The 51,962-nt window shown below is 38.4% G+C and carries 53 protein-coding genes, 2 tRNA genes and 1 rRNA gene; 52 read left to right on the plus strand and 4 right to left on the minus strand.

Annotation, left to right across the window (positions count from 1 at the left end; genetic code table 11):
* Positions 1 to 104: 104 nt before the first annotated feature.
* The 11 genes from rrf to rsmI all read left to right on the plus strand — a co-directional run bounded on the left by rrf (position 105) and on the right by rsmI (position 8,017).
* A 5S ribosomal RNA gene (rrf, locus tag AC4BHP_RS17500) occupies positions 105 to 221 on the plus strand.
* A gap of 699 nt (positions 222 to 920) precedes the next feature.
* On the plus strand, positions 921 to 1,130 hold the full coding sequence (locus AC4BHP_RS17505; RefSeq protein ID WP_066103225.1) for a sigma factor G inhibitor Gin: 210 nt from the start codon (positions 921 to 923) through the stop codon (positions 1,128 to 1,130).
* Positions 1,131 to 1,228: 98 nt separating this feature from the next.
* Positions 1,229 to 2,677, plus strand: coding sequence for an aminotransferase class I/II-fold pyridoxal phosphate-dependent enzyme (locus AC4BHP_RS17510; protein WP_254654693.1), 1,449 nt, complete (start codon positions 1,229 to 1,231; stop codon positions 2,675 to 2,677).
* Between the two features lie 7 nt (positions 2,678 to 2,684).
* Positions 2,685 to 3,365 (plus strand): dTMP kinase, encoded by a 681-nt coding sequence (gene tmk, locus AC4BHP_RS17515; protein WP_148631348.1) that lies wholly within the window; start codon positions 2,685 to 2,687, stop codon positions 3,363 to 3,365.
* Between the two features lie 133 nt (positions 3,366 to 3,498).
* Positions 3,499 to 3,828, plus strand: a complete 330-nt coding sequence (gene darA / locus AC4BHP_RS17520; protein ID WP_066103220.1) for a cyclic di-AMP receptor DarA — start codon at positions 3,499 to 3,501, stop codon at positions 3,826 to 3,828.
* A gap of 37 nt (positions 3,829 to 3,865) precedes the next feature.
* A complete protein-coding gene (gene holB, locus AC4BHP_RS17525) occupies positions 3,866 to 4,870 on the plus strand; it encodes a DNA polymerase III subunit delta' (protein WP_066103216.1) in 1,005 nt (334 codons plus the stop codon).
* Positions 4,863 to 5,690, plus strand: coding sequence for a PSP1 domain-containing protein (locus tag AC4BHP_RS17530; RefSeq protein WP_066103211.1), 828 nt, complete (start codon positions 4,863 to 4,865; stop codon positions 5,688 to 5,690). The genes holB and AC4BHP_RS17530 overlap by 8 nt, the downstream gene beginning before the upstream one ends.
* Before the next feature lie 17 nt (positions 5,691 to 5,707).
* Positions 5,708 to 6,064: a DNA replication initiation control protein YabA gene (gene yabA, locus AC4BHP_RS17535; RefSeq protein ID WP_066103206.1), complete on the plus strand. Its 357-nt coding sequence runs from the start codon at positions 5,708 to 5,710 to the stop codon at positions 6,062 to 6,064.
* Positions 6,065 to 6,149: 85 nt separating this feature from the next.
* Positions 6,150 to 6,887, plus strand: a complete 738-nt coding sequence (locus AC4BHP_RS17540; protein WP_066103240.1) for a tRNA1(Val) (adenine(37)-N6)-methyltransferase — start codon at positions 6,150 to 6,152, stop codon at positions 6,885 to 6,887.
* Positions 6,874 to 7,158 carry a GIY-YIG nuclease family protein gene (locus AC4BHP_RS17545; RefSeq protein WP_066103203.1) on the plus strand — a complete coding sequence of 95 codons (285 nt, stop codon included), beginning with the start codon at positions 6,874 to 6,876 and terminating at the stop codon, positions 7,156 to 7,158. Before AC4BHP_RS17540 ends, AC4BHP_RS17545 begins: the two co-directional genes overlap by 14 nt.
* On the plus strand, positions 7,136 to 8,017 hold the full coding sequence (gene rsmI, locus AC4BHP_RS17550) for a 16S rRNA (cytidine(1402)-2'-O)-methyltransferase (RefSeq protein ID WP_066103200.1): 882 nt from the start codon (positions 7,136 to 7,138) through the stop codon (positions 8,015 to 8,017). Before AC4BHP_RS17545 ends, rsmI begins: the two co-directional genes overlap by 23 nt.
* A gap of 44 nt (positions 8,018 to 8,061) precedes the next feature.
* On the opposite strand, the gene abrB is transcribed toward rsmI, so the two are convergent.
* A complete protein-coding gene (abrB, locus tag AC4BHP_RS17555; RefSeq protein WP_139063808.1) occupies positions 8,062 to 8,352 on the minus strand; it encodes a transition state genes transcriptional regulator AbrB in 291 nt (96 codons plus the stop codon).
* A 503-nt stretch (positions 8,353 to 8,855) separates the two neighbouring features.
* Between abrB and metG the strand changes: the two genes are divergently transcribed.
* The 25 genes from metG to AC4BHP_RS17680 all read left to right on the plus strand — a co-directional run bounded on the left by metG (position 8,856) and on the right by AC4BHP_RS17680 (position 33,472).
* Entirely contained in the window at positions 8,856 to 10,823 is a 1,968-nt protein-coding gene (metG, locus tag AC4BHP_RS17560) for a methionine--tRNA ligase (protein ID WP_490553572.1), read from the plus strand.
* A 93-nt stretch (positions 10,824 to 10,916) separates the two neighbouring features.
* Positions 10,917 to 11,684 carry a TatD family hydrolase gene (locus tag AC4BHP_RS17565; protein ID WP_066103192.1) on the plus strand — a complete coding sequence of 256 codons (768 nt, stop codon included), beginning with the start codon at positions 10,917 to 10,919 and terminating at the stop codon, positions 11,682 to 11,684.
* A gap of 173 nt (positions 11,685 to 11,857) precedes the next feature.
* Entirely contained in the window at positions 11,858 to 13,075 is a 1,218-nt protein-coding gene (locus AC4BHP_RS17570; RefSeq protein ID WP_316246012.1) for a resuscitation-promoting factor, read from the plus strand.
* A 163-nt stretch (positions 13,076 to 13,238) separates the two neighbouring features.
* Positions 13,239 to 13,799 carry a ribonuclease M5 gene (gene rnmV / locus AC4BHP_RS17575; protein ID WP_066103188.1) on the plus strand — a complete coding sequence of 187 codons (561 nt, stop codon included), beginning with the start codon at positions 13,239 to 13,241 and terminating at the stop codon, positions 13,797 to 13,799.
* On the plus strand, positions 13,792 to 14,673 hold the full coding sequence (rsmA, locus tag AC4BHP_RS17580) for a 16S rRNA (adenine(1518)-N(6)/adenine(1519)-N(6))-dimethyltransferase RsmA (RefSeq protein ID WP_066103185.1): 882 nt from the start codon (positions 13,792 to 13,794) through the stop codon (positions 14,671 to 14,673). The genes rnmV and rsmA overlap by 8 nt, the downstream gene beginning before the upstream one ends.
* Before the next feature lie 131 nt (positions 14,674 to 14,804).
* A complete protein-coding gene (gene yabG, locus AC4BHP_RS17585; protein ID WP_066103182.1) occupies positions 14,805 to 15,701 on the plus strand; it encodes a sporulation peptidase YabG in 897 nt (298 codons plus the stop codon).
* Positions 15,702 to 16,184: 483 nt separating this feature from the next.
* Positions 16,185 to 16,442 (plus strand): biofilm formation stimulator Veg, encoded by a 258-nt coding sequence (veg, locus tag AC4BHP_RS17590; protein ID WP_066103179.1) that lies wholly within the window; start codon positions 16,185 to 16,187, stop codon positions 16,440 to 16,442.
* A gap of 137 nt (positions 16,443 to 16,579) precedes the next feature.
* Complete coding sequence (locus tag AC4BHP_RS17595) at positions 16,580 to 16,735, plus strand: small, acid-soluble spore protein, alpha/beta type (protein WP_066103234.1); 156 nt, start codon at positions 16,580 to 16,582, stop codon at positions 16,733 to 16,735.
* A gap of 188 nt (positions 16,736 to 16,923) precedes the next feature.
* Positions 16,924 to 17,793 carry a 4-(cytidine 5'-diphospho)-2-C-methyl-D-erythritol kinase gene (gene ispE / locus AC4BHP_RS17600; protein ID WP_066103175.1) on the plus strand — a complete coding sequence of 290 codons (870 nt, stop codon included), beginning with the start codon at positions 16,924 to 16,926 and terminating at the stop codon, positions 17,791 to 17,793.
* A gap of 53 nt (positions 17,794 to 17,846) precedes the next feature.
* The gene (purR, locus tag AC4BHP_RS17605; RefSeq protein WP_066103173.1) at positions 17,847 to 18,668 is read left to right on the plus strand and encodes a pur operon repressor; all 822 of its coding nucleotides are present in this window, start codon (positions 17,847 to 17,849) and stop codon (positions 18,666 to 18,668) included.
* Positions 18,669 to 18,836: 168 nt separating this feature from the next.
* The gene (gene spoVG / locus AC4BHP_RS17610; RefSeq protein WP_066103170.1) at positions 18,837 to 19,130 is read left to right on the plus strand and encodes a septation regulator SpoVG; all 294 of its coding nucleotides are present in this window, start codon (positions 18,837 to 18,839) and stop codon (positions 19,128 to 19,130) included.
* Positions 19,131 to 19,334: 204 nt separating this feature from the next.
* Positions 19,335 to 20,708 carry a bifunctional UDP-N-acetylglucosamine diphosphorylase/glucosamine-1-phosphate N-acetyltransferase GlmU gene (gene glmU, locus AC4BHP_RS17615; RefSeq protein ID WP_066103167.1) on the plus strand — a complete coding sequence of 458 codons (1,374 nt, stop codon included), beginning with the start codon at positions 19,335 to 19,337 and terminating at the stop codon, positions 20,706 to 20,708.
* Between the two features lie 15 nt (positions 20,709 to 20,723).
* Positions 20,724 to 21,677: a ribose-phosphate diphosphokinase gene (locus AC4BHP_RS17620; protein ID WP_066103164.1), complete on the plus strand. Its 954-nt coding sequence runs from the start codon at positions 20,724 to 20,726 to the stop codon at positions 21,675 to 21,677.
* A 142-nt stretch (positions 21,678 to 21,819) separates the two neighbouring features.
* Entirely contained in the window at positions 21,820 to 22,431 is a 612-nt protein-coding gene (locus AC4BHP_RS17625; RefSeq protein ID WP_066103161.1) for a 50S ribosomal protein L25/general stress protein Ctc, read from the plus strand.
* 212 nt (positions 22,432 to 22,643) lie between these two features.
* Positions 22,644 to 23,207, plus strand: coding sequence for an aminoacyl-tRNA hydrolase (gene pth, locus AC4BHP_RS17630; RefSeq protein WP_066103158.1), 564 nt, complete (start codon positions 22,644 to 22,646; stop codon positions 23,205 to 23,207).
* A gap of 79 nt (positions 23,208 to 23,286) precedes the next feature.
* The gene (locus AC4BHP_RS17635) at positions 23,287 to 23,517 is read left to right on the plus strand and encodes an anti-sigma-F factor Fin (protein WP_490553578.1); all 231 of its coding nucleotides are present in this window, start codon (positions 23,287 to 23,289) and stop codon (positions 23,515 to 23,517) included.
* 116 nt (positions 23,518 to 23,633) lie between these two features.
* The gene (gene mfd / locus AC4BHP_RS17640; RefSeq protein WP_066103153.1) at positions 23,634 to 27,170 is read left to right on the plus strand and encodes a transcription-repair coupling factor; all 3,537 of its coding nucleotides are present in this window, start codon (positions 23,634 to 23,636) and stop codon (positions 27,168 to 27,170) included.
* A 200-nt stretch (positions 27,171 to 27,370) separates the two neighbouring features.
* The gene (gene spoVT, locus AC4BHP_RS17645; RefSeq protein WP_066103150.1) at positions 27,371 to 27,907 is read left to right on the plus strand and encodes a stage V sporulation protein T; all 537 of its coding nucleotides are present in this window, start codon (positions 27,371 to 27,373) and stop codon (positions 27,905 to 27,907) included.
* Positions 27,908 to 28,082: 175 nt separating this feature from the next.
* Positions 28,083 to 29,699, plus strand: coding sequence for a putative polysaccharide biosynthesis protein (locus AC4BHP_RS17650; protein WP_490553581.1), 1,617 nt, complete (start codon positions 28,083 to 28,085; stop codon positions 29,697 to 29,699).
* Between the two features lie 12 nt (positions 29,700 to 29,711).
* Positions 29,712 to 31,175, plus strand: a complete 1,464-nt coding sequence (gene yabN, locus AC4BHP_RS17655) for a bifunctional methyltransferase/pyrophosphohydrolase YabN (RefSeq protein ID WP_077248005.1) — start codon at positions 29,712 to 29,714, stop codon at positions 31,173 to 31,175.
* A 26-nt stretch (positions 31,176 to 31,201) separates the two neighbouring features.
* A complete protein-coding gene (locus AC4BHP_RS17660; protein ID WP_066103147.1) occupies positions 31,202 to 31,468 on the plus strand; it encodes an RNA-binding S4 domain-containing protein in 267 nt (88 codons plus the stop codon).
* A gap of 64 nt (positions 31,469 to 31,532) precedes the next feature.
* Positions 31,533 to 31,838, plus strand: a complete 306-nt coding sequence (gene yabP / locus AC4BHP_RS17665) for a sporulation protein YabP (protein WP_066103144.1) — start codon at positions 31,533 to 31,535, stop codon at positions 31,836 to 31,838.
* Complete coding sequence (gene yabQ, locus AC4BHP_RS17670; protein WP_151675501.1) at positions 31,835 to 32,485, plus strand: spore cortex biosynthesis protein YabQ; 651 nt, start codon at positions 31,835 to 31,837, stop codon at positions 32,483 to 32,485. The genes yabP and yabQ overlap by 4 nt, the downstream gene beginning before the upstream one ends.
* Before the next feature lie 13 nt (positions 32,486 to 32,498).
* A complete protein-coding gene (locus AC4BHP_RS17675; RefSeq protein ID WP_066103137.1) occupies positions 32,499 to 32,885 on the plus strand; it encodes an FtsB family cell division protein in 387 nt (128 codons plus the stop codon).
* A 107-nt stretch (positions 32,886 to 32,992) separates the two neighbouring features.
* Positions 32,993 to 33,472, plus strand: a complete 480-nt coding sequence (locus tag AC4BHP_RS17680; RefSeq protein WP_066103134.1) for a S1 domain-containing RNA-binding protein — start codon at positions 32,993 to 32,995, stop codon at positions 33,470 to 33,472.
* Between the two features lie 327 nt (positions 33,473 to 33,799).
* Here the strand turns inward: AC4BHP_RS17680 and AC4BHP_RS17685 are convergent.
* The 3 genes from AC4BHP_RS17685 to AC4BHP_RS17695 all read right to left on the minus strand — a co-directional run bounded on the left by AC4BHP_RS17685 (position 33,800) and on the right by AC4BHP_RS17695 (position 34,196).
* Positions 33,800 to 33,871: transfer RNA gene (locus AC4BHP_RS17685), tRNA-Glu, on the minus strand.
* 6 nt (positions 33,872 to 33,877) lie between these two features.
* A tRNA-Met gene (locus AC4BHP_RS17690) sits at positions 33,878 to 33,951 on the minus strand.
* Positions 33,952 to 34,070: 119 nt separating this feature from the next.
* Positions 34,071 to 34,196 carry a hypothetical protein gene (locus AC4BHP_RS17695; RefSeq protein WP_262366041.1) on the minus strand — a complete coding sequence of 42 codons (126 nt, stop codon included), beginning with the start codon at positions 34,194 to 34,196 and terminating at the stop codon, positions 34,071 to 34,073.
* A gap of 72 nt (positions 34,197 to 34,268) precedes the next feature.
* Between AC4BHP_RS17695 and spoIIE the strand changes: the two genes are divergently transcribed.
* From spoIIE to lysS, 16 genes are all read left to right on the plus strand, one after another.
* Positions 34,269 to 36,749, plus strand: coding sequence for a stage II sporulation protein E (gene spoIIE, locus AC4BHP_RS17700; RefSeq protein ID WP_066103129.1), 2,481 nt, complete (start codon positions 34,269 to 34,271; stop codon positions 36,747 to 36,749).
* 79 nt (positions 36,750 to 36,828) lie between these two features.
* Positions 36,829 to 37,563 carry a VWA domain-containing protein gene (locus tag AC4BHP_RS17705; protein WP_066103126.1) on the plus strand — a complete coding sequence of 245 codons (735 nt, stop codon included), beginning with the start codon at positions 36,829 to 36,831 and terminating at the stop codon, positions 37,561 to 37,563.
* A complete protein-coding gene (gene prkT, locus AC4BHP_RS17710) occupies positions 37,535 to 38,503 on the plus strand; it encodes a serine/threonine protein kinase PrkT (RefSeq protein WP_066103123.1) in 969 nt (322 codons plus the stop codon). The genes AC4BHP_RS17705 and prkT overlap by 29 nt, the downstream gene beginning before the upstream one ends.
* 124 nt (positions 38,504 to 38,627) lie before the next feature.
* Positions 38,628 to 40,013, plus strand: coding sequence for a tRNA lysidine(34) synthetase TilS (gene tilS, locus AC4BHP_RS17715; protein WP_148631333.1), 1,386 nt, complete (start codon positions 38,628 to 38,630; stop codon positions 40,011 to 40,013).
* A 23-nt stretch (positions 40,014 to 40,036) separates the two neighbouring features.
* The gene (hpt, locus tag AC4BHP_RS17720) at positions 40,037 to 40,588 is read left to right on the plus strand and encodes a hypoxanthine phosphoribosyltransferase (protein ID WP_066103117.1); all 552 of its coding nucleotides are present in this window, start codon (positions 40,037 to 40,039) and stop codon (positions 40,586 to 40,588) included.
* A gap of 126 nt (positions 40,589 to 40,714) precedes the next feature.
* Positions 40,715 to 42,700 (plus strand): ATP-dependent zinc metalloprotease FtsH, encoded by a 1,986-nt coding sequence (gene ftsH, locus AC4BHP_RS17725; protein ID WP_066103115.1) that lies wholly within the window; start codon positions 40,715 to 40,717, stop codon positions 42,698 to 42,700.
* Between the two features lie 407 nt (positions 42,701 to 43,107).
* Complete coding sequence (locus AC4BHP_RS17730; RefSeq protein WP_490553589.1) at positions 43,108 to 43,878, plus strand: type III pantothenate kinase; 771 nt, start codon at positions 43,108 to 43,110, stop codon at positions 43,876 to 43,878.
* Positions 43,879 to 43,907: 29 nt separating this feature from the next.
* Positions 43,908 to 44,786, plus strand: a complete 879-nt coding sequence (gene hslO / locus AC4BHP_RS17735) for an Hsp33 family molecular chaperone HslO (protein ID WP_066103109.1) — start codon at positions 43,908 to 43,910, stop codon at positions 44,784 to 44,786.
* 18 nt (positions 44,787 to 44,804) lie between these two features.
* Positions 44,805 to 45,686, plus strand: a complete 882-nt coding sequence (locus AC4BHP_RS17740) for a peptidylprolyl isomerase (RefSeq protein WP_066103106.1) — start codon at positions 44,805 to 44,807, stop codon at positions 45,684 to 45,686.
* A gap of 173 nt (positions 45,687 to 45,859) precedes the next feature.
* On the plus strand, positions 45,860 to 46,786 hold the full coding sequence (gene cysK, locus AC4BHP_RS17745; protein WP_066103103.1) for a cysteine synthase A: 927 nt from the start codon (positions 45,860 to 45,862) through the stop codon (positions 46,784 to 46,786).
* A gap of 153 nt (positions 46,787 to 46,939) precedes the next feature.
* Positions 46,940 to 47,788 carry a dihydropteroate synthase gene (gene folP / locus AC4BHP_RS17750; protein ID WP_077248004.1) on the plus strand — a complete coding sequence of 283 codons (849 nt, stop codon included), beginning with the start codon at positions 46,940 to 46,942 and terminating at the stop codon, positions 47,786 to 47,788.
* On the plus strand, positions 47,781 to 48,155 hold the full coding sequence (gene folB / locus AC4BHP_RS17755; RefSeq protein WP_066103099.1) for a dihydroneopterin aldolase: 375 nt from the start codon (positions 47,781 to 47,783) through the stop codon (positions 48,153 to 48,155). The genes folP and folB overlap by 8 nt, the downstream gene beginning before the upstream one ends.
* Positions 48,145 to 48,672 carry a 2-amino-4-hydroxy-6-hydroxymethyldihydropteridine diphosphokinase gene (gene folK / locus AC4BHP_RS17760; RefSeq protein ID WP_151675505.1) on the plus strand — a complete coding sequence of 176 codons (528 nt, stop codon included), beginning with the start codon at positions 48,145 to 48,147 and terminating at the stop codon, positions 48,670 to 48,672. The genes folB and folK overlap by 11 nt, the downstream gene beginning before the upstream one ends.
* Complete coding sequence (locus tag AC4BHP_RS17765) at positions 48,624 to 48,833, plus strand: helix-turn-helix domain-containing protein (protein WP_066103093.1); 210 nt, start codon at positions 48,624 to 48,626, stop codon at positions 48,831 to 48,833. Before folK ends, AC4BHP_RS17765 begins: the two co-directional genes overlap by 49 nt.
* A 41-nt stretch (positions 48,834 to 48,874) precedes the next feature.
* Positions 48,875 to 49,870 (plus strand): tRNA dihydrouridine synthase DusB, encoded by a 996-nt coding sequence (dusB, locus tag AC4BHP_RS17770; RefSeq protein WP_066103090.1) that lies wholly within the window; start codon positions 48,875 to 48,877, stop codon positions 49,868 to 49,870.
* A 171-nt stretch (positions 49,871 to 50,041) separates the two neighbouring features.
* Positions 50,042 to 51,529 carry a lysine--tRNA ligase gene (gene lysS / locus AC4BHP_RS17775; protein WP_148631318.1) on the plus strand — a complete coding sequence of 496 codons (1,488 nt, stop codon included), beginning with the start codon at positions 50,042 to 50,044 and terminating at the stop codon, positions 51,527 to 51,529.
* Positions 51,530 to 51,962: the final 433 nt, after the last annotated feature.

Below are 51,962 nucleotides of genomic sequence, written 5' to 3' on the forward strand. Positions count from 1 at the left end.
CTGACGGATACTAATCGTTCGAGGACTTAACCAAATGAATCAAGCATACTTGCCAAACTTACATTATCCAGTTTTGAAGGAATGATTTCTTTCTAACCAAATAGTCCGGTAATGATGGCGAAGAGGCCACACCCGTTCCCATTCCGAACACGGAAGTTAAGCTCTTCAGCGCCGATGGTAGTTGGGACGCGAGTCCCTGTGAGAGTAGGACGTTGCCGGGCAATTTAAGAAACCAGTTCAGTTGATGAGCTGGTTTTTTTGTGTTGTTTTTATAGGGACCAGGGAGGATTTTGGATACTTGTTAGAGCTGGATGGGTGAGGAGTCGGGAAGGATCTTTCGTCAAGGATACTACCTTAAAGACTTGTGGAAGCTATAGAAAAGCTGCGCTATTCAACACCTATGGGACATCTATACTCGGGGGAAGGTGGGTGAAGTGTGGAAGAAAGCAGTTATGCTCCACCTATGAAGCATCTATGCCCGATCTATACCGGGGTATAGGTGGTTGAAAGGTAGGTGAAGTATGGAGGAAAGTAGCTAGCTATGCTCCACCTATGAAGCACCTACGCCCGATCTATCACCTACCTGCTCCCCACCTATCCCCGAAATAAAGATACGAAAAAGACAAAGGAAGCCACCTATCAAATACTAATGATTCCCCTTTCCTGGGGTTATGTAATTAAAGCTACGAATAGTTGAGCTATGCCAATTTCAAGAACACACCCCAGCATTTTGCTACAACATTTAAGCCGTGAATTCCAAAGGTTTCTACATGAATTATTCCTCAAAGATATTTATATGTTGGACATTTTGAAAGACATACAACGAAATTCACTTGTGGGCATAGAATAATATATAAATTTAAAATATTGTATACAGTTTGTGGCCGGGGGCGATACTAAGAGGTATGGAGGTGTAGTAAATGGCCAACTGCGAGCGTGAAACAAATGATCATCTTAACGAAGAATGTGCAATCTGTGAATCGACGAAAAAAAAGGGAATGCATCTATATAATATTTTTATTTGCTCGGAATGTGAGGATGTGTTAATTCATACAGAAACAAATGACCCTTTGTATAATGAGCATGTAGAGAAGTTGAAGAAAATGAATATTTCCAGTATTTACTCATAAAACTTGAATACCGCTATACTCCATCCTTATAATATAGTCAGCTGGCCCCTTCAACCGGAAGGAGCCTTTTTATTTGTTGGAAAAGGAGGCGTGTATGAGTGGCGGAAAAAATAATTAAAGTACCAATATTAGATATGCTGGAGAAACACCGAAATAAGAAGTCCATATCCATGCATGTTCCAGGCCATAAAAATGGTGTTGTCCTGCCTATTGAGGCTCCTCGGAGTTTTAGTTCGGTCCTGTCATGGGATGTGACAGAACTTGCAGGATTAGATGATTTGCATGAACCAGAAGAGGGTATTAAAGAGGCTGAAGCATTATTAGCGAAGTTTTATCAGACTAAAAAAAGTTACTTTCTTGTGAATGGAACAACTGTCGGTAATCTTGCGATGATCTTGGCTAGTATTGAGCCTGGAGATAAAGTCCTTGTACAAAGGAATTGCCATAAATCTGTGATGAATGGATTAAAACTAGCTAAAGCTAACCCAATATTTCTGACGCCTGTTATAGAATCTGATATTTCAATTGGTGTTCCATATGAAACAATTTATAATAGTTTGAATGATCATCTGGATGTAAAAGCAATTATTCTTACATATCCTAATTATTATGGGTTGGGAGTAGATCTGGCATCTATCATTAAGCGAGCTCATAAAAAGGGTATTCTAGTTTTAGTTGATGAAGCGCATGGTGCCCACTTTGCGGCAGGTGCTCCTTTTCCGCCATCTGCTGTCAATTTGGGGGCAGATATAGTTGTTCACTCAGCTCACAAAACCCTGCCTGCTATGACAATGGGCTCCTATTTACATATAAACAGTGAATTGGTAAACCAAGAGCGTGTGGAAGGGTATTTAAGAATGCTGCAATCAAGCAGCCCATCTTATCCAATTATGATGTCTCTAGATTTAGCGAGGGCTTATTTAGAGAGCTATTCAGAAAAGGATAAGGAATATTTAATAGAGCAAATTGAGTCTTTTAAACAATATTTACGAAGGCATGAGGAACTGTGCATTTTCGAATCAGAAAACAGCGATATTCAGGATCCTTTAAAGCTTGTTCTCTATCATAAAAACGGAATGTCAGGCTTTGAGCTGCAAAAATTAATGGAGCAAGCAGGGATTTATTCAGAGCTCGCAGATGAGCTGCATGTACTGCTTGTTCTGCCTTTATTAAAGAAAAGTCAACCATATTCTGTTGATGATATTATACAAAGGCTAGAAAGGATTAATTGGATTACAGGAGAACAAACACGAATAAGCCTGGCTAGTAACCCATTAAAAAATAAACAACAACATATGGAGAGTGTCCTAGCAATATCCTATGAGGAAATGGATATAATGCCGCGGAAAAGAATTTCTCTTGCTCATGCATGTGGAGAAATCTCAGCAGAAACAATTGTTCCATATCCTCCAGGTATTCCGCTCATTCAAAAGGGAGAGATTATTACCTATGACATGGTGCAGAAATGCACATCCTTACTAACTCAGGGGGCTAAAATCCAAGGAGGAGTTTATTTAAAGCAACAACAAATTGAGGTCTTTGTGTAAGTCACATATGATATACTATCTAGTAGTTACAATATTGGAGGTTACTGCCTTGAAACGTGGAGTTTTTATAACGGTAGAGGGTCCTGAAGGGGCTGGGAAAACGACCGTACTAGCAAGAGTGGGAGAGCAGCTTGAAAAGGAAGGCTACTCAATTGTACTGACAAGAGAACCTGGTGGAATTCCTATTGCAGAACAAATCCGGCAGGTCATCTTAAATCCTGATCATACTGAAATGGATTCCAGGACAGAAGCACTGTTATATGCAGCAGCGCGCAGACAGCATCTTATGGAGAAGGTGGTACCTGCATTAAATAAAGGCTGTATTGTCTTATGTGACCGGTTTGTAGATAGCTCATTGGCTTATCAGGGGTATGCAAGAGGTCTTGGGATAGAGGAAGTCAGAGAGATCAATCGCTTTGCTATACAGGATACCATGCCAGAACTTACATTGTTCTTTATGATTGATCCTGAAATTGGCTTGAAGAGAATTGAAAATCATAAAAGTCGGGAAATAAATCGTTTGGATCTTGAGAAGCTCAATTTCCACCAAAAAGTATATGAGGGCTATCAACTATTAATAAAAAATGAACCTGATAGAATAAAGGTAATTGATGCAAATCAAAGCTTTGAAGAAGTTTATCAAGAAACTCTTCAACAAATTCGGACATATATTCACAGGAGACCTTAAGGCAAATGCTTTAAGGTTTTATATTTATCACTTGAATTGCTTTATGGTTACAGAATAACTGGTATAATGGATAAGTAAAGCTTAAATACGCACCGTCATTTTTTCTTTATAATCCTTATAGGAGGTTTTAGCCATGAAACTTATAATAGCAGTAGTACAAGATAAAGATAGTACTAAATTATTAGGTGATTTGGTCGACAATAACTTCCGAGCAACTAAGTTGGCTACAACTGGAGGATTTTTAAAATCCGGTAATACTACCTTTTTGATAGGTACTGAGGAATTAAGGGTGAATAAGGCTCTTGAAATCATAAAGAAGAACTGCAAATCCAGAGAGCAGCTTGTAGCACCAGTTACTCCAATGGGTGGTAATACAGACTCTTATGTACCTTATCCAGTAGAGGTCGAGGTAGGAGGAGCAACAGTTTTTGTAATGCCGGTGGATAAGTTTTACCAATTTTAACAATTTATACAGTCAGTGAGGATGAGAGGAAATAAGCATGATTAACACGTGGGATCAATTAGCCAATCAACAACCAAGAGTATCAATGATGCTCAAGAATAGCCTAATGAAGAATCGTGTGGCCCATGCTTATCTTTTTGAAGGAGAGCGTGGTACCGGTAAAAAGGATACAAGTATTCTTCTGGCTAAATCTTTATTTTGCCATAACCGAGAAGACGGTTTTCTTCCCTGTGAGGAATGTACAAATTGTAAAAAAATTGACCATAAAAACCATGCGGATGTCCATGTTATTGAACCGGATGGTTTATCGATAAAAAAGGAACAAATTCGATTGCTTCATGAGGAATTTCAAAAGAAGGCAGTTGAGTCATCACAAAAAGTTTACATTATTACGCATGCACATAAAATGACTGCTTCTGCGGCCAATAGTTTATTGAAATTTTTAGAAGAACCTCATGCAGGGACAACAATTATTTTGCTTACAGATCAAATTCACCGCATGCTTTCAACCATCCTATCCCGTTGCCAAACGTTATCCTTTATGCCGTTAAATCCAAAGGAATTAAGTAAGCAGTTAATACAGGCAGGAGTACCTGTCACGAAGGCTCCCTTGATTGCGAGTTTGACGAACAGTGTCGATGAAGGTTTGTCGTTAAATGAGGATGAGTGGTTTGCACAAGCCCAAAAAATAGTGGTAAAATTATTTGAAGCAATGAAAAATCCTGTGGATGGTATTATGGTCATTCAGGAGAGTTGGCTTTCGCATTTTAAAGAAAGAGAACAGACAGAAATAGGCTTAATGCTCCTATTGAATATATATCGTGATCTCCTTTATATACAGCTGGATAAGCCGGAAGAGATTGTATACAAAGATATGGAGGAAAGGCTTCGCCAATTGGCCATTCAACATTCCCCCAAAAAATTGGCGTATCAAATGAATCAAATATTAGAGTCAAAACGAAAAATTTCGGCTAATATAAACCCACAGCTGTTAATGGAGCAGCTTGTGCTTAACCTTCAGGAGGGGTTTACACTTGTATGATGTTGTAGGAGTCCGCTTTAAAAAGGCGGGTAAAATATATTATTTTGACCCAGGTGATTTGGAAATAGCCAAGGATGAATACATCATAGTTGAGACAGTACGCGGAGTAGAGTTTGGAAAAGCTGTTATACCCAGAAAGCAGGTTGGGGAAAATGATGTAGTTCTGCCCCTGAAAAAAGTTATTCGAATAGCTGATGAAAAAGACCGGCTGATTGTGGACGAAAATAAACAAATCGCTGAACAGGCATTTCAAGTATGCAGCGAAAAAGTGGTTGAGCATCGTTTGGAAATGAAGCTTGTAGATGTTGAATATACTTTTGATCGTAATAAGGTGATTTTTTATTTCACAGCAGATGGACGAGTTGATTTTCGTGAGCTGGTTAAAGATCTGGCAGCTATTTTCCGAACACGTATTGAATTAAGACAGATTGGTGTCAGGGATGAGGCAAAAATGCTTGGAGGCATTGGACCTTGCGGCAGGATGTTATGTTGTTCTACATTTCTTGGGGACTTTGAACCGGTCTCCATTAAAATGGCTAAAGACCAAAACTTATCATTGAATCCCACGAAAATCTCAGGTCTATGCGGGCGTTTGATGTGCTGTTTAAAATATGAGAATGATGAATATGAGAGCGCAAAAGAGCAGCTTCCAGATTTGGGAGAGTACGTGGTTACACCGGTTGGTCGCGGTAAAGTAATCGGTCTTAACATTCTTGAAAAAATCATGCAAATAGAATTGCAGGGTAAGGAACGAGTAGTTGAATATACGCTGGATGAGATGATGGAGGAAGGCACCTTCTCGATTCAAGCCACAGATTAATAAGGTGGTGGGTGTTGATGAATAAAAAGGAAATTTTCGATTCGGTTAGCAGTATGGAAGCTCAAATTGGAGATTTGTATAAGCAACTTGGAGATTTAAAAGAACATCTCGCAGAAATATTGGAAGAAAATAATTCCCTCAAGTTAGAAAACGAAAATGTAAGGCGTCGCTTGCTGGATTTAGAAAAGACAAAGCCTGCGGTTTCTCAGAAAAAGCAAGCAAAAAAAGGCAATAAGCTAATGGATGTCGGAGAGGGCTACGATAATTTAGCGAGACTATATCAAGAAGGTTTCCATATTTGTAATCTGCACTTTGGAAGTCCACGTAAAGATGGGGATTGCCTGTTTTGTCTTTCATTTTTAAATAAGAAATAAAGATAGTCTTTCCTATCGATAGGAAAGACTATTTTTATAATTGATTTTTTACTGTATATAGGTAGGAGCGGATTGTAGAGTGTATATATTAAAGGATGATGAGCGTCTGGATTATTTATTGGGAGAGCCACTTAGGATTATTCAAAGCCCGAGTGTCTTTTCTTTTTCATTGGATGCTGTTTTATTATCTAAATTTGTATATGTTCCCATTCAAAAAGGGAATTTGGTTGATTTATGTTCTGGAAATGGTGTCATTCCACTCTTGCTCAGTACACGCACCAAGGGGCGTATATACGGAGTGGAGATTCAGGAGCGACTATATGATATGGCCGTTAGGAGTATAGGCTACAATAAGCTGGATGATCGAATTGAAATGTACCATGAGGATTTAAATAAAATTATTCCAATTCTCGGCCATGATAAATATGATGTTGTCACCTGTAATCCACCCTATTTTTTGACACCAGCGAAGGAAATTCAAAATGAAAATGAACATTTTGCCATAGCCAGGCATGAAATTAAATGTACATTGGAGGATGTAATCAGAGTAAGCAGCCAGCTTTTAAAGAACGGCGGTAAAGCGGCCTTTGTTCATAGACCCGGTAGGCTGCTTGATATTGTAACGTTAATGAGAAAGTATAGATTAGAACCAAAACGTCTTCAATTTGTGTATCCAAAGGCAAATAAAGAGGCAAATACAATCCTGATTGAAGGAATAAAAGGCGGAAATCCTGATTTAAAATTATTGCCACCATTAATTGTGTATGATGAAAATAATGAGTATACCAAAGAATTGAGAACCATCATCAATGGACAAGAATAATCACTATTTTTATGTACTTGAATGTGCGGACGGCAGTTATTATGCTGGGTATACAAATGATGTAAATAAGAGAGTGAATACACATAATGATGGGAAAGGTGCCAAATATACACGAGGGAGAAGGCCTGTGGTGCTTCGCTATGTCGAGGAGTATCAGACAAAGACAGAGGCTATGCAGGCTGAGTATCGCTTTAAACAGCTAAGCAGGGGCGCCAAGGAAAGGATCGTACAAATGGGAGGAACAGATAATGAAGGCCCAAAAAAGCTTTGAAAAAGAGAATGAAGCAGTTCTCTATTTAGTACCAACACCAATCGGTAATTTAGATGATATGACATTTCGCACAATAAATATCCTCAAGCAGGCAGATTTAATTGCGGCAGAGGATACAAGGAATACAAAAAAACTGTGCAATCACTTTGATATTCAGACACCGTTAGTCAGTTATCACGAGCACAATATGAATCAGAGCGGGGAATCCTTGATTGAGAAAATGAAAAGTGGAAAACAAATTGCCCTCGTAAGCGATGCCGGAATGCCTGCTATTTCAGATCCTGGCTATGAGTTAGTCCAGTCCTGCATAGAGGAGGACATAAAGGTCGTATCATTGCCTGGTGCAAATGCGGCACTAACGGCACTGATTGCTTCAGGTATAGTCCCGCAGCCATTTTATTTCTATGGATTTCTAAACCGAAGCCGTAAAGAGAAGAAGAAAGAACTGGAGCGATTAAAAATAAAGGATTCGACCATAATCTTCTATGAATCTCCTCATCGTTTAAAGGAAACACTTACGATAATGTATGAGTATTTTGGAAATCGAAAAATAGTATTGGCAAGAGAGCTGACAAAAAAGTTTGAGGAATATATTCGAGGGACGATGTCTGAGATTATACAATGGGCTAATGAACATGAAATACGCGGTGAGTTTGTGATCATAACCGAGGGGTCAGATAGGGAAGAGTTAGATGATCTAGGAACAGCCTGGTGGACAGAGATGGAATTGAAAGAGCACGTCGATTTTTATATTGAATCTGAGAACCTTAAACCGAATGAAGCGATAAAAAAGGTTGCGAAAGATAGGGGTCTTCAAAAAAGAGAAATCTATCAGGCTTATCATGTTGAAGAGAATTAAATTAAAAGCTAATCAAAAAGCTCCCCGAAAGGGAAGCTTTTTGATTAGTTGTTTACAACCAAGTTTTCTTGAATCTCTTTAAGAAGCTGTTCTGCTCCTTCACGGCTAAGGATTAATTTACCGTCAGCAAGTGTGAAGTTGTTGTCGGATACTTCACCTGTAACTTGGCAAGTCATATTCGGCTTATATTTTTTTAGAATAATTTTTTCATCGTCAACATAAATTTCTAAAGCATCTTTTTCTGCGATTCCTAAAGTACGACGAAGCTCAATTGGAATTACCACCCGTCCAAGCTCATCTACTTTACGTACAATACCTGTGGATTTCATAAAAATACTCCTCTCATAGTAAAATATTTTTTTAATAAAATTCGTCATTATTCGACAAAATTTAAGGATGTTTTCATAATACCAAGCATTCCCAAAACCGTCAATGTTTTTGGATTGCATAATAATAGTAGTTTATTCCATATTTAGTGAGGTTTTATGAAAAAAACAGTAAAAAAACGATATAAATTTACATAAATCTACATTAAATGAATCATTTACATGGACAAATTGACGATAAATTATAAAAGATTCAAAATAAATCAAATATATTTTGCGCATATTTGTAATTTTATTACAAAATTAAATATATTCATATAATTAATACATCTTGTCTACAATAATTATTTGTGAAAAAGCTTTCAATATATGAGTGTAATAAAATTTTCCAAAAGCGCCCCGGGTTCATATGTATAAAAATAATTAAAATTCCTTTATAATGTACTATTATGTAATGTATTTATAAGCAAATCTTACGTACTTTATTGCAAGGCCTTTAAGGAGTGGAAAAGATGAAGGAAAAATTAAATACTTTTTATATTACTACCCCAATTTACTATCCAAGTGGAAATCTTCATATTGGACATGCATATACGACAGTTGCAGGAGATGCAATGGCTCGTTATAAGAGAATGCGTGGATATGATGTTATGTACCTAACTGGTACAGATGAACATGGGCAAAAGATTCAGCAAAAGGCAGAAGAAAAAGGAATCAGCCCGCAGGAATATGTTGATGGTATGATCAGAGACATTAAAATACTATGGAACAAGCTTGATATTTCTTATGATGATTTCATTAGAACCACTGAAGAAAGACATAAGAAGGTTGTTGAGAAGATTTTTAAACGCTTGCTTGATCAGGGCGATATTTATCTTGATCAATATGAAGGCTGGTATTGCACTCCATGTGAATCATTTTTCACAGATCGTCAGGTAGAAGAGGGCAATTGTCCTGATTGTGGACGTCCAGTTGAAAAGGTAAAAGAAGAATCCTACTTCTTTAAAATGAGTAAATATGCTGACCGATTATTAAAGTTTTACGAAGAGAACCCTGAGTTCATTCAACCGGAGTCACGCAAAAATGAGATGATTAACAACTTCTTAAAGCCTGGTTTAGAGGATTTAGCTGTTTCCAGAACAACTTTTGACTGGGGCATAAAGGTGCCGGGTGATCCTAAGCATGTTATCTATGTTTGGATTGATGCATTATCTAATTATATTACGGCTTTAGGTTACGGTACTGATGATGACTCCAAGTACATGAATTATTGGCCGGCAGATGTCCATTTGGTTGGTAAGGAAATCGTTCGTTTCCATACTATTTACTGGCCAATCATGTTAATGGCACTTGATCTACCTCTTCCTAAAAAAGTATTTGCACATGGCTGGCTATTAATGAAAGACGGCAAAATGTCTAAATCTAAAGGGAATGTTGTAGATCCTGTAACGCTCATAGATCGATATGGTTTGGATGCCCTTCGTTATTACTTATTGCGTGAGGTTCCATTCGGAGCGGATGGCGTATTTACTCCAGAAGGCTTCGTTGAAAGAATTAACTTTGATTTAGCCAATGACCTTGGAAACTTATTGAACAGAACTGTTGCAATGATTAATAAGTACTTTGAAGGAAAAATACCAGCTTATAAAGGGTCAGAGCATGAATTTGATCAGCAGCTGCTGCAGGCTAATAAGGAAACGGTAGTAAAATATGAAGAGGCAATGGATGATATGCAATTCTCTGTTGCGTTGTCTACTATATGGCAATTGGTAAGCCGCACAAATAAATACATTGATGAAACTCAACCATGGGCCTTAGCGAAAGATGAAGCTAAAGTTGACGAGTTGGCATCTGTAATGGTTCATTTAGCAGAATCCTTAAGAAGAGTTGCTATCATGCTGAAGCCGTTCCTAACTGTAACTCCTGAAAAAATATTTGAACAATTGGATTGTCAGGATCCTTTATTACAAAGCTGGGATAGCTTGAAAGAGTTCGGATTGATCTCTGAAAATTCAACTGTTAAAAAAGGACAGCCTATCTTCCCTCGCCTGGATATGGAGGAAGAAGTTACTTATATTAAGGAAGCGATGCAAAGCACGGCACCAGCTGCACCGGTCCAAGAAGCGAAAAAGGAAATCGAACAACCTACAGAGGTAGAAGAGATTACGATTGATGATTTCAAAAAGGTGGAGCTCAGAGTAGCTCAAGTAATAAAGGCTGAGCCCGTGCCAAAAGCAGACAAACTGTTAAAACTTCAATTAGATCTTGGATATGAGCAGCGACAGGTTGTTTCTGGCATTGCGGAGCATTACAAACCAGAAGAATTGACTGGTAAGAAGGTTATTTGCGTAACGAATTTAAAACCGGTTAAACTTCGCGGTGTACTATCTCAAGGGATGATTTTAGCTGGTAGTCTTGATGGTCAATTAGCGTTGGCCTCAATTGCGGAATCCCTACCAAATGGGGCACAGGTTAAATAATTGATTTTGAACGTAGGGATGTTACATGTGAAACATCCCTATTGTTTTGGGTATAGAGAGGTATTCTAGGCAAATGGTAAAGGAGTGCTAACATTGTTATTTGATACACATGTGCATTTAAATGATGAGCAATTTGATAATGATTTGGAAGAAGTTATCAGTCGAGCCAAAGCGAATGGAGTAGAGCGGGTTATCGTTGTTGGTTTTGATGAGAAGACCATTAAACGAGCAATGGAGTTAATAGAAACTTATGACTTTATGTATGCAGCGATTGGTTGGCATCCGGTAGATGCAATCGATCTAACTGATGAATATCTTGAATGGATTGAGGAGCTGACCAAGCATCCAAAAGTGGTGGCAATTGGAGAAATAGGCTTAGACTATCATTGGGACAAATCACCGAAGGATATCCAAAAGGATGTATTCCGCCGTCAGATTCGTCTTGCTAAAAAACTTAAGCTTCCTATCATCATTCATAACAGGGATGCTACAGAGGACGTAGTAGAGATCCTTAAGGAAGAGCATGCAGAAGAAGTTGGCGGAATTATGCATTGCTTTAGCGGCAGTGTGGAAACGGCACAGGTATGCTTAGACATGAATTTTTATATTTCTTTAGGCGGACCGGTTACATTCAAAAATGCAGTTAAACCCAAAGAGGTTGCAAAGGCCGTGCCGTTGGAAAGATTATTGATTGAAACCGATTGTCCTTATTTAGCCCCTCACCCGTTTAGAGGGAAACGAAATGAACCAGGCTATGTCAAACTTGTTGCTGAGGAAATAGCAAGGTTGAAAGAAGTTTCTTATGAGGAAGTTGCTGAAGCAACAATGAGTAATGCCAAAACACTTTTTAAATTGATTTAAAGACAGATTCCCCCATTTTATTGGATGAAAATATACGTATATGGATAGGTAGATTGGATGTCATTAACTGCTTCGAGACAATCCTTACTCTAATAAGCATGAGAGCGGTATTATTTGACAAGCCTATTTATATATTTATATAATGCATTCAGTGAAAAGGGGGTAATTTTTTCGTGAATAAATACATGAAAAACCTATTTTCCAGGCCGCGGCAAACGCCAAAGGTAATATTAATGATGACTAGTATCGCTGTATTTCTATTAGCTTCCGGAGTTTTATTTTTTGAAGGAACAAAGAAGACAGTGGCACTGAGCCTGGATGGAGAAAAGCAAAAGGTAAAAACCCATGCTGATACCATAAGTGAATTACTTGAAGAACATGACATATTAGTAGATTCGAAGGACTATCTCAGTATACCTGAAACGACTAAAATAAAAGATGATTTACACATTGTGTGGGAGCCTGCTGTTGATATAAAGGTCATAATAGATGACAAAGAGCAGAGCTTTGCTACGACTGCGAAGACAGTTGAAGATGTTTTAAAAGAGGAAAATATACAGCTAAGGAACGAGGATTTCCTGTCCCATGATATGAATGACAAGATAGAAGCCGGTATGATCATACATATTGAGAAGGCTTTTCCTGTTACCGTAATTGATGGTGAGAATGAAAAAATACTATGGACAGTCTCGACCCCTGTGAAGGACTTTTTAGATACTGCCAATATACATATTGGTGATTTGGACCGTGTTGAACCTGGGATAAACGAGCAGCTTAGTAAGAAAGCATCCTTGTCTATTACACGAGTTGAAAAAGATACGGAAGTAGTGGAAGAACCGATTGCATATGAGACTATCAAGCGAAATGATCCCGCATTAACCTCAGGAAAACAGAAAGTAACCACTGAAGGCGTTAACGGTCTCATAAGTAAGAAATATGAGCTTATTAAAGAAAATGGGAAAGTTGTGTCCAAAAAGCTGATTTCAGAAAATGTTATTAAGGAAAAAACTGATCAGGTAATCTCCGTTGGGACAAAACAAAAACTACCTATAGCAAAGCCAATGTCTAATGTAAAAAAGAACGTGCAAAAGGCTAGTGATAGTGATGAATATTATGTTACGGCTACTGCCTATACCGTTGACTGTGATGGCTGTTCGGGTAAAACTGCAGTTGGCATTGACCTGCGTGCAAATCCGAACAAAAAGGTTATCGCTGTTGACCCTAACCTAATACCGCTTGGCTCAAGAGTATATGTAGAAGGCTATGGTTATGCAGTTGCAGGAGATACAGGTGGCGCCATAAATGGGAATAAAATTGACGTCTATGTTCCTACATCTGCCGAAGCCCATAACTGGGGTGTAAAAAAGGTCAAAATAAAAGTTATTCGTTAAATATTATGGTAATTTATACAGTGGATTTCGTATCCGCTGTTTTTTTACGTTATAATAGGCAGGGTTAACCGTAAATAAATTAATATTACATTAATATTACAAAAATAACACAAATATATCAATTGTAAATTACAAATTTTAGATAAAATTTTTTGGAGGGAAAATGAAAATCAAAGAAATTATTGTCGTTGAAGGAAAAGACGACACCACGGCCATCAAACGCGCTTTAAATGCTGATACAATAGAAACGAATGGTTCAGCTATTAATCAGGAAACATTAAATAAAATTCGCTTGGCGCAAAAGGTCAGGGGAGTGATTGTTTTTACTGATCCTGACTTTCCGGGAGAGAGAATAAGACAAATCATTTCACAGGAAGTACCCGGATGCCAGCATGCGTTTCTGCCAAAGCACTTGGCTATCCATAAGTCAGGGCGTGGGCTGGGTGTTGAACATGCGTCTGATGAAGCCATCAGAGATGCATTGAAAAATGCGAAACTAATGGATTCGGAATTAAAAGAAGTAATCAGTAAGGATGATTTGGTCTTATTTGGTTTAGTTGGCGGTCCAGGTTCCGCTGAGAGACGGGAAAAGTTAGGTCGATATCTGAATATCGGCTATGCAAATGGCAAACAGCTATATACAAGATTGAAGATGTTTGGAATCTCAAAGGAAGAGTTCATGAAGGCAATCGAACATATAAATGGAGTGGAAATAAATGAATAAAGATATTGCAACCCCAATTAAAACAAGAGAAATACTGGATAAATATGGATTCTCCTTTAAGAAGAGTCTTGGCCAGAACTTCTTAATTGATACAAACATACTACGAAATATTGTTCACCATTCGGGTGTTCACTCAGAGAGCGGAGCAATAGAAATTGGGCCGGGTATTGGCGCGTTGACAGAACAATTAGCAAAGAACTGTAAGAAAGTTGTAGCCTTTGAAATAGATCAACGCCTTTTGCCGATCTTAAAAGATACTCTTTCAGCTTATGATAATATCCAAGTTATTCACGAGGATATACTGAAAGCAGACGTAGCAAAAGTGATTAAGGAGGAGTTTACTGGTCAGGTAGATGATCTTCATATTGTAGCGAACTTGCCATATTACGTTACTACGCCGATTATCATGAAACTACTTGAAGAACGTCTGCCCCTTGAAAGCATAACGGTTATGCTTCAAAAAGAAGTTGCTGATCGTATGGCAGCAGCTCCAGGAACGAAAGAATATGGGTCATTGTCGATTGCAGTCCAGTATTACACAACAGCTGCAGTAGCCATGATTGTACCGAAAACGGTATTTGTGCCGCAGCCTAATGTAGATTCTGCTGTTATCCATCTAAAGGTCAGAGATAAACCGGCTGTAGAGGTTGAAGACGAAGGTTTCTTTTTTGAAATTACGAGGGCAAGTTTTGCTCAAAGAAGAAAAACGATTTTAAATAACTTAGTTTCCCAGCTTCCTGATGGAAAAGCAAGAAAGGAACTGATTCTCCAAGGGCTGGAAGCTGCGGGTATAGATCCGATTAGAAGAGGAGAGACATTATCTCTGCAAGAGTTTGCCGATTTGAGTAATGCTCTTAAACCTCATTTTAAATAAATATATAAAGCAAAAAAAGCCAGTTCAAGTTGATCTGGCTTTTTTCTGTCTTCACATCTGACCCTTGATCTGCATAGCCTATGTTGAATCCATTGATTAGTTGCAGTGACATAATATGGAGTGAGGCTTTCATGATAAAGGTTAATGATATAGTTGGTCGGAAATCGTATGATTGCGATATCTATTTTCGTGTTATAGATATTTTGGAGCATGATGGCGGAAAAATTGCGATCATATTTGGTGAAGATATACGTTTGGAAGCAGATGCACCCCTCTCGGATCTAAAAGTAATAGGCGAAGATGAGAGAGCTACAAGAAATATGTATACAGATACTTTGGTGAATCAATCAAATCATCTTATATCACAGGAATTTGAGCGATTGCGTCATAAAAAAGAATATGAAGTCACAGATGGGTACCGACAGCCTGTTGATTATTTTCAAATCCCTGGAAAGGTGCTGCATCTTGATGGAGATCCTAGTTATTTGGAGAAATGCCTGACCCTTTATAAGCGCATTGGAATTCCTGTACACGGAGAACATTGTAAGGAGCGTGAAATGCCTTATAAGGTTGGAGAATTATTGGATCAATACAGGCCTGATATCCTTGTCATCACAGGCCATGATTCCTATTCGAAGTCTAAAGGAGCCATTAATGATATAAATGCATATAGGCATTCAAAGGACTTCGTAATGGCCGTCAAGGAGGCTAGGAAAAAAATTCACCATTTGGACCATTTAGTTATCTTTGCAGGTGCTTGCCAATCTCATTTTGAATCATTAATCGTTGCTGGTGCTAATTTTGCCAGTTCTCCTTCCCGTGTGAATATCCATGCATTAGATCCGGTTTATATTGTTGGAAAGATAAGTCTTACGCCTTTTATGGATCATGTGAATGTATGGGAGGTTCTTCGTAATACTTTAACGGGTGAGAAAGGGCTTGGAGGAGTTGAATCGAAGGGTGTTCTTAGAATCGGAATGCCTTATCATACAAACGAGGCGAAGGAAAAGCTTGAAACAGATGACTGATTGTCTAACCCATATCATATGGTTTTTTAAAAGGTTCTTACCTATCTCTCAACTCTTGAATTAGTACTATTTATAAGCAGATTCTTAACAGAATGATTGCTAATGCCAAAAGTACCGATGGTTAATGATCGGTGCTTTTTTTATATTCACCAGATAAAGGGATAAAGTCAGTATTGATCCCTGCTAAATTGATTCCGCTGACTCGTGTTTAGTGAAGGGTAGAATGTTTTGTAGAAGTGGCTCTCCAAGATAGTTTTATTCAACAAAATAAATCATTTATCCCCTCTATAATCTTAAACATAATGTAATTGGAATTTACATACATATCTATCTGTCGAATAGGGTAGAATAAAAGAGAGAAAAAAACGGTATTTTTCTTGTGAAAAACATTGACAAACAAATTTGATCACTGATATAATTTATTATTTTATTTGACCGTCATTAGTCTATGTGATATACTACTTTTAGTGAGGTGGACGAAGCATGCCAAAAAGTTTGAATGATATTAAACAGATTTTGGATTCCCATTTGGGACAGAAGTTGCTACTCAAAGCGAATGGCGGTAGAAGAAAAACTATCGAACGTTCAGGTGTATTAGCTGAAACTTATCCCTCAGTATTCGTTGTCGAATTAGATCAGGATGAGAACTCTTTTGAAAGAGTTTCATACAGCTATGCAGATGTATTAACAGAAACGGTAGAATTAACATTTACTGAAGAGACATCAGGAAAAATGGCGTAACGGCAGTGAACAATAGTTCTCTGCTTTTTTATTTGCCTACATGAATATATTGGCTGTTATGAAATTTAGTTTTAGATAAATGATATAAAGGTCGTACCGATAAAAAGGAGCTGTTAAACTTGGGCAGAAGAAGTATGATGTCTGAAAAGTTTAAAGAAGAGCTTGCTAAGGAACTTGGTTTCTGGGATGTAGTGCAGAAAGAAGGATGGGGCGGAATTAGAGCCGTTGATGCAGGGAATATGGTGAAAAGGGCAATTGAAATAGCAGAGCAGCAATTAGCCAATCGATCATAAATGCTGTGACATTCGACTTTCCGAAAACTAATACTTGTTCGGTACGGCAATTAAACCCCAGGGATTTATATCCTGGGGTTTTCTTGTTCGCCACAAATTAAAGAGAAAAATTTATACGAATAGTGGCGATTGGTGTTACGAAAATGTACAATGTGAGAAGGTAACAAAAGGATAAGTAGGTGAACAGAATGAAATGGATGGAGAAAGCACCTGCTAAGATTAACTTGGCACTGGATGTTTTATATAAAAGGGAAGATGGCTTCCATGAAGTTGAAATGGTTATGACGAATGTCGATTTAGCAGATCGGATCGAACTGATGGAACTAAATAACAATACCATAAAAATTAACTCGCATAACCGCTATGTGCCGGATGATAGTCGGAATTTAGCTTATCAGGCAGCAGCATTATTGAAAAAGAAATACGAGATTAATACAGGTATTGAAATAACCATTGATAAACATATCCCTGTGGCAGCAGGTCTTGCAGGTGGCAGCAGTGATGCTGCAGCAACATTAAGAGGGTTAAACCGCATTTGGAACCTTGGCCTTTCTATGGACCAGCTTGCAGAGCTTGGAGCTGAGATAGGATCAGATGTATCATTTTGTGTGCATGGTGGTACAGCAATCGCAAGAGGCAGGGGAGAAAGAATTGAGCATTTGCCAGCACCTCCAAACTGCTGGGTAGTTTTGGCGAAGCCGACAATAGGGGTATCTACAGCAGATGTCTATCGTAATTTGAAGATAAATGAATTGGCACACCCTAATATAAATTCAATGGTAGAGTCTATATATAATCAAAATTATGAGGCTATGTGTCAAAGTATGGGAAACGTTTTAGAGAGTGTAACGTTAAAAATGTATCCTGAAGTGAAAATGATTAAGGAACAAATGAGCAGGTTCGGAGCTGACGCTGTGTTAATGAGTGGAAGCGGACCTACAGTATTTGGCTTGGTTGAACATGATTCACGTATGCAAAGGATTTATAATGGGTTAATGGGTTTTTGTGAACATGTTTATGCAGTTCGCCTGCTTGGAAACAGGCTGGATATTGAATAAGCACGGACATTAATATAAAATCATAATAAAATATTCGTGTTCTGGGGGTAAAAATGAAATTGCGCAGAAGTGAACGTCTTGTAGATATGACAACCTATTTGATGGATCATCCCTCCACCCTTATTCCACTATCCTTTTTCTCAGAAAGATATCAATCTGCGAAATCTTCTATCAGTGAGGATCTCGTGATTATTAAACAGACCTTGGAAGCAATGGGGAATGGAACGTTGGTTACTGTCCCTGGAGCGGCAGGCGGAGTAAAGTATATTATTGGCGTGAGTATGGAGGAATCTGACCAAATCATCAAGGATTTATGTGCTTTGATGGAGACACCGGAAAGGCTGTTACCAGGCGGCTACCTTTATATGACGGATATTTTGGGTCAGCCAAAAATAATTGGTAACGTAGGAAAACTAATTGCCTCACATTATGCAAACCAAAATATTGACGTTGTTATGACAGTAGCAACAAAAGGTATTCCTTTAGCATATTCAGTAGCTCACTATTTAAATGTTCCGGTGGTTATTGTCAGAAGAGATTCATTAGTAACAGAAGGCCCGACATTAAGCATTAATTATGTGTCAGGCTCAAATAAAAGAATTCAAACAATGGTCTTGTCGAAGAAAAGTCTTAAAAGGGATTCGAAGGTTTTGATTGTGGATGACTTCATGAAAGCCGGCGGAACCGTAAACGGTATGATTAACTTAATTGAGGAATTTGATGCAAATGTAGCAGGGATTGCTGTGTTAGTTGAAGCTGAAAATTCTGAGGAGCGTCTTGTCGATGAGTACCTATCTTTGATTAAATTGACGGATGTGAATATGAAGGACAAAACAATTAAGGTAAATAAAGGGAATTTCTTCCGATCTAAGTAGGAAGTAATCGGCATAACCGATTGGATGTTCAGTGCCTTTTATACTGCGATTATATTCAGTTATTAAAAAGTTTCACAATTATTTCTATATTTTTCAAAAAAAAGAAGGAATATCATAATTTTTGTGGAAATAGTTTAGTAATTCGCATTATAAAAGGTGGTGACATAGATGGAAGTGACTGACGTAAGATTACGCCGCGTCAATACAGATGGTAGAATGAGGGCGATTGCATCCATTACTTTGGATAATGAATTTGTTGTTCATGATATTCGAGTTATAGATGGGAATAATGGCCTGTTTGTGGCAATGCCAAGCAAACGCACACCAGATGGAGAGTTCCGTGATATCGCTCATCCAATCAATTCTGGAACGCGCGGTAAAATCCAGGAAGCTGTTCTTGCCGAGTATCACCGTATTGGTGAAATGGAAGAGGTAGAGTTAGAAGGAGCAGGAGCATCTTAATAGATAGAAAATTTAAAATCAACATCTAGAGCCGACCATCTGAGAGGCTCTTTTTTATTTTTCTTCACAAATTCCTCTAATACTCTCCAGTGCATTTCTCTTCACAAATTTATAAATTAATTCATGGTTTTGACTCCACTTCTTGAAAAGAACATGGAGTTAAGGTATATTCGTAATGGATAAAAAGGTAAACGGAGGGCAATCATGACGAACCGAAATGCTGTAATACTAGCTGCGGGAAAAGGGACGAGAATGAAATCCAGCTTATATAAAGTATTACATCCCGTATGCGGCAAGCCGATGGTAGAACATGTTATAGATAACGTATCATCCATTAAGGCGGAGAAAATTGTAACGATTATTGGTCATGGCGCTGAAGAGGTTAAGTCAGTCTTAAAGGACAAGACTGAATATGCACTGCAAGCAGAACAATTAGGAACTGCCCATGCGGTTATGCAAGCACAGGACCTACTTGGTAGTGAAGAAGGCACAACTCTTGTGATTTGCGGAGATACACCTCTTATTACAGCAGAAACGTTAGATGCATTATTAAATCTGCATGCTGAGCAAAAAGCAAAAGCTACAATCCTCACGGCACGAACAACCAATCCTGCTGGTTATGGTCGTATCGTGCGAAACAAAGAGGGCTTGGTTGAGAAAATTGTAGAACATAAAGATGCAACTGAAGAAGAATTGCTTATTGAAGAGATTAACACTGGCACTTACTGTTTTGATAATAAGCTCTTATTTGATTGCTTAAAGAATGTTTCTAATCATAATGCACAGGGTGAATACTATTTACCGGATGTTATTGAGATACTAAAGAAACAGGGAGAAATTATTTCTGCATATGAGACACCTGATTTTGCAGAAACGCTAGGTATTAATGATCGAGTAGCACTGTCTCAGGCAGAAACATATATGAAGCGTCGTATTAATGAACAGCATATGCGTAATGGAGTCACTATTGTAGATCCAGAAAACACATATATCCATAAGGATGTACAAATAGGAACGGACTCATATATATATCCAGGTACGACTATTACTGGTCATACAGTAATAGGAAGCGGCTGTAAAATAGGGCCGAATACGGAAATCGAAAATTGTAATATCGGAGATAATACGGTTATTCGCCAATCGGTTGCACATGATAGCCAAATTGGATCTGAGGTTCAAATAGGACCTTTCGCCCACATTCGTCCTCAATCCAATATTATGGACGATGTTAAAATTGGGAACTTTGTTGAAATCAAAAAAACCACCTTTGGTAAAGGAAGCAAGGCATCTCATTTAAGTTACTTAGGAGATGCAATTGTTGGAGAAGGTGTAAATGTTGGATGCGGAAGCATCACGGTAAATTATGATGGTAAAAATAAATTCCTGACTACGATTGAAGACGGAGCTTTTATCGGTTGTAACTCGAACCTGGTTGCTCCTGTAACTGTAGGAAAGGGAGCATATGTTGCCGCTGGTTCAACGATTACGAAAGATGTTCCAGGTGAGGCATTATCAGTTGCCCGTGCACGTCAGGTAAACAAAGAAAATTATGTAGGCAAGTTAAATCTTAAAAAATAGTCTTGGAGGCCCATAATGTCAAATCGATATTTAGATCCTAATTTAAAGGTTTTTTCTCTTAATTCGAATCCCGGATTAGCAGAAGAAATTGCTAAAGAGATTGGCGTTGAATTAGGAAAATGCACAGTGTCGCAATTTAGCGATGGTGAAGTACAAATCAATATTGAAGAAAGTATTCGCGGATGTGATGTTTATGTCATTCAATCAACAAGTCAGCCTGTAAATGAACATCTAATGGAGCTGCTAATTATGATTGATGCGCTGAAAAGAGCGTCTGCTAAGACCATTAATATTGTTATGCCTTATTATGGTTACGCGCGTCAAGATAGAAAAGCAAGAGCACGTGAACCTATTACAGCCAAGCTTGTAGCTAATTTATTGGAAACAGCAGGGGCATCACGTGTCATTACACTTGATCTTCATGCTCCTCAAATTCAAGGATTCTTTGATATTCTGATTGATCACTTAATGGGTGTGCCAATTCTTGCGGATTATTTCCAACAGAAGAATTTGGAGGATATCGTTATTGTATCTCCGGATCATGGCGGAGTAACAAGAGCCCGTAAAATGGCTGATCGCTTAAAAGCACCTATTGCTATTATTGATAAACGCCGTCCAAGACCAAATGTTGCAGAAGTAATGAATATTGTTGGCAACATTGAAGGAAAAACAGCTATCTTAATTGATGATATTATTGATACTGCCGGTACGATTACACTCGCTGCCAATGCGTTGATTGCAAATGGAGCAAAAGAAGTATATGCCTGCTGTACACATCCAGTACTATCAGGTCCGGCAATTGAAAGAATTCAAAGCTCCAAAATTAAAGAACTGGCTGTTACAAACACCATTGCACTACCAGAAGAAAAAAGAATTGATAAGATCGTAAATCTATCAGTGGCTTCTTTAATTGGAGAGGCAATTATCCGTGTTCATGAGGAACAATCAGTAAGTACATTATTCGATTGATCAGAAGTCTGCCATAAGGCAGACTTCTTTTAGTTATCATTCAATGTAACTTACCCATAGTGATAAGTGAATTGTTTCGAATTCAGGAGATTAGGGAATATGAAAGGGTGATATTTAAAATAGATTAGGATGGTGAAGCAAAATGGTTACAACTTTAACAGTAAGTGAACGAACAGATTTGAAAAACTCATCTTTAAGAAAATTAAGATCAGAAGGTAATTTCCCTGCAGTTGTATATGGGAAGGAAAAAGAAGCGAAGACAATATTTGTAGAAGAAAGTAGTTTTTTAAAGGCGATTAAAGAAAGTGGACGCAATGGCGTACTATCGCTTGAGATAAATGGAAGTAAGGAAAAGGTAATGCTTACAGAGTATCAACAAGATCCTATAAAAGGGAATATTGTGCACGCTGACTTTTTAATCGTGAATATGTCGCAGGAAATGGATGTAGAGGTGCGAATTGATCTTGTTGGACAGGCAGAAGGAGTGAAATCCGGAGGTATGCTGCAACAAACTCTGCACACAGTAACAGTATCCTCTAAGCCTGATGATATTCCAGGCTCAATCGAATATGACGTTTCTGATTTAAAAATTGGTGATTCCATTATCATCGCTGATTTAAATGTAGATGGTTCTTATACCATTTCACAGGATGAAGATGAAGTCGTTGCATCCATCCTTCCTCCTACAGTTGAAATGGATGATGATGCTGTAGAAAAAGAAAGTGCTGAGACAACGAATAATAAAGAAGACTAAGTTTATACTGATGAGCAATATAGGTTGTGAAATAAGAAGGTTGTTGAGAATTGTCGATTCTCAGCAGCCTTTTTTATCATGACAAAAAAGAGAAGAGGACATGCTAAAAAAATCACAAATTTTTGTTATCCTTATTTTCCTTTGAGGATGAAACAGTATAAAATGTTAAGAGGAAACTAATTAGTTTGATATTCACAAGGATGTGTAAAGGTATGAAGTTGATTGTAGGTCTTGGAAACCCAGGATCACAGTATGAGCGAACACGTCATAATATCGGGTTTTTAATCATTGATTATTTGGCTGAACGCTGGAATATTAAAATGAATCAAAGTAAATATAATGGCTTATATGGAACAGGAACCGTTAATGGAGAAAAGGTCGTTTTATTAAAGCCATTGACATATATGAATCTTTCGGGGGAAGCCATTGCTCCGTTAGCCCGTTTTTATAAAATAGGTCTGGATGATATTGCAGTCATCTATGATGATCTTGATTTACCAAGGGGTAAAGTTCGACTCAGACAAAAGGGAAGCGCCGGCGGTCATAATGGGATGAAATCAACCATCCAGCATTTGGGCGGAGATAGTTTTAACCGTATAAGAGTTGGAATTGGCAGGCCGGAAGGAAGAATTCCCGTACCCGATTACGTTTTAACCAATTTCAAGGATGATGAATGGGAAATCATGAAGGAGGCAATTGATAAATCCTTAAAAGTCTGCGATCAATGGCTTAATGAGCCATTTTTAAAGGTAATGAACTCATTTAATGGGCAATAATCATATCCATCCACTAGACTGAATAAACAATAAGATAATGGTGCATACTAGCGGTATATAATAAAGCGGAGGGTATGATATGACGCTACATTATTGCTGCAGGCACTGTGGGCACACTTTAGGTGAGATTAGCGAACAGCAGGATGAATTATATCAATCGGTTTATGATTTTCTTTCAACCGAGGAAAGAAAAGAGATTATTGAATATGGTGAGAATGGAATTATTCGCATTCGATCAATTTGTGAAAGCTGCCAGAATACGCTGGATCAAAATCCAGACTATCATTTGCTTGAACACTTAATACAATAAGACAGTGGACTGCTTTGGATGAAAATTCCAAAGCGTTTTTCTGTTTATTATTTTCACATAGCAGACCAACTATAAATATATAAATTATGTAGAAGGCTGAAGGGAGGACGGATTATATGAATAAATTGCAGCAACTACTTACAGATAACAAAGATATTCGATCCATTACAGATGGGCTACAGGAAGGTCTGAAGGAACAATTATTAGCCGGTTTAACAGGTTCTTCGCGTTCTCTCTTTATGGCAGCGCTATATGAACAAACAAATCGGCCCCTTCTAGTGGTGGTACCGAATCTTTTACATGCCCAAAAAGTATATGAAGACCTAACGTCGATTTTAAATAAAAATAAAGTATTTCTATTTCCAGCAAATGAATTGATTGCTGCTGAATTAAGTATTGCCAGTCCTGAACTACGTACACAGAGAATAGAAACACTTAATTATCTTGCAACAGAGGAAAAAGGCGGAGTTATTATTGCTCCGATTTCCGGTATTAAAAAGGTGCTTCCACCTCGTTCTGTTTGGAAGGAATCCTTGATTGAATGGAATGTGGGCGATGATCTGAATATCGAGAGCGTATTGGAGAATTTAATCTCGCTTGGATATTCGAGAACGGATATGGTATCGACTCCAGGTGAGTTTTCTCTTAGAGGCGGAATATTGGATATCTATCCTCTGACAGAAGAAAACCCTTTCCGGATTGAATTGTTTGATACAGAGATTGATTCCATTCGTATATTTTCAGCTGAAGATCAAAAATCGCTACAAAAGGTAGAAAAGGCATTTATCAGCCCGGTCAATGAAATTATTTTGAATAAGGGCAATGTGGCTAAAATAGCAGAGCATTTAGAAGCCGGCTTAAGCCAATCCTTAAAAAGAATTAAAAATGCAGATGCACAACAGCGGATGGTTCAGCAAATCGAGCATGAAATTGAAATGCTTAGAAGCGGGAATAAGTTTGACCATATCACTCAATATATGTCACTGGCCTATGATAAACAGGCTAGTTTGCTAGATTATATTCCGACAGAGAGTATCGTCATTTTTGATGAAATCAGCAGAATTCAGGAGATGGGTGAACAGCTGGATAAAGAAGAGGCTGAATATTATACAACTCTACTTGATGAGGGGAAAATTATTCATGATATTACTCTATCTCATTCACTCTCTTCACTTATGAGTCAACATAAATATCCGCATATTTATATGTCATTGTTTTTAAGGCATGTACCTCAAACAAGCCCTCAAAACATCGTAAATATCAGCTGCAAGCAAATGCAGGATTTCCATGGGCAGATGAATTTATTTAAAGCTGAGGTAGAACGCTGGAAAAAAGGAAAATACACAGTTGTTCTTATGGGTGCCGATGAGGAGCGGGTCAAGAGAATAGAGCGTATCCTAGAGGATTACGAAGTCGATGCAAGCTTTGTACAAAATAAAGATGATATTAAGATAGAATCCCTGCAAATTATGGAGGGGCAGCTACTGACTGGATTCGAGCTTCCTATGCAGAGACTAGCACTCATTACGGAGAAAGAACTGTTTAATAAGCGAACAAGAAAATCAGCCAGAAGGCAAAAAATGTCCAATGCCGAACGTATAAAAAATTATTCGGAATTGAAGCCTGGCGATTATGTTGTCCATGTAAATCACGGGATAGGGAAGTTTATTGGTATTGAAACATTAGAGATTAATGGAATTCATAAAGATTATCTTCATATTCGCTATCAGGGAACTGATAAGCTTTATGTGCCAGTAGATCAAATTGACCTGATTCAGAAATATGTTGGTTCAGAAGGTAAAGAACCTAAGATGTATAAGCTTGGCGGTAATGATTGGACACGCGTAAAAAGTAAGGTTCAATCAACGGTCCAGGATATAGCTGATGATCTAATCAAATTATATGCAGAACGAGAGACCGCGAAGGGCTATGCTTTTATGCCGGATGGAGAAATGCAGAAGGATTTCGAAGCCTCTTTTCCATATAAGGAAACAGAAGATCAGCTGAGATCTATTGTTGAAATCAAGAAGGATATGGAACGTGAACGTCCAATGGATCGTTTACTATGCGGTGATGTAGGATATGGGAAGACTGAGGTTGCCATTCGGGCAGTATTTAAAGCTGTTGCTGATGGTAAACAGGTTGCCTTTTTAGTGCCAACTACCATTCTTGCACAGCAGCACTATGAGACCATGCGTGAAAGGTTTCAGGATTTCCCAATCAACATCGGCCTTTTAAGTAGATTCAGAACAAGAAAACAGCAGAATGAAACAATTAAAGGTCTAAAAAACGGAACAGTTGATGTGGTTATTGGAACACATAGAATTTTATCTAAGGACATCGTTTATCGAGATCTTGGTTTACTTGTTGTAGATGAAGAGCAACGATTTGGTGTAACACATAAAGAAAAAATTAAACAACTAAAAACAAATGTAGATGTTCTGACTCTGACAGCTACCCCGATACCAAGAACCTTGCATATGTCCATGCTTGGTGTGAGGGATCTTTCAGTAATTGAGACACCTCCGGAAAATCGTTTCCCTGTGCAAACCTATGTAATGGAATATAATCCGATGCTAGCACGGGAGGCAATTGAGCGGGAGATGGCAAGAGGAGGACAGGTATACTATCTGTATAACCGTGTAGAAGATATTGAAAGAAGAGCTGAAGAGCTGTCGATGCTAATCCCGGATGCCAAAATCGTGACTGCGCATGGAAAAATGACAGAAAGTGAGCTTGAATCTGTCATGTACAGTTTCCTTGAGGGTGAGGCTGATGTGTTGGTAAGTACTACCATAATTGAGACTGGAGTGGATATTCCTAATGTAAATACACTCATCGTTTATGATGCAGACAGGATGGGCTTATCCCAGTTATATCAACTACGGGGAAGGGTTGGAAGATCCAATCGTGTAGCATATGCGTATTTTACTTATCGGCAGGATAAGGTATTGACAGAGGTTGCAGAAAGAAGATTGCAGGCAATAAAGGAATTTACAGAGTTGGGTTCAGGCTTTAAAATAGCAATGAGGGATCTGACCATTCGAGGTGCAGGTAATCTTTTGGGTGCGGAGCAGCATGGCTTTATCGATTCTGTTGGATTTGACCTTTATTCCCAAATGCTCAAAGAGGCAATTCAGGAACGAAAAGGGGATACCAATAAAGAAGTCCATAATCTGATTGAAATTGATCTTAAAGTAGATGCATATATTCCGGATTCTTATATTTCTGACGGCAATCAAAAAATCGAAATGTACAAACGTTTCAGAAGCATATCAACTTCTGAGGAATTGGATGAACTTCAGGAGGAAATGCTTGACCGATTTGGAGAATTTCCACAAGAAGTTACCTACCTGTTTAAAATTGCAGAAATTAAAGTTCTTGCCATTCGGGCAGGTGTAGAATTAATTAAACAAACAAAAGATGAAGTTACTATTATCACCTCTGAAAAAACAAGTAAAGAAATTGATGGACATGTATTATTCAGATCTGCTTCAAAGTTTGGTCGTATGGTCGGACTGGGTATGGAGGCTAATCGCTTGAAAATGGTTCTTTACGTAAAGAAAGTACCGGTTCAGGACTGGCTCAATGCTGCCTTTGAATTAGTTTCTGAGTTGGAACGTAACAAAAAGGTTAAAGAAAAGACTGAATAGTAAAATGTGAACTATGTGCTTTTTAAAGCAATCAAGTGTACCAATGCCCTCCTTTTTATGGTGATACATAAAGAAAAAATTTTCTTTATGTATAGAAGTTACCATTAGAAAAATACTATGTACAACATCGGCGGCATAGTCGATTTGGGCAGCAGGATGTGTCGCAAAAAATCAACCCGATGAAAGAGAGGCAACATAGAATGAAAGCAACTGGTATTGTTCGTCGTATAGATGATCTAGGACGCGTTGTTATTCCAAAAGAAATCAGAAGAACATTGAGAATCCGTGAGGGAGATCCTTTGGAAATCTTCGTTGACAGAGATGGCGAAGTAATTTTAAAAAAATATTCTCCTATCAGTGAACTTGGAGACTTCTCTAAAGAATATGCAGAGGCACTTTATGATAGCTTAGGAAACCCAGTTCTAATCTGTGACCGTGATACATTTATCGCAGTAGCAGGAAGCTCTAAAAAGGAATTCCTTAATAAAGCAATCAGTGACTCTTTAGAGAAAATTATGGAGGATCGTAACTCAGTTCTACATACTCAAAAAGGTTCTTTTTCACTTGTAGATGGCGTTGATGAAGAAGTAGCATCCTACACAGTGGCTCCAATTGTTGCAAACGGCGATCCAATCGGCGCAGTTGTGATTTTTGCTAAAGAAGCTACAGTTGGTGAAATTGAATTAAAAGCAATCGAAACAGCTGCAAGCTTCCTTGCGAAGCAAATGGAACAATAATATATTATTGTTTAACGGTTAATTGTGAAAACTCCAAGGAGTCTCCAATTAACCTTTTTTTGTCTCCTAAAAACAGGACATGACTATGAAAAAGAGGCAACCAATACTCCAAATAATGATTATTTTTGCTTATGTTATAATGTTTTGGAAATAGATAGAGAGGTGCTTTATTTGGATGAGCCGTCAGAATGATTCTTCACACAAAGTTTTAAAGGGCGCTGTTATTCTGACAGCAGCAGCTTTAATCGTAAAAATATTGAGTGCTGTATACCGAATTCCTTTTCAGAATATGGCTGGGGACACGGGTTTTTATATTTATCAACAGGTTTATCCATTTTACGGAATAGCTGTTGTTCTGGCTACTTATGGATTTCCAGTTGGTATCTCTAAGCTACTGATCGAATTTAACAGGTCTGGTAATGATAAAAAAGAAAAGAATAAAATAATAGCAGCTTCTTTTATATGGGTTGCTCTCTTCGGAATTATATTGTTTTTATTCTTGTACTTGGGAGCGGACTTGATAGCGAAGATTATGAATGATATTCAACTTGCCCCGTTAATTCGTATGGTGGCCTTTTCCTTTTTGCTAATGCCCTTCATTTCCATTGTAAGGGGTACTTATCAGGCGTCTGGAAATATGCTTCCAACTGCACTTTCCCAAACCTTTGAGCAGCTATTTAGAGTTACCTTTATTTTGATTGGTACATATTTGCTTATGAAATTCGAATATTCTTTATACACTGTTGGAAAAAGTGCGATAGCAGGGTCGTTAATTGGCGGTATTGCCGCTATGGGGGTTTTGGGACTTTATTTATGGAGAGAACGCCGTGATTATTTTCCAACCCTGATGCCAGAAAAGGAAATATTGATCAAAACGGGAGCAGTCCTTTTATTTCAGGGGTTAGCTTTTTGTTTAAGTAATATGTACTTGCTCCTTCTTCAACTAATTGATTCCTTCCAACTGTATACGAATCTCCTGTCTCAAGGGATACCTGCAGAGGAAGCGAAAGCGATGAAGGGTGTTTATGACCGAGGGCAACCGTTGATACAGGTAGGGCTTGTTGTAGCCACTTCACTTTCTTTGTCAATTGTCCCGGTATTAACCAGCTTGCAAAAAAGTAAAGCAATTGAAGAAGTAAAGAAAATGTGCCGTTTGGCTATAAAAATCAGTTCTGCTATTGGGGTTGGAGCAGCTATTGGGTTGGCTGGAATTATTCAGTCAGTAAATATTATGCTTTTTAAAGATGATGAAGGGGTTGGAGCTTTAAGCGTTCTCGCTATTTTAATATTGTTCGCATCCCTCCTGGTGACATGCTCAACTATTTTGCAAACAATGGGGTTTTGGAAAGCATCAGTTATGGTTATTCTGCTATCGGTAGGGATTAAAGTCCTTTTAAATCCTTGGTTGATTGCCGGAAGCGGAATAAAAGGGGCTGCCTACGCAAGTCTTCTTGCGCTGATGGCTGCTTGTATCCTGCTGCTTTATCTGGTAGGGAAATATATAACTAGAAGGAATATGGAATTTCATCATATAGCAAGCCTGGTGATAGCCGGAATTGTCATGTATATTGTATTAAAAGGCTATTCAGCTTTATTTTCCTTTTTTGTGGGGGAACTTGGTCAGTCAAGAATACTGGCCTCCATACATGCATTAAGTTCCGTTGCAATCGGAGGAATGATTTATCTGTATATGCTGCTTAAAATGAATCTATTTGAAAATGATGAATTGGCCCATCTACCTGGAGGACATCATTTGATAAGAATTATGAATAAAGGGAAAATCAAACGTTAGGAGAGCTGAAGTGTGACTAACCAAATCACAATTATAGGTTTAGGGGCAGGAGAGCTTGATCAAATGCCTTTGGGCATTTATAAATTACTGAAAAATACAGAGCTCGTATATGCGAGAACTATTGAACACCCGGTATTGAAAGAATTGGTGGCTGAGGGTCTGAAGGTTGAGAGCTTTGACTCCATCTATGAGGAGCATGATCAGTTCGAAGCAGTTTATGAGAAAATTGCAGAAATTCTAATTCAGAAGGCTAAGGTCCAGGATGTAATCTATAGTGTGCCGGGGCATCCGCTAATCGCTGAAAAGACTGTACAAATCTTACTTTCGGAAGGTGAAAAGAAAGGGATACCTGTACATATTAAAGGCGGCCAAAGCTTCCTCGATGCCATGTTCACATCCATTAAAGTGGATCCGGTTGAGGGTTTTCAATTTCTAGATGGTACGGACCTTTCATTGAGGGATGTCAATATCACTCAGCATATGATTGTAAGTCAGGTTTATGACGCCTTTGTTGCTTCCGAAGTGAAACTGACCTTAATGGAAAAATATCCGGATGATCATGAAGTTTATTTAGTGACCGGTGCGGGGATGAGCTCCGAATCAGTTGAACGTATGCCACTTTATGAATTGGATCGTGCCATGCAATTGAGCAATTTAACGTCAGTCTATGTACCTCCGATTCAGAAGGAAGAAAATCAATATAAGGAGTTTTGGAAGCTGAGAGAGATCATTGATAAACTCAGATCTCCGGAGGGATGCCCATGGGACAGAGAACAGACTCATGAATCGCTAAGGAAGTATTTACTGGAAGAGGCTTATGAACTGATTGATGCAATTAATGAAGGTGATATTGATCACATAATTGAAGAGCTTGGTGATGTATTACTTCAGGTGATGTTACATGCCAGAATCGGGGAAGATGAAGGGTACTTTTCCATTGATGATGTCATTCAAGGGATATCTGAAAAAATGGTGCGCAGACATCCCCATGTTTTTGGTAATGAAAGGGCAGAATCAGCAAAAGATGTAGAGGAAACCTGGCAGAGGGTTAAAAAGGAAGAAGGTTCAAATACCTCTGATTCCATTTTGAATGTCAGCACCCATTTTCCGAATCTTATACAGGCTTATGATATTCAGAAGCAAGCCTCTAAATTGGGCTTTGATTGGAATGATGTTTCACCTGCCTGGGAAAAGGTTTTTGAAGAACTTGATGAATTTAAAGCAGAGTGGAATAAGAATAAACCAGACACCCATAATATAGAATCAGAGTTTGGAGATGTTCTGTTTGCCCTTGTAAATGTGGCTAGATTGTTAAAAATCAACCCTGAAGAGGCGCTACATCGGACAAATCAAAAATTTAGAAAGAGATTTTTGTTTGTAAATGATTGCGTAAGGGAATCAGGAAAAGCATGGAGCGATTATACACTTAAAGAGCTTGATGAGTTTTGGGAACAAGCCAAAGAGTCAGGTATATAAAGGAATAAATGGAGGTTGAATACATAGTGAGATTAGATAAGTTTTTAAAGGTTTCCCGGATTATTAAAAGGAGAACAATTGCAAAAGAAGTTGCAGATCAGGGAAGAATTAAAATAAATGGTAAAGAATCCAAAGCTTCAGCCGATGTAAAGATTGGAGATATTTTGGATATCAGATTGGGGCAAAAAGTACTGACTGTCCGTGTAGATAAACTTCTGGAGACAACGAAGAAGGATGAGGCAGCAGGAATGTATACCCTCATAAAAGAAGCAAAACTATCAGAGTCGTTTTAAGCATGGTCTAATTCCTATCATCCTATCATACACTTGTACAAATGTTTGATAATGGGGGATTAGGATGAACCAATATTATGATACAAACCAAACGAGTAAATCAGCTGGACCTGATCACGATATTAGCATGAAGGGTAGAAGGCTTCTCGATATATCAGGTGTTAAGCAGGTAGAGAGCTTTGACAATGAGGAGTTCCTTCTCGAAACGGTCATGGGGTTTCTTTCGGTCAGAGGGCAAAATCTACAAATGAAAAACCTGGATGTCGATAAAGGAATTGTATCAATTAAAGGTAAAATACTTGAAATCAATTACTTGGACGAACATAGCGGGGAGAAAGCTAAAGGATTCTTTGGCAAACTGTTCAGATGAGTCTGGACACCCAGTTTGTAACCCTGTTATCCATGATTGGCATGGGTATTTACTTTGGAGCAGCATTTGATACATACAACCGCTTTTTAGTTAGAGCAAAGAGAAAAGTATGGTTTGTTTTTATTAATGACATCTTATTTTGGTGCATTCAGGCCTTGCTCATTTTCTATGTTTTATACGAATCCAATCAGGGAGAATGGCGCTTTTATATCTTATTGGCACTGCTATGCGGTTATTCCGCCTATCAAGCTCTTCTTAGAAATTCATATAAAAGATTGCTGGAAATGACTATTTATTGGGTTAATAAATTCAGTGAATTCCTTGTTAAATTGGGAGCTCTCTTATTCATTCGGCCAATAAAAGGGTTAATTGCGCTAATTATTACTGTTATATTGCTTATATTTCAAGTGTTGCTAAAGTTTGGCAATCCTCTATTATGGCTTGCCAAGTATCTTTTAAAGGCATTAATATCGATAGTAAGGGTGATTTTCTATCCCTTTACTAGTACAGCGTCATGGCTTTGGAAGACAATTCCGGGCGGTGTGCGATCACCTGTCGAAAAGTTTTTTGATAAACTAGCAGGAATTGGAAAAAAGTTGAAGAATACTATCAATAAATTATTAAAAAAATGGACAAATAAGTCTTAAAGGAGGAAAGGAAATGGGATCGCTTGATAAAAAGAAGGAAAATATCAAACAAATCGATACGCCATATGCCCAATATCAAGAGAAACGAACCCAGTCCTTTGAGAAAAAGAAATTAGGATTGACAAGAAGGCTTGTAATATTTGGGCTTTTTGCCATCATAACAACTGGGATCGTTCTTACAACACTCTTTTCTCAACATTCCGCTTTGAAGGCTAAAGAAGAACATAAAAGTGAATTGAAAGTGAAATTGTCAGATCTTCAAAAGGATGAAGCAAGATTAAAGGAAGAAATCATTAAATTGAATGATGATGAATATATAGCAAAGTTTGCGCGTAAAGAATATTTTCTATCAGATGATGGAGAAATAATATTCAATCTTCCCGAAAATGAGGGCAAGTAGATATCCCTCACGTTGACACATATTTTTTTAAGTGATTATAATATAAGGGGAAGCTATAACTTCCATTATTTTATTTTTTTAATTTCTTAAGGAGGAGCAATTTTTTTATGTCAATCGAAGTAGGCAGCAAGTTACAAGGTAAGGTAACAGGAATCACTAATTTCGGAGCATTTGTTGAGCTGCCCGAGGGTTCAACAGGACTTGTCCACATCAGTGAGGTTGCTGATAATTATGTAAAAGATATTAATGATCACCTAAAAGTGGGAGATCAAGTTGAAGTAAAAGTCATAAATGTAGAGAAAGATGGCAAAATCGGTCTTTCTATAAAAAAAGCTGTTGAGAAGAAGGAGAGCGAACAACCTGCGCAATCATCTTATCAACAACGACCTCGTTATAACAGAGGAAACGATTCACGTGGTGGAAGAAATGACTCTCGGGGAGGAAGAGGAGGACATGATTCCAGACCGCCGCGAGAAAGCTTCGAACAAAAAATGGCCCGCTTCTTGAAAGATAGTGAAGAGCGTATGTCATCTCTTAAGAGGAACACAGAATCCAAACGAGGTGGCAGAGGCGGAAGACGCGGCTAAACCTTGCTGCTGAAACAAAATGGCAATTTATATAACAGACCAACATCAGTTGTTGGTCTGTTTTTGTTTTTTACATTTGATTATCAATTGATATAGGGATTATATGGCATAGATAGGGTAGTATAATCCTGCTGTTTAAAGGATTTGACTAGAATGAGCATGTCAGTAAATGTTGTTCATTTAAAAATCAATAAAGCCATCATGTTAAAAATGTTTGATTGTTGAGTGTTCTTATAGATGGAATAGTATGAAGTGATAAATCTAGAAGAGTTATATTCTTTATAAACACAAAAAAACCAGGGATATATCCCTGGTTTTTTGTATAGATGACCCCTACGGGATTCGAACCCGTGTTACCGCCGTGAAAGGGCGGTGTCTTAACCGCTTGACCAAGGGGCCTCAAAATAGCGGCGGAGGGGATCGAACCCCCGACCTTACGGGTATGAACCGTACGCTCTAGCCAGCTGAGCTACACCGCCATAATCAAATATACTTTTAAACACAAAAATTATCTTACAATCTAGTAAATACTTTGTCAATGGTTTAAATATTTTAGCCAATAATTAGAATATTACATTTAAATAAGTATCTATTTCTTCTATCTTCTAGCCTTTCCTACAAAGTAGTTTAATAAAATATTCTCCTTTATGATTCCTTCGATAACCTTTGTGTTTTCTTCTGCCCATTCACATGGAATGCCGTCGAACACTTTATAAAAACTCATCCTCCGTTCTGACAAATTTAGGATTATATCCCCTTTATAATAAAAGACAATCACCTGTTAGGGAGTGGTAATGTGGATAAAACACAAAGTACAATGTATGGATCGGTAACGGATGTTCAATATGATGCTGGCAAATGGAATCCTACTCAGTTAGTGGACAAGTATGTAACGAAGCTAGAGGATTACTTCGTGAAACAAGGATATATATTAGTAGTTTTGGGATTTCTCCTGGGAAGGGCGCTTATCCTTTCACAGTTGGCTCCTTTTTCTCTCCCATTCTTTGCAGCAGTATACATGATGAGGCGGGAACGTTCTCCGCTTGTTATGGTCGCCTCAATAGGAGGTGCGTTAACAATCTCCTGGTCAGCAGGTTTAAGTTTATTTGCTTCATGTGCCTTATTCCTCCTCTTATATAAGCTAAGACAGCCATCAGTGGAGAATCAATTTAAAGTTGTTGGTGTATATGTTTTAATAGCCATGGGAATTGCAGGAGCAACGGAACGCTATTTGAAATATATGAAGTTTGAGATATACGATGCCATGATGATCGGTGTTGAAGCAGGTTTAGCTCTTATTCTTACCATGATTTTTATTCAATGTATCCCACTGATTGCTATGAAAAAAAGTCCACAGGGACTAAGGACAGAGGAAGTTATCAGTTTGATTATCATGCTGGCCTCTGTTATGACCGGTACGATCGGCTGGTCGATTTATCATATATCTCTTGATCATACATTGAGCAGATACTTAGTTCTCCTTTTTGCAGTCTCTGGAGGAGCCTCAATTGGATCGACAGTAGGAGTGGTAACTGGTTTAATATTCAGTCTGGCCAATCTGAGCAACCTTTTCCAGATGAGCTTATTGGCCTTCTCTGGTTTACTAGGAGGCCTTCTTAAAGAAGGGAAAAAAATAGGGGCATCATTAGGTTTAATAATTGCCACATTATTAATTGGCCTTTATGGGGAAGGGAGTCAAAATATATCAGTAACTCTATATGAATCTTTATTGGCTATTGCTTTATTTTTTATGACCCCTGCTACCCTTATTTCAAAAGTAGCCAAACATATTCCTGGAACAGCAGAGCATACGAATGAACAGCAACGTTATGTCAGGAGGGTCAGAGATGTTACTGCGCAAAGAGTGAATCAATTTTCATCTGTTTTCCAGGCTTTATCGAATAGTTTTTCACAGATGGAGGAACAAACAACGAAGGAGGTAGAAAAGGAACGTGAGTTGGATTATTTTCTTAGCAATGTGACTGAAAAAACATGCCAGACCTGTTTCAAAAAGGATCATTGCTGGGCGAAGAATTTTGATTATACGTATGGAATGATGGGAGAGTTGGTTGAGAGTTTACAGGACGAGTCCGGGCAAGTTCCGCAGGCCACGCAGAGAGAATGGAAACGGTTCTGTACAAGATATGATAAAGTGACGGAGGCGATGCTTCAGGAGATCTCTTATTACAATGCAAACCAAAAATTAAAAAAACAAGTGAGAGAAAGTAGAAAGCTCGTGGCAGATCAACTCCAGGGAGTTTCAAAGGTAATGGAGGACTTTGCTAAGGAGATTACAAAAGAACGCGAAAATCTCCATATTCATGAAGAACAATTACTGGATTCCATACGGGGGTTCGGTTTGGATATCCACCAAATAGAAATTTATTCCCTGGAACAAGGGAATGTTGATATAGATATGCAAATCCCAGATTGCGAGGGAAGTGGTGTAGGTGAGAAATTAATTGGCCCCATGCTCTCAGATATATTGGAAGAGCATATCATTGTTTACAAAGAAGAGTGCAGTTCGTTTCAGGGAGGTTTATGCCGCTTAACATTCCGTTCTGCCAAACGCTACACAGTAGAAACTGGTGTAGCCCATGCTGCAAAGGGAGGAGGGCTTGTATCAGGGGACAGTTACACCATGATTGACATCGGAAAAGGGAAGCATGCGATTGCCATTAGTGATGGCATGGGAAATGGAGAAAGGGCCCATAATGAAAGCTCAGAAACCTTAGGGCTACTGCAAAAAATACTAGAGTCTGGAATAGAGGAAAAGGTAGCTATTAAATCGATTAACTCAATTCTCTCATTGCGGACTACAGATGAAATCTTTTCAACACTTGACTTATCGATGATTGATTTGCAGGATGCGAGTGTTAAATTTTTAAAAGTGGGTTCAACTCCAAGCTTTATAAAGAGAGGGCAGCAGGTTACGAAAATCCAATCTAATAACTTGCCAATTGGTATTATCAAAGAATTTGATGTGGATGTGGTTCATGACCAATTAAAGGCCGGTGACCTTTTAATTATGATGAGTGATGGAATATTTGAGGGGCCAAAACATGTAGAAAATTATGAAGCATGGATGATTAGAAAGATTAGAGAAATCGGGACTGACAGGCCACAGGAAATAGCTGATATTATTCTCGAGGAGGTAATCAGGACAAGCTCAGGAAAAATTGAAGATGATATGACAATTGTCGTCGCACAAATCAATCATAATATTCCAAAATGGACAAGTATACCTGTCGGTGCCAAGAAGAAAAAAGCTCAATAATAATATCCTCCTAATCGTATAAAGCGCCTATATATAGGCGAAGATGGAAATAATAATAGCGGTATAGGAGGATGATGAAATGAAGACAGGTACTGTTAAACAAATATTATTGCTGACAGACGGCTGCTCCAATCAGGGAGAGAGCCCGACAGCGATGGCTGCACTAGCACGTGAGGAAGGAATTACTGTAAATGTAATTGGTGTTATGGATAAGGACATTATAGACGAGGGGGGAATGCAAGAGATTGAGAATATAGCATCATCTGGTGCTGGCATTCATCAAATCGTCTATGCTGAGCAATTATCACAAACTGTACAAATGGTCACTAGGAAGGCAATGAACCAAACGATACAGGGCGTAGTGAATAAAGAGCTTCAGCAAATATTGGGGAATCATATCACTATGGAAGAATTACCACCTGATAAACGCGGCGAGGTAATGGAGGTAGTGGAGGATCTGGGAGAAAAAGTAAAAATGGAGGTCCTTGTATTGGTTGATACAAGTGCCAGTATGAAGCATAAGCTGCCAACGGTTAAAGAGGCGCTTATAGATTTGTCTATAAGTCTAAATGCGAGAAGTGGTGAAAATCAGTTCTCAGTTTTTATATTTCCCGGGAAAAGAACCGAAGTGGAAAGAGTAATGGATTGGAGTCCTAGACTTGAATCTCTTTCTAAAATTTTCGCCAAATTAACGACTGGAGGGATTACCCCGACTGGTCCGGCTATTCGTGAGGCCATTAAGTATTTTAATAAAGAGTCTTCTATAAGGAGAATAGTAGGCGACGATGATCAATACTTCGAAGAAACCATGTAGCTTCCCAATTGGATCAGTAATCAGGGGCAAATGGCATCATAAGAGTTATATCATTCGAAAAGAATTAGGGTATGGCGCTAATGGAATTGTTTACCTCGCAGATTCTTCGGATGGATCAGTAGCAATCAAGTTTAGTGATAACAGTGCTACTATTGCTGCAGAAGTAAATGTATTAAAATCATTTGCAAAGGTCCAGGGAATATCCCTAGGACCTTATTTGATAGATGTGGATGATTGTATAGGGAGTGGAAAAATTATTCCTTTCTACGTGATGGAGTATATTTCCGGAGATTCCTTTCTAACGTTTGTGCAAAAAAGAAGTTCAGATTGGCTTGGTGTACTCATGCTGCAGCTTCTAAACAGCCTTGAGGAAATGCATAAGCTAGGATGGGTTTTTGGGGATTTAAAACCTGAAAACTTGATAGTACAATTACCCGATTTTAAAGTCCGTTTTATAGATGTAGGAGGAACCACGCAAATCGGTCGTGCGATTAAAGAATACACTGAGTATTTTGACCGGGGATATTGGGAGCTGGGGGGCAGAAGAGCAGAGCCATCATATGATTTATTTGCGCTCGCTATGATAGTGATCAATGCAGCCTATCAAAAAAGGTTTAATAAAAACGGAGAAGGAATTAACCAATTAAAGGAATTGGTGAAAAACAAGCAGGAACTCAGAGAGTTGGAGTCCATTCTTTTAAAAGCTTTGAAGGGTCATTACATAACGGCAACTGATATGAAAAAGGAAGTCATATCTCATTTACACACAAAACAAACCGCTACCCGCACCGCTGTAAAAAAGAATACTCCAGTTAACACCAGTCGAGTACAGATGAGGAAACGAAAATCCAATGATAAAAGCAGTTTCTTTGAAACGTTTTTTTTAGTTGCTATCATTACTTTGCTTTATGCATTTTATATGTTTGGTCAAGTTGTATAAGTTCACAACAAATACAAACAATAACGCTGTCTCTACCGTTTTTTTTGAAAGATAATTTTTGGATTCCATTTGTAAGAGTGGTACGATAATAATTAATTGAAAGCAACGGTAGAAAGGAATATTTATGTTAGAGGCGAAAGTGACTGCTTATATTAATAAAAAACAATTGATTAATCATAATGACACGATTTTGGTTGGTGTTTCCGGTGGGCCGGATTCATTGGCATTGCTTGCTTATTTAAATAGCATAAAAAAATCCTATAATCTAACCCTTGTGGTTGCCCATGTAGATCATATGTTCAGAGGTGAAGAATCATTTGAGGAGTATTTATTTGTAGAAAAAATATGTGAGGAATGGGGAATCCCATTTGAAGGAAGTCGGATAGATGTCCCAAAATATATTAAAGATACAGGTAAAAATCCACAACAGGCATCCAGAGATTGTCGATATGCATTTTATAGGGATATAATGGAAAAGTATGCGGCGCAAAAATTAGCTCTTGCTCATCATAAGGATGATCAAGCGGAGTCAGTCTTAATGAACCTTATTAGAGGGACTTCTGGGATGGCGAGGATTGGAATTCCTCTGAAAAGATTATTCGGGGGTGGATGGATCATACGTCCTTTTCTTGCTGTTACAAGAGAAGATATTCTGGAATATTGTACAGAGATGAATCTCAACCCACGCATAGATCCGAGTAATGAAAAGGATATTTATACCCGAAATCGATTCCGCAAATACATATTACCGATGATAAAAAAGGAAAATAGTAAAGCGCTTGATCATATTCAACGGTTTAGCGAGGATTTGGAGCAAGATGAAGGGTTTTTGATGGTGTTAGCTGAAAAAGAGTATAATTCTCTTGAATTAACTGAAAAGGACGGGATTTTAAAAGTTCCCATATCTTCTCTTGGAAAGGTGCCAAAACCTTTACAAAGGAGGGTGATTCATCTAATATTAAACTATCTTTATCAAGTGAAACCTTATGTATTTTCATACGTACATATAGAGTGTATTCAGTCTTTATTGACAGAATCCAATCCTTCCACCTCCGTGCAATTACCTTCTGGGCTTCAAGTTACGAAAGCATATGATCAGTTGCTTTTCCATTTTGGAAGGCTGCCATCAGTAACTTTATCAAAGGAACTCCGTATACCGGGGAAGACGGCTCTTGCGAATGGCGCCGTTATTGAAACAGTACTGCTGGATCCCTTATCTGAAAAATGGGAGCATGCATCTCGATATACATGTATTTTACCTTTAAGTGAAGAGGACTTACCATTAAGGGTGCGGAATAAGCGGGATGGAGATCGTTATCAGCCTAAAGGCTTCACGGGCCATAAAAAACTGAAAAAGCTGTTTCTTGAACACAAGATACCTGTGCATGAGCGGGAGAGTTGGCCAATTATTGTTAATAAGAATGATCAAATTGTTTGGATACCAGGTCTGCAAAAGATTAATTTAGAAAAGACCCCGATGCCAGCCATCATGATAAAGTATGTTGAATAATGCTCTTCTAGGAGGACTACCGAATGACGATTCATAATGATATTGAGAAAATTTTGATTTCAGAAGAAGAAATCCAAGGCAAAATTAAAGAACTCGGGGCTTTGCTTACAGAGGAATACAAGGATCTTAATCCATTAGTGATAGGTGTGCTGAAAGGTGCAATGCCTTTTATGAACGATTTATTAAAGCATGTAGACAGCTATTTGGAAATGGATTTCATGGATGTTTCCAGCTATGGTACTTCTACGGTTTCAAGCGGTGAAGTTAAAATCATTAAAGATTTAAACACATCTGTAGAAGGCAGAGATTTGCTGATTATTGAAGATATCATAGACAGCGGTCTTACCCTCTCTTATTTAGTGGATTTATTTAAATACAGAAAAGCTAAATCCATCAAGCTTGTCACATTATTGGATAAGCCATCCGGAAGAAAAGCGGATATACATGCGGATTACGCTTGCTTTAATGTACCTGACGAATTTGTTGTCGGATACGGGCTTGACTACATGGAAAAATACAGAAACATTCCATACATTGGCGTGTTAAAAAGGGAAGTTTACGAAACTGCCAAATAGGGATATAGATGATTAATAACCGTTCTATTCACATAATAGACTGTGCTATGATCTTTATATAAAATATATAAGTAACCTGATTGTAGATACGAATACTATATTTAGTTTTTTGGGAGGAGGTTAGGGATGAACCGTATTTTTAGAAATACCATATTCTATTTACTTATTTTTGTGGCGATTATCGGAGTAGTAAGTGTGTTTAACCAAAATTCCGAGCCAACTAAACATATTTCTAATAATGAGTTTATTGAAAGTCTTGAAAAAGGTGAGGTTAAATCCGCTGATTTACAGGTGGAACGCGGAGTATATTCTGTTAAGGGTCAATTAAAGGATGCTAAGGAAAATGAGTATTATTTAACATATATCCTTGCAGAACAGGCTGAAGAGGTTACTGACTTAATTGATGAACAGGGTGTAAAATCTACAGTTGCTCCAGCAAAAGAAACAAGTGTATGGGTAACATTCTTAACTTCAATTATTCCGTTCGTCATTATTTTGCTATTGTTCTTCTTCTTGATGAATAGTGCGCAAGGTGGCGGAAACAAAGTAATGAGCTTTGGTAAAAGTAAAGCTAAGCTTTACAGTGAAGAAAAGAAAAAAGTGCGCTTCAAAGATGTAGCAGGTGCTGATGAGGAAAAGCAAGAACTGGTTGAAGTTGTTGAGTTCTTGAAGGACCCTCGTAAATTTGCTGAATTAGGTGCGAGAATTCCAAAAGGTGTACTTTTAGTAGGACCTCCGGGAACAGGGAAAACCTTGCTTGCAAGAGCAGTAGCTGGTGAAGCAGGTGTACCTTTCTTCTCTATCAGTGGTTCAGACTTTGTTGAGATGTTCGTGGGTGTGGGTGCTTCCCGTGTGCGTGACCTTTTTGAAAATGCGAAGAAGAATGCACCATGTATTATTTTTATCGATGAAATCGATGCAGTTGGACGTCAGCGTGGAGCTGGCCTTGGCGGGGGACACGATGAACGTGAACAAACCCTGAACCAATTGCTTGTTGAAATGGATGGTTTCGGAGCAAATGAAGGTATCATTATCATTGCTGCTACAAACCGACCTGATATTCTTGACCCGGCTCTTTTACGTCCAGGCCGCTTTGACCGACAAATTACGGTTGACCGTCCTGACTTAATTGGAAGGGAAGCTGTACTTCGTGTACATGCACAAAACAAACCGCTTGATGAAAATGTGGATCTTAAAGCAATTGCGATGAGAACCCCAGGTTTCTCCGGTGCTGATTTAGAAAATCTCTTGAATGAAGCTGCTTTGGTAGCTGCAAGACAAGATAAGAAAAAAGTAGATATGAGCGACATTGATGAAGCAACGGATCGTGTGATTGCCGGTCCTGCTAAAAAAAGCCGTGTCATTTCTAAGAAAGAAAGAAATATTGTTGCCTTCCATGAATCCGGACATACGGTTATCGGGTTGGTACTTGACGAAGCAGATATGGTCCATAAGGTAACAATTGTTCCGCGTGGCCAGGCAGGTGGTTATGCTGTAATGCTTCCGCGTGAAGATCGTTACTTTATGACTAAGCCTGAACTGTTCGATAAGATTACCGGATTATTGGGCGGACGTGTTGCTGAAGAAATTGTCTTTGGTGAAGTGAGTACAGGAGCTCATAATGACTTCCAACGTGCTACAAGTATTGCCCGCAAAATGGTAACTGAATATGGAATGAGTGATAAACTCGGACCGATGCAATTTGGCCAGGCTTCAGGAGGCCAAGTATTCTTAGGTCGCGATATTAATAGTGAGCAAAACTATTCTGATAAGATTGCTTATGAAATTGATATCGAAATCCAAAATATCATCAAAACTTGCTATGAACGTGCAAGAAAAATTCTTACTGAAAACCGCAGTAAGTTAGACTTAATTGCTAATACATTACTTGAGATTGAAACGTTAGATGCTGAACAAATTCGCCACTTAGCGGATTATGGTAAGTTGCCTGAGCGTAAGGTAGCGAGCGATGTTACAGTGAATGTATCAGCTAAAAAGGAAATTCTGTCTGAGGATCTATCCAAAGACGATACAATATCCGAGCAAAGAGAAGATGATCAAACTCCTCCTACACCACCGGATATGGAAACAAACGATCCTAATAAATTGTAAGAATTCTGAGTGTCCCATCATATGAATGGGGCACTTTTTTTGAAAAGGGATAGAATGCTAACAGGAAGTTGGTCATGAAGGCGTTGCCACAGGATGTGGCGTACTTAGTCTTTGTTCGTTAAATAAGGGGCTTCAGCTTTTTGATTAATCTAGCTTCAGGGCCTAACCGCTCGAGACATAAGTGTAGCTGCTGCGGGAGAGAAAAAGCGCTCTCCCTCCGCACCTCCTCTTATGCTTGTCGCGGTTGAGCAAGGCCCTTTAGCTTTTTGATGTAATCTAGCTTCGACTCCTAGGAGCTCGAGTCATAAGCAAATACCCTACGGGAGAAGAACCCTCCCTCCGAGTATTCGTCTTATGCTTGTCGCTCCTGACCAGTCGTCTCAGCTTTTTCGATAGGGGGTTTTTGCATGTTATTGGTGATGGATGTGGGGAATACGAATATTTCGATTGGTGTTTATAGGGATGATGATCTTTGTTTTCATTGGAGAATTGGTACGGATCGGGGAAAAACTGAAGATGAATACGGAATGATATTTAATCAGTTGTTGAGTCATGTTGGGTTAACCTTCTATGATGTAAAAGGAATGATTCTTTCCTCTGTTGTGCCTCCCATAATGTCTTCACTTGAAAGAATGTGTACAAAATACTTTCAACTGAGGCCTTTGGTTGTTGGGCCTGGTGTTAAAACGGGATTAAATATAAAATATGATAATCCTAAAGAAGTTGGGGCAGATCGAATCGTGAATGCTGTGGCTGCAATTCATGATTATGGAGCGCCAATCATTATAGTAGACTTTGGTACAGCGACAACGTATTGTTATGTAAATGAGCATAGCCAGTATTTAGGAGGGGTGATTGCCCCGGGAATTGAAATTTCTACAGAGGCGCTCTATTCGAAGGCTGCTAAACTGCCCAGGATAGAGATTGTTCGTCCTGCCAATATCATTGGGAAGAATACAGTAAACGCTATGCAGTCCGGCGTTTTATATGGTTTTATTGGACAGGTAGAAGGAATTGTAACCAGGATAAAAAAACAGAGTAAGCAGAATCCTATGGTTATCGCTACTGGCGGAAGAGCATCTATGATTGCAAATGAAACATCCATAATTGATGTTGTCGATCCGTATTTAACATTAAAAGGTCTGCAAATCATCTATTCAAAGAATATACAACAATAATCCTGTAATGGATTTGGAAGGAGTTTATCATGAACGATTATTTAGTTAAAGCACTAGCATTTGATGGACAAGTAAGGGCGTATGCAGTCTCAAGTACGCAAACTATTGCAGAGGCACAAAGAAGACAGGATTCTTGGCGTACAGCATCTGCTGCGTTGGGAAGAGCAATGACAGCGGCTGTAATGATGGGAGCCATGCAAAAAGGCGAAGCAAAGATTACTATTAAAATTGAGGGTGATGGTCCGATTGGTCCGGTTATCATTGATAGTAATGCAAAGGGTGAGGTTAGGGGATATCTGACAAACCCTCATGTTGATTTTGAGTCTAATGAACATGGAAAACTTGATGTAAGACGTGCTATTGGTACAAATGGTACGTTAACTGTTGTTAAAGATATTGGATTAAGAGATAATTTCTCTGGCCAAGTTCCTTTAATTTCAGGCGAGCTTGGTGAAGACTTTACTTATTATTTTGTTGCCTCTGAGCAAACTCCTTCATCTGTAGGAGTCGGTGTTTTGGTTAATCCGGATGACTCGATTCTTGCTGCGGGTGGATTTATTATTCAGCTAATGCCCGGCACGGAAGAAGAGGTTATAGAAAAAATAGAGAAAGCTCTAGGATCAATTCCGCCTATATCCAAAATGATTCAGGATGGTTTAACTCCGGAAGAAGTACTTAATAAAGTATTGGGAGAAACAAACGTAAAAATATTAGAAAAAATGCCAATATCGTTCCAGTGTCAATGTTCCAAGGATAGGATAGCAAATGCTTTAATCAGTCTTGGAAAAGAAGAATTAGAAGATATGATCGAGACAGATGGTCAGGCTGAAACCCAATGTCATTTCTGTAATGAAAAATATATATTTACCAAAGAGGAGCTTCAGGAGCTAAAAGACACAGCTAAGTAATTTATTGGAGGAGTTACTTTGTCAAGTAAGCAATGTTGGTCCATTATCGCCGGTTTAATTCTATTGAATATTGTGACTGTCCTTTACTTTACGGTGGGGGAAAATTCAATGAAGGAAGATGCAACGGAAATTGTTGCTGCAGTAGGGGATGAAGAGATTAGCCGTCCAGACTGGCTCGCTGAATTGGAAAGGATACATGGCAAAGATGTATTAACTACAATGGTAAATGAAGAAGTTATTCTTCAATTGGCGGCTAAGCATCAGCTGACTGTTTCTGAGGATGAGATGAAAGTGGAGGCTGTTCTTCGGCAAGCGTTATATGGTTTTACTGGAAATTCACCCGCTCATATAAGTGATAAGGAGCACAAAAAGAAACTTGAAGTTTCAATTCTGCTTGAGAAGTTGTTGACAAAGGATGCCGTTATAACAGACAAGGAAGTTGAGTCTTACTATAAAAGTAATGAAAGCTTATTAAAGTTCACTGATCTCTATCGTCTATCCCATATCGTACTTAGTGAAAAGGCAAAAGCAAATGCGATTATTAAGGAATTGAAGGCGGGAACTGATTTTGCTGCAATGGCAATAGAGCGCTCGGAAGATAAATATACGGCCAATAATGGTGGAGAATTAGGGTATATATCTTTAGATTCCGAGTCTGTCCCTGAAGAATATAAAGAAACTGCGGCTTCATTAAAACCAGGGGAATGGAGTCAGCCAATTAAGATCAAGGATGGATATGCGATACTCTATTTGCGTGATCAGATTGGTAAATCCGAACTATCCTTTGGAAAAATAAAATCTAATCTTAAAAGAAAGACTGCAATGGAACAAATGAATATACCTGTATCTGCAGATATGCTTTGGGAACAGTATGATGTGGATTGGATTTATGGAAAATAGAGTCATGTGCTCTATTTTCTTTTATATACTGTAAATGAGCCATAAAGATTATTTCACATGGTTAGATGCGAGAAAATCTGGGAATTTAGAAGTATAATAGTTGACAGAAAGCGTAAAAATAGCTAAATTGTATATAAAACCAATGAAAATACTATGGATTAGGGGTGGATAAGTTGGGTAAAATAGCAAATAATATTTCTGAATTAATAGGTAATACACCTGTTGTTAAATTAAATAAGATTGTAGAAGATGGATCTGCAGAGGTTTATTTGAAATTGGAATATATGAATCCGGGAAGCAGTGTTAAGGATCGTATCGCACTTGCCATGATTGAAGATGCCGAGGAAAAAGGTCTTCTAAAGCCGGGTACAACGATAGTTGAACCAACAAGCGGTAATACAGGCATTGGGTTGGCATGGGTTGCAGCAGCAAAAGGGTATAAAGCTATATTGGTAATGCCGGATACAATGAGTATGGAACGCCGTAACTTATTGAAGGCATATGGAGCCCAACTTATTCTTACTCCTGGTAAAGATGGAATGAAAGGTGCAATTGCTAAGGCGGAGGAACTTGTTAATGAACATGGGTACTTTATGCCGCAGCAGTTTAAAAATGAGGCCAATCCAGAAGTCCATAGAAAAACAACCGGTAAAGAAATTGTAGAACAAATGGGCGATCAATTGGATGCCTTTATATCCGGTATAGGTACAGGCGGAACTATTACGGGTGCTGGAGAAGTGCTGCGTGAGAAATACAAAGATATTAAAATTATTGCAGTTGAACCAGCGGATTCACCGATTCTATCAGGCGGTACTCCAGGGCCTCACAAAATTCAGGGGATTGGTGCAGGCTTTATACCTGATACATTAAATACAAATATTTATGATGAAATTATAAAAGTTGAAAATGAACAAGCCTTTGAACAAGCAAGAAAAGCTGCTAAAGAAGAGGGTATTCTTGGTGGTATTTCTGCAGGGGCAGCTATTTTTGCAGCATTGGAAGTTGCCAAAAAACTTGGTGCCGGCAAAAAAGTTCTAGCAATCATCCCGGATAATGGTGAAAGATATTTAAGTACACCATTATATAACTTTGAAGATTAATCGTATAGAAGAGTAAATAAGCTAAACATATGGAGGAGGCTAAATGCCTCCTTTTGTTTTGGTTTTCTGTGTTTCTTTCTTTTTTACAAATAACATGTGGTATAGTGATTTGCATAGAGTAATTTCGGAGTCTAATTAAAGGAGCAAATTATTATGGAACTACCACAAAAAAAGATGATTCTAGAATGTGGACAATATAGATTGGAACTTGGACAAAGCACTAAGATTATGGGAATTTTAAATATCACTCCGGATTCGTTTTCTGATGGAGGCCAGTTTAACAAAGTAGAACAAGCGGTTTTGCGTGCAAAGGAAATGATAAAAGCTGGAGCAGATATCATTGATATCGGTGGTGAGTCGACGAGACCTGGCCATCAGCGAATTTCGTCAGATGAAGAATTGGAGCGAATCATTCCTGTTATTAAGGAATTAACAAAAGAGATCAATGTACCGATCTCGGTAGATACATATAAAGCGGATGTGGCAAAAGAAGCACTTCATGCAGGGGCAACTATCATAAACGATGTTTGGGGAGCTAAAGGTGATGAGGAAATGGCCCGTGTTGCTGCCGATTCAGGCGCTCCGATCATCCTCATGCATAATCGTAAGCAGGCTTCCTATGATCATTTTTTGCGTGATGTTTTAAATGATTTATATGAAAGTATTCAGATTGTTAAAGATGCTGGAGTTAGTAACGATAAAATTGTGCTGGATCCAGGTATCGGCTTCGCGAAGTCACTGGAGGAGAACTTGCTGATGATGCGAAATTTAGACATATTGACCAGCCTGGGTTACCCCGTCTTATTGGGAACATCACGTAAATCAATGATCGGCAGAACACTTGATCTACCAGTAGAGGAAAGAATGGAAGGTACAGGGGCGACAATATGTTTAGGGATTCAGCAGGGGTGTCAAATCATAAGGGTGCATGATGTGAAAGAGATGTCCCGTATGGCCCGTATGATGGATGCGATGCTTGGAAAGGTGAAAGTAAATGGATAAAATAATTCTTGAAAATATGGAATTTTATGGATACCATGGTGTTTATGAAGAAGAAAATAAGCTTGGACAGCGTTATAGAGTAAGTGCAGAATTGTATTTGGATCTGCAAGTCGCCGGAGAAACAGATGATCTGAATAAATCGGTTAATTATGCTGAAATATACACTTTATGTAAGGCTATTGTGGAAGGAAAGCCATATAATCTAATCGAAGCAGTGGCAGAAAAGATATCAGCAGAAATTTTAGGCACATATTCAATTATTCATTCATGCAAAATCAAGGTTGTGAAACCAGACCCACCGATACCGGGTCACTACGATTTTGTTGCAGTTGAGATTATAAGGGAGCAAGAGCAGCATGATGAATAAAGTTTATATTGGATTAGGTACAAATGTAGGGGATAGAGAATCGAATTTAAAGGATGCCATAAGCGAATTGGCAGCAGTACCTGAAATTGAGATTATATCTTTATCATCTATATATGAGACAAATCCAGTAGGCTATTTAGAACAAGGTAAATTTTTGAATATGGTTGTTTGTATAAACACAACTTTCGATGCACAAACACTATTGGTTACCTGCATGAAGATAGAACAAAATCTTGGCAGAAAAAGGGAAATTAGGTGGGGTCCGCGAACAATAGACCTTGACATTTTGTTATATAATCAAGAAAATATTGTAACGAAAAACCTAATTGTCCCTCATCCGCGGATGCTTGATAGGGCCTTTGTGGTTATCCCGCTCGTGGAGATAGATAAGGACATCATTCTGCCTAATATGGAAAAACCTATAAGGGAAATCATGGATGATATCCCCGAAAAAGAAGGGGTTCGGATATGGAAGCGGAAAAATGGGGAAGGCGTATTAGGGCATTTAGAAAGCTGAAAGGTTTTACTCAAGAGGAATTTGCAAGGGAGTTATCTGTCTCTGTCTCAATGCTTGGCGAGGTAGAAAGAGGCAACCGAATACCCTCTGAGCGCTTTTTGCAGGATATTGCAAATCAGTTGGACATTACAGTGGAGGAACTAAAACCTCTCGTTAAATAGATTTAATGATAAGTGCAAGTAAAGGATAGGGAGGAATTGAATTGTTGAAGATTGGCAATGTCGAAATGAAGAATCCGGTTGTACTTGCACCTATGGCCGGAGTTTGTAACTCAGCATTTCGTTTAACAGTTAAGGAATTTGGGGTAGGGCTTGTTTGTGCAGAAATGGTTAGTGATAAGGGAATAATTTATGGAAATGAAAAAACCCTCAACATGCTCTATATTGATGAACGAGAAAAGCCATTGAGCCTTCAAATTTTTGGTGGAGAAAAAGAATCGCTTGTTCAGGCAGCTCAGTTTGTAGATAAGAACACCAATGCAGATATAATTGATATTAATATGGGCTGTCCTGTTAACAAGATTATTAAATGTGAAGCGGGAGCCAGATGGTTACTAAATCCGGATAAGATTTATGAGATGGTTTCAGCTGTAGTTGATAAAGTAGATAAACCGGTTACGGTTAAAATGAGAATTGGCTGGGATGACAAGCATATATTTGTTGAAGAGAATGCAAGGGCAGTTGAAAGAGCGGGCGGAAGTGCGATATCTGTCCATGGACGTACTCGGGTTCAAATGTATGAAGGAACGGCAAACTGGGATTATATCCGTATGGCAAAAGAAGCTGTCAATATACCGGTTATTGGAAATGGGGATGTACAGACTCCGCAGGATGCCAAGAGGATGCTTGAAGAAACTGGCTGTGATGGAGTCATGATCGGTCGTGCTGCACTCGGGAATCCGTGGATGATGTACCAAACCGTTAAGTATTTAGAAAATGGGATCCTTTTGCCGGAGCCATCTGTTCGTGAAAAAATCGATGTTTGCGTCCTGCATCTTGACCGCCTTATTGCATTGAAGGATGAGTTTATCGCTGTGCGTGAGATGAGAAAACACGCAGCTTGGTATTTGAAAGGTATTAAAGGAAGCGGTAGAATCAGAAATGAGATAAATGAGTGCAACACACGTGAACAATTGGTAGGGCTGCTTTATAATATGGTGGAAGATATTGAACTCCATGAAGCCGTTCGTGCAGTTTGATGATTTGACAGTACCTGATATACTGTATAATAAGTATGTAGAAACTGCCGGTAAAACCGGCAGTTTTTATGATACTTTTAAAAGGATAATGATATTTTTTATATATTAGGTTCTAAGGTTGTGTAAAATAAAGGAACAGTATATACGTGATAGAGATGGAGTGGAAATAAGATGAGCAATTATGAAGAATTAAACGACCAATTAAAAGTCAGACGTGACAAAATGAACCGCATCCAAGAAATGGGCATAGATCCATTTGGCAAAAGATTCGAACGTACACATTTGGCTCAAGAAATTAGCAATGAATATGCAGATGTGGAAAAAGAGGATTTAGAAGCAAAGAATGCGGAAGTATCTATAGCTGGCAGAATTATGACAAAGCGTGGAAAAGGAAAAGCAGGCTTTGCTCATATTAAAGATGTGAGCGGTCAAATTCAAATATATGTGCGTAAGGATGCTATTGGGGAAGAAGCTTATGAGCTATTCACTATGGCTGACCTTGGCGATATTGTAGGTATTAAAGGAACGGTATTTAAAACTAAAGTGGGAGAGCTTTCTATAAAAGTAAGCCAGTTTACATATCTTACTAAGTCCCTTCGTCCTCTTCCGGAAAAATATCATGGATTAAAAGATATTGAAGAGCGCTATCGTAAGAGATATTTAGACTTAATTACAAGTGAAGAAAGCCAAAAAACATTTGTAACACGCAGTCGTATCATTCAGGCAATGAGACGTTACTTTGACGACCAAGGATTCCTTGAGGTTGAAACACCAATGCTTCATTCAATTGCTGGTGGTGCATCTGCACGTCCGTTTATAACGCATCATAATGCGCTTGATATGCCTATGTATATGCGTATTGCCATTGAATTACACTTGAAAAGGCTAATTGTTGGTGGTTTGGAAAAAGTATACGAAATCGGCCGAGTATTTAGAAATGAAGGAGTGTCCACAAGACATAATCCTGAGTTCACAATGCTTGAGCTTTACGAAGCTTATGCTGACTACAATGATGTAATGGACTTGACTGAAAATGTCATTGCTTATATTGCAAAAGAAGTTTTAGGAACAACTGTCATTCCTTACGGTGATTATGAAGTGGATTTAACACCAAAATGGACAAGACTTCATATGGTAGATGCAATTAAAGAATACGTAGGTGTAGATTTCTGGAAAGAAACATCAGTTGAAGAAGCGCGTGCGCTTGCTAAAGAACATGATGTCCAAATTACTGAATCTATGACATACGGTCATATTGTTAACGAATTCTTCGAGCAAAAAATCGAGGAGAAGTTAATACAACCAACCTTCATTTATGGTCATCCGGTAGAAATTTCTCCGTTGGCTAAAAAGAATGAGGATGATCCACGCTTTACTGATCGTTTTGAGTTATTTATCGTGGGACGTGAGCATGCGAACGCCTTCACTGAGCTAAATGATCCAATTGATCAGCGTCAACGCTTTGAAGCGCAATTAAAAGAGCGTGAACAAGGTAATGATGAAGCACATATGATGGACGATGATTATATAGAAGCATTGGAGTATGGTATGCCTCCAACAGGAGGTCTTGGAATTGGTATGGACCGTCTAATTATGCTACTAACTAATTCACCTTCAATTCGTGATGTACTGTTATTCCCGTTAATGAGACATAGATAAGATTTTAAAGAAGAAGCTGCCGATTAAGGGCAGCTTCTTCTTTATTTTCTTTCATTCGTATAATTGATATATGAAGATAAGGATATAAATCTAAGCTTCATAGTATAAGAAAGGATAAAAACAAAAACTTTTATAAAAAAGTATTGCAAAATAAAAAACAAGGTGGTATATTAATAAACGTCGCTGCTGCAGTATTAAATACGAAGCAAGCGATAAAGAAAAAAATAAAAAAAGTTGTTGACATGAGGTTGCTAACTTGGTATGATAGTTAAGTCGCCAAAACGACAACGAAACAGATTGTTCTTTGAAAACTAAACAAAACGAAACGCCAAGCAAGTCTAAAATAAGAGATTTTTAATCTCGTCAATTTGCTTTAAAATTTAGCTAGATCAAACATCTTTCGGAGAGTTTGATCCTGGCTCAGGACGAACGC

It is taken from the genome of Pradoshia sp. Z4_20, from assembly GCF_058216035.1.

Coding starts and splice junctions, on each gene's coding strand:
- lysS (WP_148631318.1), top strand. CDS start 50,042: ATGAGCAATTATGAAGAATTAAACGACCAATTAAAAGTCAGACGTGAC.
- AC4BHP_RS17695 (WP_262366041.1), bottom strand. CDS start 34,196: ATGAGTTTTTATAAAGTGTTCGACGGCATTCCATGTGAATGGGCAGAA.
- glmU (WP_066103167.1), top strand. CDS start 19,335: ATGACGAACCGAAATGCTGTAATACTAGCTGCGGGAAAAGGGACGAGA.
- folK (WP_151675505.1), top strand. CDS start 48,145: ATGATGAATAAAGTTTATATTGGATTAGGTACAAATGTAGGGGATAGA.
- AC4BHP_RS17635 (WP_490553578.1), top strand. CDS start 23,287: ATGACGCTACATTATTGCTGCAGGCACTGTGGGCACACTTTAGGTGAG.
- hslO (WP_066103109.1), top strand. CDS start 43,908: ATGAACGATTATTTAGTTAAAGCACTAGCATTTGATGGACAAGTAAGG.
- yabQ (WP_151675501.1), top strand. CDS start 31,835: ATGAGTCTGGACACCCAGTTTGTAACCCTGTTATCCATGATTGGCATG.
- AC4BHP_RS17650 (WP_490553581.1), top strand. CDS start 28,083: ATGAGCCGTCAGAATGATTCTTCACACAAAGTTTTAAAGGGCGCTGTT.
- pth (WP_066103158.1), top strand. CDS start 22,644: ATGAAGTTGATTGTAGGTCTTGGAAACCCAGGATCACAGTATGAGCGA.
- folB (WP_066103099.1), top strand. CDS start 47,781: ATGGATAAAATAATTCTTGAAAATATGGAATTTTATGGATACCATGGT.
- yabA (WP_066103206.1), top strand. CDS start 5,708: ATGAATAAAAAGGAAATTTTCGATTCGGTTAGCAGTATGGAAGCTCAA.
- yabG (WP_066103182.1), top strand. CDS start 14,805: ATGATAAAGGTTAATGATATAGTTGGTCGGAAATCGTATGATTGCGAT.
- ispE (WP_066103175.1), top strand. CDS start 16,924: ATGAAATGGATGGAGAAAGCACCTGCTAAGATTAACTTGGCACTGGAT.
- veg (WP_066103179.1), top strand. CDS start 16,185: ATGCCAAAAAGTTTGAATGATATTAAACAGATTTTGGATTCCCATTTG.
- spoVT (WP_066103150.1), top strand. CDS start 27,371: ATGAAAGCAACTGGTATTGTTCGTCGTATAGATGATCTAGGACGCGTT.
- rsmA (WP_066103185.1), top strand. CDS start 13,792: ATGAATAAAGATATTGCAACCCCAATTAAAACAAGAGAAATACTGGAT.
- tmk (WP_148631348.1), top strand. CDS start 2,685: ATGATATACTATCTAGTAGTTACAATATTGGAGGTTACTGCCTTGAAA.
- metG (WP_490553572.1), top strand. CDS start 8,856: ATGAAGGAAAAATTAAATACTTTTTATATTACTACCCCAATTTACTAT.
- hpt (WP_066103117.1), top strand. CDS start 40,037: ATGACGATTCATAATGATATTGAGAAAATTTTGATTTCAGAAGAAGAA.
- holB (WP_066103216.1), top strand. CDS start 3,866: ATGATTAACACGTGGGATCAATTAGCCAATCAACAACCAAGAGTATCA.
- AC4BHP_RS17730 (WP_490553589.1), top strand. CDS start 43,108: ATGTTATTGGTGATGGATGTGGGGAATACGAATATTTCGATTGGTGTT.
- AC4BHP_RS17765 (WP_066103093.1), top strand. CDS start 48,624: ATGGAAGCGGAAAAATGGGGAAGGCGTATTAGGGCATTTAGAAAGCTG.
- AC4BHP_RS17625 (WP_066103161.1), top strand. CDS start 21,820: ATGGTTACAACTTTAACAGTAAGTGAACGAACAGATTTGAAAAACTCA.
- AC4BHP_RS17675 (WP_066103137.1), top strand. CDS start 32,499: ATGGGATCGCTTGATAAAAAGAAGGAAAATATCAAACAAATCGATACG.
- rsmI (WP_066103200.1), top strand. CDS start 7,136: ATGAAGGCCCAAAAAAGCTTTGAAAAAGAGAATGAAGCAGTTCTCTAT.
- spoVG (WP_066103170.1), top strand. CDS start 18,837: ATGGAAGTGACTGACGTAAGATTACGCCGCGTCAATACAGATGGTAGA.
- AC4BHP_RS17705 (WP_066103126.1), top strand. CDS start 36,829: ATGAAGACAGGTACTGTTAAACAAATATTATTGCTGACAGACGGCTGC.
- ftsH (WP_066103115.1), top strand. CDS start 40,715: ATGAACCGTATTTTTAGAAATACCATATTCTATTTACTTATTTTTGTG.
- darA (WP_066103220.1), top strand. CDS start 3,499: ATGAAACTTATAATAGCAGTAGTACAAGATAAAGATAGTACTAAATTA.
- AC4BHP_RS17545 (WP_066103203.1), top strand. CDS start 6,874: ATGGACAAGAATAATCACTATTTTTATGTACTTGAATGTGCGGACGGC.
- AC4BHP_RS17680 (WP_066103134.1), top strand. CDS start 32,993: ATGTCAATCGAAGTAGGCAGCAAGTTACAAGGTAAGGTAACAGGAATC.
- rnmV (WP_066103188.1), top strand. CDS start 13,239: ATGAAAATCAAAGAAATTATTGTCGTTGAAGGAAAAGACGACACCACG.
- tilS (WP_148631333.1), top strand. CDS start 38,628: ATGTTAGAGGCGAAAGTGACTGCTTATATTAATAAAAAACAATTGATT.
- AC4BHP_RS17505 (WP_066103225.1), top strand. CDS start 921: ATGGCCAACTGCGAGCGTGAAACAAATGATCATCTTAACGAAGAATGT.
- yabP (WP_066103144.1), top strand. CDS start 31,533: ATGAACCAATATTATGATACAAACCAAACGAGTAAATCAGCTGGACCT.
- folP (WP_077248004.1), top strand. CDS start 46,940: ATGGAACTACCACAAAAAAAGATGATTCTAGAATGTGGACAATATAGA.
- mfd (WP_066103153.1), top strand. CDS start 23,634: ATGAATAAATTGCAGCAACTACTTACAGATAACAAAGATATTCGATCC.
- prkT (WP_066103123.1), top strand. CDS start 37,535: ATGATCAATACTTCGAAGAAACCATGTAGCTTCCCAATTGGATCAGTA.
- AC4BHP_RS17620 (WP_066103164.1), top strand. CDS start 20,724: ATGTCAAATCGATATTTAGATCCTAATTTAAAGGTTTTTTCTCTTAAT.
- purR (WP_066103173.1), top strand. CDS start 17,847: ATGAAATTGCGCAGAAGTGAACGTCTTGTAGATATGACAACCTATTTG.
- AC4BHP_RS17595 (WP_066103234.1), top strand. CDS start 16,580: ATGTCTGAAAAGTTTAAAGAAGAGCTTGCTAAGGAACTTGGTTTCTGG.